Source organism: Micromonospora reichwaldensis (assembly GCF_031845925.1).
In the GTDB taxonomy this organism is placed as follows: domain Bacteria; phylum Actinomycetota; class Actinomycetes; order Mycobacteriales; family Micromonosporaceae; genus Micromonospora; species Micromonospora reichwaldensis.
On sequence record NZ_JAVRFL010000005.1, the window covers coordinates 1 to 56,038 of the forward strand.

A 56,038-nucleotide genomic window follows, 5' to 3' on the forward strand; every position below is an offset into this window, starting at 1 on the left:
GGGTGGGGTGGGTGGGGGTTGGTGGGGGTTGGTCAGCGGCGGACTACTCGGCGGGGCTTGGTGGCCCTCAGTTCCGCGTAGCGCTTCAGGGACTGCGAGCGGTGGTCCAGGCCCAGCGCCGTGAGGAGCAGGTAGCCGAGCAGGACACCCACGCCGGCCGCCGCGAGGTAGAGCCAGATCTGGGCGAAGAAGGTGCCCGCGCCCCCGCCGAACGGGTTGTCGCCGACCAGCAGCGGCCCGACCAGCACCGTCAGCAGCAGCGCGATCCCGACCGCGGCGGCCAGGTCCGCGCCCCAGGCCGAGACGGGCCGACGCCTGCCCCACACGAAGGCGACCGCCGCCAGGACCAGCCCGATCACCACGAACATCCCCAGCGACACCCGGTCGGCGGCGGCCGTGTCGTCGCCGTCGAAGCCGAACCGGGTGACCAGCCGGGCGACCACGTTGACCGCGAACAACGCGACCGCGAGAACCCCGATCGCGCGCCACCGCTCACTCATCGCACGCCTCCCGCCGTACCGCCCGCCGGAGCGGCGGGCCTCCTGGCAGGAATGTCTACCACCGGAACCTGTGCGCCGTCAGTCCCCCGACCGGACCGGTGGCGGTGCCAGGATCTGCCGGAAACCCATCACCGCGAAGGTCATCGCGCCGGCCACGATCATCGCCAGGCCGACCCAGTTGTCGCCGGTGACGAGCAGGTCCCCCTCCGCGGTGCGGACCGCCGCCACCGACATCAGGACGAACCAGGGCGTCGCGGGCAGCGCCACCGCCCACCGGCGACCGACGGCCTCGTGCGCGAACCAGCTGAGCGCGATGTTCGCGCCGATGGCGACGAGCACCGAGACGCCAATCAGGTGCCCGCCGACCCGGACCGTGGCCAGCAGCAGCTCCAGCACCGCGGTGAGCGTCCCGGCGAGGACGGCGACCAGCCCGCCGGCCACCCGCAGGGCGAGGTCGAGCAGCCACCGGGACCGCCCGGACGGTGGCGGGGCGGTCTCCTGCGGGGCGGTCGACATCGACGCGACGGGCAGGGTCACCGGTTACCGGCCGCCGTGACCGGGGACCGGTCCGGACCGTCGGCGACGTCCAGCCCGGCGAAGAGGTCGTCCTCCCAGCCGTACGGGCCGCTGCCCGGCCCCCGCCCGCCCACCGCGAGGGTGTAGTACTCCACGCCCATGAACTCGCTGCCGAAGTTGCCGGCGATCGAGTAGAGCCAGGAGGCGTCGGGGATCTGGGTGGCGTGCGCGCGCATCGCCGCCTCCTTGGCGGCGTGCTGGTCCGTGGCGTCGATCCGGGCGGCGATCTGCGCGTCCGGGGTGCCGAAGGGCAGCTCCGAGATGTCCTGGATGCCTGCGAAGGGGTTGTCCGCCGACTCGGCGAAGTGCGTCAGGCCGGCCTCCAGCACGCTGAGCGGCATCGCCGTCCAGTAGACCTTCGCCGGGGCGAAGCCCTCCGCGTCGGCCAGCTCGTACGCGCGCATCGCCACCCGGTGCGCCTGGATGTGGTCCGGGTGCCCGTAGAAGCCGTTGTCGTCGTACGTGACCATGACCTGCGGGCGTACCTCCCGCATGATCTCCACCAGGTGCCCGGCGGCCTCGTCGAGGTCGGCCTGCCAGAAGGCGCGGGGGTGCTCGTTGGTGGCGAGGCCCATCATGCCGGAGTCACGGTAACGGCCGGCGCCGCCGAGGAAACGGTGGTCGGTGACGCCGAGCGCGGCGCAGGCGGCGTTCAGCTCGGCGATCCGCCAGCCGCCGAGCTGGTCGGCCTCGGCCGCGGCGAGCTGGGCGAGCGCCGGCACGTGGATCTCGCCCTCCTCGCCGAGGGTGCAGGTCACCAGGGTGACGTGAGCTCCGGCGGCGGCGTAGTGCGCCATCGTCGAGCCGGTGCCGATGGACTCGTCGTCGGGGTGCGCGTGGACCAGCAGGAGGCGGCGGTCAGGCAGCGTCGTCACGCCGGTCACTCTATCCGGCGGTTCTCCTCCGCCGGCCCCGACGCGTCCGCGCAGGTCGGCCACATCACCCCCGGTCCCCGCTCTACGATCTGGACTGTGGACTTTCCGGAGCTGGCCGCCCGCACCCGCCGGTTCAGCCGCGGATCGCCGCGGGCGGTCACCGTGGCCGACGACGGCTCCCGGGTGGTCTTCCTGCGCTCGGCCGGCCCGGAGGACCCGGCCGACGCGCTCTGGCAGCTCGACGTGGCGACCGGCGAGGAGCGGCTCGTCGCCGACCCGGCGGCGCTGCTCGGGGCCGACGCGGACGCCGACGCGCTGAGCCCGGGCGAGCGCGCCCTGCGCGAGCGGCTGCGGCTGAGCGCCTCCGGCATCGGCTCCTACACGCTGGACGGCGCCGGCCGGGTGGCGGTCTTCGCGCTGGCCGGGCGGCTGTTCCGGGCCGACCTGGTGCATGGCGACGTGGTCGAGGTGGCCACCGTCGGCCCGGTGCTCGACCCCCGGCCCGATCCCACGGGGCAGCGCCTGGCGTACGTCACCGACGCCGCCGAGGGGGTCCGGCGGGGGCAGCTGCGGGTGGTCGAGCACGACGGCACGGACACCCTGCTGGCCGGCGAGGACTCCGGGGTGACCTGGGGGCTGGCCGAGCACATCGCGGCCGAGGAGTTCCACCGCTACCGCGGCTACTGGTGGGCGCCGGACGGTCGTGCGGTGCTGGCCGCCCGGGTGGACGAGTCCCGCGTGGAGCGCTGGCACCTGCACGACCCGGCCGACCCGGCGAGCCCGCCGACCACCGTCGCGTACCCCCGGGCGGGCACCGCGAACGCCGAGGTCAGCCTGCACCTGCTGGATCTCGACGACGGCTGGGTCGACGTGCACTGGGACCGGGAGACCTACCCGTACCTGACGGCCGTGCACTGGGCCGACGGGGGCCCGCTGATCACCGTGCTGCGCCGGTCCCAGCAGCACGGCCTGGTGCTCGCCGTGGACCCGCGCACCGGCGAGACCCAGGTGCACGCCGAGCTGGCCGACCCGCGCTGGGTGGAGCCGATCCCGGGCACCCCGGCGCACCTGCCGGACGGCCGGGTGCTCGTCGGCGGCGAACTCGCCCACGACGGGTACGACGCCCGCTGCCTCTTCGCCGACGGCACCCTGCTCACCCCGCCCTCGCTCTACGTGCGGCGGGTGGTGGGGCGGCTGCCCGGCGGCAGCGGCCCGGCCGACCTGCTGGTGGAGGCGAGCGACGGCGAGCCGAGCGAACGGCACCTGTTCCGGGTGCGCACCACCATCGGCGGCGGCGTGGACGCCCGCCGGATCACCACCGACCCGGGCTGGCACACCGCCGCCGTGGGCGGGGACGTGCTGGTGGTGGGGTGCGCCTCGCTCGACCACGCGGGCGTCCGGTGGACGGTGCGGCGGGGCGAGCAGGAGGTGGCCGTGCTGCGCTCGCTCGCCGCCACCCCGCCGTACGCGCCGCTGCCGCTGCTGGAGCGGGTCACCGACCGGCGGCTGCCGACGGCCGTGCTCTACCCGGACAACCACGTCACCGGCCGGCGGCTGCCGGTGCTGCTGGACGTCTACGGCGGGCCGGGGCACCAGGAGGTGCTCGCGGCCCGCGCGGCGTGGCTGGAGCGGCAGTGGTGGGCCGACGCCGGCTTCGCGGTCGTCACCATCGACAACCGGGGTACGCCGGGGGTGGCCCCCTCCTTCGAGAAGGCGATCCACCGGCGGGTGGCCGACGTCGTCCTGCTCGACCAGGTGGACGCGCTCACCGCGCTGGCCGGCAAGCACCCGGACCTGGACCTGGAGCGGGTGGCGGTGCGCGGCTGGTCGTTCGGCGGCTGGCTGGCCGGGCTGGCGGTGCTGCGGCACCCGGAGCTGTTCCGGTGCGGCATCGTCGGGGCGCCGGTCACCGACTGGGCGCTGTACGACACGGCCTACACGGAGCGCTACCTGGGCCTGCCGGACGACGGCACGGACATCTACGCGCACCACTCGCTGGTGGAGCTGGCCGGCGAGCCCGTGCCGGCCGGGGAGGCGGCCCGGCCGCTGCTGCTGGTGCACGGCCTGGTCGACGACAACGTGGTGGCCGCGCACACGCTGCGGCTGTCGGCGGCGCTGCTGGCGACCGGCCGGCCGCACTCCGTGCTCCCGCTGACCGGGGCCACCCACATGGCCGCCGGCGGCATCGCCGAACGCCTGCTCAGGCTGGAACTCGACTTCGTCCGCCGGCACCTCTAGCCGCGCCCCGGCGCGGCCGTCCCCGCCGCCGTGGGCCGCCCGGGTGGCGGGCCCGCCGGGCAGTCGCGGGTCGGCCGGGCGGTGGCGCCGCCGAGCAGTCGCGGGCGGCCCACCGACACGGCGACCCCCGGCCGACGTCGTTGTCGACCGGGGGTCGGTCCGTGCGTGTCACCGCGGAGGTGTCAGCGCGTCACGGGCGTTGTCACTGCTTGACGTACGCGTCCACGAAGCTCGGCCAGCCGAAGATGCTGCCGATGAAGATGCCGCCGGCCTTCTCGCCGTGCGCGATGGAGACCACCTCGACGTAGAGCGGCACCGCCGGCGCCGTCTCCTTCATCAGCCGCTCGTCGATCTTGCTCCACTCGTCGGCCTGCTTGGCCGGGTCGAGCGCGAGGATGCGGTCGAACTCCGCGTTGAGCGCCTCGTTGTTGAGCTGCGAGGTGTTGCTGTTGCCCTCGGCCTTGATGCCACGGCCGTCGAAGAGCACCGGCAGGATCGACGCGCCGCTGGGCCAGTCGGCCGCCCACGAGTCGACCCAGAGGTCGTACGGGTTGTCCTTCTTCTTCACCGTGTCGAGGTAGCCGTCCTCGGGGATCGTCTTGATCGTGACGGTGAAGCCGGCCTTCTCCAGCGCGTTCTTGATCTGGGTGGCCCGCTCCTGGGAGCTGGTCACGTCGGAGGTGAGCAGCACCAGGTTCTGCGTCTTGCCGGCGAGCAGTTCCTTGGCCTTCTCCGGGTTGCCGCCGTCGCCGGCCGGGTACGCGTCGAACTGCTTGTAGCCGAGCGTGGTGGGCGGCAGCAGCGTGGTCATCGGCACGGCGCCGTAGGGGCCGCCGAGGTTCTTGGTGATGCTGGTGCGGTCGATCGCGTGGTTGATCGCCTGCCGCACCGACAGGTCGGTGACCCGGGCGGTGTTGATGCTCAGGCGGTACGCGTTCGGCGTGGCCGCGACGATCATCCGCTCCTTGAGCTTGGGGTCGCCGGTGACCTTGGCGAGCAGCTCCGACGGGACACCGCCGGTGGCGACCGCCGCGGCGTCGTTGCCGGTGCCGGCGAGCACCCGGTTGGTCTGGGCGGCCTGGTCCGCGCCCAGCGACCAGACGAACTTGTCCGGGTACTGGTGGCGCACGGCGTCGGTGGCCGGGTCCCAGTGCTCGTTGCGCTCGAGCACGATCTCGACGCCCGGGGTGTGCTTGGTGAACTTGTACGGGCCCGAGGAGAACGGCTGGTTGTCCAGGTTGACGCCGGTGTCCTTGTCGGCCGGCAGCGGCGCGGTGGCCGGCAGCGAGACGGCGAACGGCAGGTCACAGCGGGGCTTGTTGAACTCGAAGCGCAGGGTCTTCTCGTCGGGCGTGGTCAGCCCCGGCGGCAGCGAGGTCTTGTTGGCCTTGAAGTCCCACTTGGTGTCGTACTGCGGGCTGTCGACCAGCCACTCCTGGAGGTAGGTCGGGCCACCGGTGAGGTCCGGGTCGAAGGACCGGGCGATGCCGTACGCGATCTCCTTGCTGGTGATCGGCCGGCCGTCCTCGAACTTCACCCCCTGCTTGACCTTGAACTCCCAGACCTTGCAGTCGTTGTTGACGTTGGTGCCGGGGGTCTCGGCCAGGTCGCCGACCAGGGTGACGTTGCCCTTGCCGTCGTCCTTGAACGTGGTGAGGAAGCGGGCGTAGAGCTGGCTTCCCATCAGGCCGGCGAACGAGTAGATCCGCTGGGGGTCCATGTGGGAGATCTTGTTCTCCCGCAGGATGTAGAACGTGCCGCCCTTGGCCGCGCCGGGCACCTCCGGCGCCGGGCCGAGAGAGTCCTTGGGGTCGGTCGCGATGGCACCGGTGCGCGGCTTGGTGGTGTCCACCCCGCCGGTGTCGTCACCGGTGTTCTCGCTGCACGCACCGAGGGAAACCATCAGTGCGATCGCACCGCCCAGGGCGGTGACGCGTCTTGCTCGCATACTCACTCCTCCGGATCGCCGATGAAGGAAAGCTTCGCCTAGCCTTCAATGACGGTAAATTTCGAGCAGATAACGGGGCTACAACGATCGGCACCCGGCACGCCTCGGGTCAGCCGAGGCGCACCCGGGGGTCGATGAACGCGTAGAGCAGGTCGACGAGCATGTTGGCGACGACCACGAACAGGGCGGCGATCAGCACCGTCCCCATGATGGTCGGCAGGTCCCCCTGGCTGACCGCCTCCACCGCCGTACGCCCCAGCCCCTGGATGCCGAAGGTGGTCTCGGTGATCACCGTGCCGCCGAGCGCCGTGCCCACGTCGAGACCGGCGATGGTGACGATCGGCGTGATCGCCGCCCGCAGCGCGTGCTTGCCGTACACCTGCCGCTTCGGCATGCCCTTGGCCCGGGCGGTACGGACGTAGTCCTCGGAGAGCGTCTCCAGCATCTGGGCGCGGGACAGCCGGGCGTAGATCGCGGAGAAGAGCAGCGCCAGGGTGACCCAGGCCAGCACCAGCCCCCGCGCCCACTCCACGGGATTCTCGAACAGCGACGTGTACCGCGGTGTGGGCAGGATCCGCAGGGTGTAGACGAAGATCAGCAACAGGACCGCGCCGACGAAGTAGAGCTGGAGCGAGGCGAAGGTCAGGGTGAGGCCGATCGAGATCCGGTCCAGCAGCGAGCCGCGCCGCAGGGCCGAGAGCATGCCGAGCCCGACCCCGATGGCGAGCCACAGCACCGCCGCGGGCAGGACGATGCTCAACGTCACCGGCAGCACCCGGGCGAAGGTGTCGGTGACCGCCTCGCTGTTGACGTACGAGTAGCCGAGGCAGGGCGCCGCGCACTCGCCGCCCTGCGCGCTGCCCAGGTCGCGGCCGACGAAGATGCCCTTCATGTAGTCGGCGTACTGCTGCACCTTGGGCTCGTTGAGCCCCAACTCCGTCCGCACCCGCTCCAGACGCTCGGCGTTGCAGTTCTTCGGGCACATGCCGGTCACGGGGTCGGCGGGCAGCGCGAAGAACAGCAGGAAGCTGACCACACTCACCGCGAACAGCACCGAGATCGCCAGCAGCACCCGCTTCACCAGGAAGCGCACCATGCGCAGTACCCCTTACCGTGACGACTTCGGGTCGAGCGCGTCACGCAACGCGTCGCCGAAGAGGTTGAACGCCAGCACGAGCGCGAAGATCGTGATGCCGGGGAAGAAGACGTAGGCCGGGTCGGTCTGCAGGTAGTCGATGCTCCGGTAGATCATCCGGCCGAAGCTGGGCACCGACTCGGGCAGCCCGACGCCGAGGAAGGACAGCGCCGCCTCGCTGGTCACGTACGACGGCACCAGCAGCGAGAACGACACCAGGATCGGGGCCCAGATGTTCGGCAGCAGCTGCCGGAAGAGCATGTGCCCCAGCCCCGCGCCGCTGGCCTTGGCCGCCTCCACGAACTCGCGTTCGCGCAGCGACACCACCTGACCGCGCACCAGCCGCGCGGTGCTGGTCCAGCCGAACGCGGTGAAGACCACGATCAGCGTGGTGACCGCGAACCAGGTCGGCACCTCGTCGCGCGGACCGTAGAAGCGCAGCGAGAACGTCGGCACCACGGCCAGCGCGAAGATCAGGAACGGCATCGCCAGCGCCACGTCGGTGATCCAGCTGATCACCGCGTCCACCACCCCGCCGAGGTAGCCGGCGAGGATCCCGAGGACCACGCCGATCGTCGTGGTGATCAGGGCCGCGCCGAGCGCGATCAGCAGCGAGGTGCGGATGCCGTAGATCATCCGCATGAAGATGTCCCGGCCCAGGCCGGGCTCCAGACCGAACCAGTGGTCGCCGCTGATCCCGCCGACGTATCCCAGCGGCATCCCGGTGCTGTCCAGCAGCTCGCCGAACTGCTCGTTCGGCGTCACCCCGTAGAGCCGCTGGACCAGGGGCGCACCCACCGCCAGCAGCACGAAGAAGACCAGCACCACGCCGCTCACCAGGGCCGTACGGTCGCTGCGCAGCCGGCTGCGGACGAGCTGGCCCGGCGAGCGGCCGACCAGCGTCTTCCCCTCGCCGGCGTCGCCGCCGGATTCGATCTCGGCCAGCGCCGTGCCCTCGACCGGGGACAAGCTCACTTCGCCACCTCCTCGGCGGTCGTGCCGACCCCGGCCGTCCCGGGGTCCGCCGACCGCGCGTCGTCGCCGGCCGGTCCCGTGGTGGCGCCGACCGGCCCCGTCTCCGGAAAGTGGCAGGCGGTGGACTGGTCGCCGCCGTCGCGCGGCACCAGCGCCGGCTCCTCGGTGGCGCACCGCTCCTGCGCCTTCCAGCACCGGGTGCGGAAGCGGCAACCCGACGGCGGGTCCAGCGGCGTCGGGACGTCCCCGGAGAGCCGGATCCGGCCCGCCGCGCCGAGCTGGGTGACGTCGGGGATGGCCGAGAGCAGGGCCCGGGTGTACGGATGCTGCGGGCGTTCGTAGATGTCGTCCCGGTCGCCGATCTCGACGACCTTGCCGAGGTACATGACGGCGACCCGCTGACAGAAGTGCCGCACCACGGCCAGGTCGTGGGCGATGAAGACGAACGCCAGACCGAGGTCGCGTTGCAGGTCGCGCAGCAGGTTGACCACCTGCGCCTGGATCGACACGTCCAGGGCGGAGACCGGCTCGTCGGCGACGATCAGCTTGGGTTGCAGGGCGAGCGCGCGGGCGATGCCGATGCGCTGCCGCTGGCCGCCCGAGAACTCGTGCGGGTAGCGGTTGTAGTGCTCCGGGTTCAACCCGACCAGTTCCAGCAGCTCCTGGACCCGCTTCTTCACCCCGCCCGGCGGAGTGATCCCGTTGACCTGCAACGGCATCGCCACGATCCGACCCACGGTGTGCCGGGGGTTCAGCGACGCGTACGGGTCCTGGAAGATGATCTGGAGGTCCTGCCGCAGCGCCCGCAGCTCGCGGCGGCCCGCGTGGGTGATGTCCCGCCCCGCGAACTCGATGCTGCCCGCCGTGGGCTCCAGCAGGCGCACCAGCATCCGCCCGGTGGTCGTCTTGCCGCAGCCGGACTCGCCCACCAGGCCGAGCGTCTCGCCCGGGCGCACGTCGAAGTCCAGCCCGTCCACGGCCCGGACCAGGCCGGTGCGCCGCAGCCCGTTGCGCACCGGGAAGTGCTTGGCCAGCCCGCGCACCCGCAGCAGCGGCTCACCGGTCCCGGCCGGTCGCACCGGCGCCGTGTCTGCCTGGGCACTGGTCATCGGGCCACTCCCACCTGGGCGATGTCCTCCGCGTACAGCCGGGTCCGGTCGTCGGCGGAGAGGTGGCACGCCACCAGGTGGCCGGGCGCGCCCGCCGGGCGCAGCTCCGGGACCTCGGTGCGGGACCGGTCGCCGTTGCGGTCGGCGTAGCGGCAGCGCGGGTGGAAGGCGCAGCCGGACGGCAGGTTGATCAGGCTCGGCGGGTTGCCCTTGATCGGCACCAGGTCCGCGTCCGCGTCGCCGCGCAGCGAGGGCACGCTGGAGAGCAGACCCCAGGTGTACGGGTGCTGCGGCCGGCGGAGCACCTGCTCGACGCTGCCGTGCTCGACGGCCCGCCCGCCGTACATGACCAGCACCTCGTCCGCGACCTGGCTGACCACGCCCAGGTCGTGGGTGATCAGGATGATCGCGGAGTGGAACTCGGCCTGGAGGTCGGCCAGCAGGTCGAGGATCTGCGCCTGCACCGTCACGTCCAGGGCGGTGGTCGGCTCGTCGGCGATCAGCAGGTCCGGGTCGTTGACCAGCGCCATGGCGATCATCGCCCGCTGCCGCATGCCCCCGGAGAACTCGTGCGGGTACTGGTCGAAGCGGCGGGCCGGCTGCGGGATGCCGACCCGGCCCAGCATGTCCACCGCGCGCTGGCGGGCCTCGCGCCTGCCGGACTTCGGGTGGTGCACCCGGTACGCCTCGGCGATCTGCCGGCCCACCGTGTAGTACGGGTGCAGCGCGGACAGCGGATCCTGGAAGATCATCGCCATGTCCCGGCCGCGCAGCCGGCGTACCTCCTCGTCCGGCAGGCCGACGAGCTGGCGGCCGCCGACGGAGATCTCCCCGGTGATGCTGGTCCGCTTGGCGCCGTGCAGCCCGAGGATGGCCAGCGAGGTGACGCTCTTGCCCGAGCCGGACTCACCGACGATGCCGAGGGTGCGTCCCCGCGCCACCTCGAACGACACCCCGTCGACGGCGCGTACCACGCCGTCCTCGGTGTCGAACCGGACCCGCAGGTCGCTCACCCGCAGGTAGGGGTCCTGGCCGGAGCGCTGCTCCGGCACGTTGGGGCGGTCCGGTTTCCCGGACGGCGCCGACTCCGGCCTGTCCACGACCGCCTCCCTCAGCGACGAAGAGAACTTACAGGAAAGCACTGAGGGTGAAAATAAGCTACATAACCGGAGCTGTCAGCGGGCCACAGCGTAACGACTCTGCAACGGGCGTGAACAGTCCTCACCTCGGCATTCACCGGCGTTGACCTCACGCCCCCGGACAGCGGGTGCGACGATGGGCGCGGCAGTCCCGCAAGGATGTCCCCCGGCACGAGGTGGAGGTGACGATGACCGCGGCGGTGTTCGGCCACGACGGCCCGTGGAGTGAAGAGGAGTACCTCGCCCTCGACGAGACGCAGCAGCGTGTCGAACTCTTCGACGGGAGCCTTCACGTGACCCCAGCCCCCACGCCCCGCCACCAGAACATCTCCGGTGAGCTGCGGGCCGCCTTGCGAGGACCGACGCGGGAAGCCGGCCTCCGCGTCCTGGAAGCGGTGAACGTCCGGCTCCGGCCGGGGCGCATCCCCATCCCGGACCTCGTCGTCACGGCCCCGATCGACCTCGACGATCCCTGGATCGAGGCGGCCGACGTGAGGCTGGTCTGTGAAATCATCTCGCCGGGCAACGCGGCCACCGACAAGGTGCTCAAGATGCACTACTACGCGGCGGCCGGCATCGAGTGGTATCTCCTGGTGGAGCAGGAGACGCTGAGCGTGCACGTCTACCAGCGGCAGGGCGCCCACTACGTCGAGCGGTCGGTGACCAAGGCCGGCGAGACGCTGGAGCTGACCGAGCCGGTCCGGGCCACGATCCGGCCGGCGGAGCTGCTCGCCTGACGGGCCGCCGCCGCGGGACGCTTTTCGGGTGAGCCGCTCCGGTACGCCGGACAGGCGCCGGGTGAGGTTCTTAACATCCGGACATCGATCACCGTGCGGGGCTTTCCACCGGCCGGGACACACGGGACACTGCCTTGCGCGGACGGCCCGCGAAGATCGGCGTAACGTGTGTCACTTAGCTGCGCCGTATCGCCGGCGCGGTCGTTGGTGTGCGCATGACGTGGCAAGCGGGTGCGGGTCTGCCGGTCCGCGTTGCCGACCGGAACTTGATCCGCCCGTGAGGGTCCTGTCAGGGAGACGACTCTAATGACATCAACGGCAACGAGGCCGCGGGGAGCGCGGGCGCGCGCCGCCATCGCGGCGAAGACGTTGCGAACCGACCGCTGGTGGCTCGCCCCGCTGATCACCGTGATCGGGCTCAGCGCGTGGGTGGCGTACGCGACGGTCCGGGTCTTCATGCACGACTTCTACTGGGTCGAGGACTACCACTACCTGACCCCGTTCTACTCACCCTGCGTGACCGAGCGGTGCGTGGAGGGCGCCTCCCACTTCGGACGGTTCCTGCCCGGCTGGTGGATCATCCCGGACGCGGCGCTGACGCTGCCGTTCCTGCTGCTGTTCCGGCTCACCTGCTACTACTACCGCAAGGCCTACTACCGGTCGTTCTGGCTGTCGCCGCCCGCCTGCGCGGTCCCCGACGGGCACAAGTCCTACGGCGGCGAGACCCGGTTCCCGCTGCTGGGCCAGAACCTGCACCGCTACTTCTTCTACGCCGCCGCGATCATCTCGCTGATCAACACCTGGGACGCGGTCCTGGCCTTCCACTCCCCCAAGGGCTTCGGGTTCGGGCTGGGCAACATCGTCCTGCTCGTCAACGTGGTGATGTTGTGGGCGTACACGATCTCCTGCCACTCGTGCCGGCACATCATCGGCGGGCGGCTCAAGCACTTCTCCAAGCACCCGGTGCGTTACCGGGCCTGGACCTTCGTCTCCGCCCTGAACGTCCGGCACATGCAGCTCGCCTGGATCACCCTCGGCACGCTGGCCCTGACGGACTTCTACGTCATGGCGGTCGCGGCCGGCTGGTTCAACGACCTGCGGTTCATCAACTAGAGGGCCCCTGACATGACCAACACAACGCGAATCGAACGACACCACTACGACGTCGTCGTGATCGGGGCCGGTGGCGCCGGCCTGCGCGCGGCGATCGAGGCCCGCCTCGCCGGCAAGAAGACCGCGATCATCTCCAAGTCGCTCTTCGGCAAGGCGCACACGGTGATGGCCGAGGGCGGCGCCGCCGCCGCGATGGGGAACGTGAACAGCCGGGACAACTGGCAGGTGCACTTCCGCGACACGATGCGCGGCGGCAAGTTCCTCAACAACTTCCGGATGGCCGAGCTGCACGCGAAGGAGTCGCCGCAGCGGATCTGGGAGCTGGAGACGTACGGTGCGCTCTTCGACCGCACCAAGGACGGGAAGATCTCGCAGCGCAACTTCGGTGGCCACGAGTACCCCCGCCTGGCGCACGTCGGCGACCGGACCGGCCTGGAGCTGATCCGCACCCTCCAGCAGAAGATCGTGTCGCTCCAGCAGGAGGACAAGCGCGACCACGGCTCGTACGACGCCCGGATCAAGGTCTTCTCCGAGACCACGATCACCGAGCTGCTGCTCGACGGCGACCGGGTCGCCGGCGCGTTCGGCTACTACCGGGAGTCCGGCGAGTTCGTCCTCTTCGAGGCGCCCGCGGTGGTGCTGGCGACCGGCGGCGTCGGCCGCTCCTACAAGGTCACCTCGAACTCCTGGGAGTACACGGGTGACGGGCACGCGCTCGCGCTGCGGGCCGGCGCGACGCTGATCAACATGGAGTTCCTCCAGTTCCACCCGACCGGCATGGTCTGGCCGCCCTCGGTGAAGGGCATCCTGGTCACCGAGTCGGTGCGCGGCGACGGCGGCGTGCTGAAGAACTCCGACGGCAAGCGGTTCATGTTCGACTACGTCCCCGACGTCTTCCGCAAGCAGTACGCGGAGACCGAGGAGGAGGCGGACCGCTGGTACACCGACCCGGACAACAACCGGCGCCCGCCGGAGCTGCTGCCGCGTGACGAGGTGGCCCGGGCGATCAACAGCGAGGTCAAGGCCGGGCGGGGCACGCCGGCCGGCGGCGTCTACCTGGACATCGCCTCCCGCAAGCCGGCGGAGGAGATCCGTCGCCGCCTGCCGTCGATGTACCACCAGTTCAAGGAGCTGGCCGACGTCGACATCACGAAGGAGCCGATGGAGGTCGGGCCCACCTGTCACTACGTGATGGGCGGCGTCGAGGTCGACCCGGACAGCGGGGCCGCGTTCGGCCACGTGCGGGGGCTCTTCGCCGCGGGCGAGGTGTCCGGCGGCATGCACGGCTCCAACCGGCTCGGCGGCAACTCCCTGTCCGACCTGCTGGTGTTCGGCAAGCGCGCGGGCGGCCACGCCGCCACGTACGCCGACAGCCTCCCCGCGCGCCCGAAGGTGGGCGTCGCCGCCGTGGAGGCCGCGGTGGAGACGGCCCTGGCCCCGTTGCAGCGGGACACCGGCGAGAGCCCGTACACCCTCCAGCAGGACCTCCAGGCGGTGATGGGCGACCTGGTCGGCATCATCCGGCGCGAGGGCGAGCTGGTCGACGCGCTGGGCAGGCTGGCGGAGCTGCGGGAGCGGGTGGCGAAGGTCAGCGCGAGCGGCGGCCGGCGCTACAACCCGGGCTGGCACCTGGCGCTCGACCTGCGCAACATGCTGGTGGTCTCGGAGTGCACCGCGAAGGCGGCGCTGGAGCGGCGGGAGTCGCGCGGCGGGCACACCCGGGAGGACCACCCGGCGATGGATCCGGCGTGGCGTCGGGTCAACCTGGTCTGCTCCCTCGACGGCGACACGGTGCGCCTGGAGCGCAAGCCGCTGCCGAGGATGCGCCCGGAGCTGATCGGCCTCTTCGACCGCGCGGAGCTGGCCAAGTACCTCACGGACGAGGAACTCGCGGAGTTCGACGCCCAGGTCGCCGACGTCGAGACCGAGAAGGAGCGCTGACGCATGGGTAACCAGAACCCCCAGGGGCCCGGGAAGCCGGGCGCGAAGCGCCAGTTCCGCATCTGGCGCGGCGACGAGAACGGCGGCGACCTCCAGGACTACATGGTGGAGGTCAACGAGGGCGAGGTCGTCCTCGACGTCATCCACCGGCTCCAGGCGACCGACGCCCCCGACCTGGCCTGCCGCTGGAACTGCAAGGCCGGCAAGTGCGGCTCCTGCTCGATGGAGATCAACGGCAAGCCGCGGCTGAGCTGCATGACCCGGATGTCCACCTTCACGGAGGACGAGACGGTCACGGTCACCCCGCTGCGCACCTTCCCGGTGATCCGGGACCTGGTCACCGACGTCTCGTTCAACTACGAGAAGGCGCGGGAGACGCCGGCGTTCGCACCGCCGGCCGACCTGGCGCCCGGCGAGTACCGGATGCAGCAGGTCGACGTGGAGCGCTCGCAGGAGTTCCGCAAGTGCATCGAGTGCTTCCTGTGCCAGAACGTCTGCCACGTGATCCGGGACCACGAGGAGAACAAGCAGGCGTTCTCGGGGCCGCGGTACTTCATCCGGGCGGCCGAGCTGGACATGCACCCGCTGGACGCGAAGAGCGACCGCAAGGAGTACGCGCAGGCCGAGCAGGGCCTCGGATTCTGCAACATCACCAAGTGCTGCACCGAGGTCTGCCCCGAGCACATCAAGATCACCGACAACGGGATCATCCCCATGAAGGAACGGGTCGTCGACCGCAGGTACGATCCCCTCGTGTGGCTTGGTAGCAAGATCTTCCGGAGGGGTCAGGTGCCTCAGACCATCGTGACCAGCGAACACGCCAGCGGCGCGGTGCGCGGCAGCGCGGCCCACGGGGGCGTGCACTCGCACGCGGGCGGCTCACACGACCCGCGGGCCGAGGTGCAGGCGCAGCGCGGCGTCAACTGGGACCGCGAGGTGCCGAGGCCGACCGCGCCCGCCGTCGACGACCACGGCAGGCTGCCACTGACGGAGCTCACGTTCGACCGGGCGGCGGCGCCATCGCCGTTCGGCGACGACGTGACCTTCCCGCTGCCGCCGGAGCACCTGAACTTCGCCCACCCGGAGCAGGACAAGCACTGACATGCGCTGACGACGACGGGGGCCGCGGCTGATGCCGCCGGCCCCCGTCCTCTTTCGGCTCGGATGTCCGCTTCCGCTCAGGCGGCCAGGATGGGCCGGAGGGCCGCGACGATGGGTGCGTCGGCCGGGAGCCAGGTGACGCTGTCCAACTCGTCAGCGGAGAGCCAGCGCAGCGCCGAGTGTTCGAGGGCCTGCGGCTGGTCGTCGTGCAGCAGGCGGGCCGCGTACACCTTGAGCACCGAGCGGCCGTGGGCCATCCGGACGTTGCGGCCCACCCGGTCGCCGATCTCCACGCGTACGGCCAGTTCCTCGGCGCACTCGCGGGCGAGCGCGGCGGTCTCGCTCTCGCCCGGCTCCACCTTGCCGCCGGGGAACTCCCACATGCCCGCCACCTCGGGCGGGGCGGAGCGGGCGCAGGCGAGCACCCGGCCGTCCCTGATGATCGCCGCCCCGACGATCACCCTGAGGTCCCGTCTCTCGGCCTGCCCGCCGCCATTCGCCCGTTCGGTCCGCACGGGCGTCCAGCGTGCCAGATCAATCGGCGGTTTGGGTAGCGTGGCCGACCGTCAGGGCAGGAGAACCCGGAAGTGTGGGCGTGGACACACCCAGCATGCGAGGACAGACTAGAAGGCACCGACAAGACACGGGACGGCGACGATTTGGCCACAAGCCGGCAACGGCGCCTGGGAGGTGCGGTGATGCGCGCGCTGTTCAGCAGTCGATCCAAGCACGACTACCTCGACGACGCTCTCACCCTGCTCCCCGGCTGGATCCGCGAGGGTGAGCAGATCCGACGCACCCTCGCCATCGACGACTCGCAGCACGCCGCCCTCACCGAGCGGGTGAAGGTGGTCGCCGACGCGCTGCACCTGCGTCCGGAGATCAGCCGCCGGGCCGACCAGACCCGGATCCGGGTGGGGCACGGCAACGCGCCGCTGACCGAGGGGGAGGTCCTGCTGGCCGCCCGCATCGAGGACGCCTACCGCGCCGTCACCCAGCCCTGACCCCGTTCCGCCCGGAGCCCCGGCCCGGACCGTCGGCCGCTCAGGCGGCGTCCTGGGGGTACCAGCGCAGCTCGACGGAGTTGCCGTCCGGATCCCGCACGTAGAGCGACGTGGCGCTGCCCCGCGCGCCGAACCGGCCCACCGGCCCCTCGACCACGGTGAAGGCACCCGACGCGACGACCTCCGCCCAGTCCAGCGGCTCCACCACCAGACAGAAGTGGTCGACGTTGGATTCGCCCCGGTCCCTGCGGACGAGGTCGATGATGGTCCCCGCGTCGACCCGTACCGAGGGGAACGGGACCGCGCCGGCCCGCCACTGGTCGACCCGCACCGGGGCCAGGCCGAGCAGCCCGCAGTAGAAGTCCAGCGCGCGCTCCACGTCGGTCACGTTGAGCACCAGGTGGTCGAAGCCCGTGACCCGTACCAGGGTGCGCAGCTTCTCGCCGGTCTCCCGCAGTGGGGCGTCGAGATCGGCCAGGTAGTCGGTGACTGTCGTCGTTTCCATGCCCCTCACGATCCGCCGGCTGGCGGCGTCGACCAAGACACGATCGCACTACCATCGTTGAGCCGGATTCAACGATGGGGCGGAACGTGCTGGAACGACACGAGCTGGAGACCTTCCTGACCCTCGCCGAGGAGTTGCACTTCGGCCGGACGGCGGAGCGCCTGCGGGTGACCACCGGGCGGGTCAGCCAGGTGGTCAAGAAGCTGGAACGCCGCGTCGGCGCCCCGCTCTTCACCCGCACCAGCCGGGTCGTCCAGCTCACCCCGATCGGGCGGCAGCTCGCCGAGGACCTGGCGCCGCTGGTCGTCGGCATCGACGACGCCGTACGCCGGGCCGTCGACGCGGGACGGGGCGTGACCGGGCGGCTGCGGGTCGCCTTCCTCGGCGAGTGGACCGCCCCGACGCTGCTCAAGGCCGTCGCCCTGTTCTCGCAGCGCCACCCCGACTGCCAGGTCGAGGTGCGGGAGGTGCAGCTCTTCAACTCCCGGCAGAGCCTGCTCGACGGATCCGTCGACGTCCTGATGGCCGCGTACCCCTTCGACGGGATGGCCTGTGGGCCGGCGCTGCTTCAGGAGCGGCGGTTGCTCGCGGTGGCCGCCGGGCACCCGTTGAGCCGGGAGGCGTCGGTCTCCCTGGAGACGCTCGGCGACCACCCGGTGGTGCAGTACCCGGCCGTGACCTCGGCGGAGTTCAAACGCGACCGCACCCCCGAGCAGACCCCGTCGGGCCGGCCGGTGCCGAAGGGGCCGGCGGGCAACACGTTCTCGGAAATGCTGACGCTGGTCGCGATGGGGCGGGGGGTGCTGCCGGTGGGCGAGCACACGCGCCGCTACTACCCGCGCCCCGACGTGGCGTACGTGCCGATCCGTGACGCGCCACCGATCCGGCGGGGCCTGGTCTGGCGGGAGAGCAACGGCACGGCCCGGGTCCACGAGTTCGTGCGGGCCGCGACCGACGCGAACACGACCTGACGGGCGCAGCGCCGGCAGTGATCTTCGATTGGCGCGCGCGGCCTACCGTGGGGGCATGGCGAACGCGACGTACGACCGCAAGGAGCAGTTCCAGCAGATCCAGAGCGGCCTGCTCCACGGAGAACAGATCATCGCCGTCTACGACGCCGTCGGCACCGGCACCGGCTTCATCGGCCTGACCGATCGGCGCGTCATCATCCAGGACCGCTCCTTCGTCGGCAAGCGGTACGCCATCACCAGCATCCCGTACTCGAAGATCACCAGCGTCAGCGTGGTCAGCAACAAGTCGTGGGGCGGCTCGTTCTTCTCCACCGGGGCCATCGCGATCCACGTCGGCACGCACACCTACGAGGTGGAGTTCCGGGGCGCCGACAAGAGCCACCACGTGCACAACGTGATCCTGCACCACATCAGCTGAGCTGGTCGGCGCGCTCCAGCAGGGCGCGGCGCTCCGCCCCGCGGTGGGCGTCGGCGGCCCGCCGGAACAGCGCGGCGGCCCGCTCGCGGTCGCCCTGCCGGGCGGTCAGCTCCGCCTCGGCGGCGACGGCGAGCGGGTAGCCGTCCAGCGCCCCGCCGGCCCGGGCGGCGGCCAGCAGCGCCAGCCCCGCCGCCGGCCCGTACGCGTAACCGTGCGCGACGGCGCGGTTCAGCTCGACCACCGGCGACGGCTGCCACCCGGCGAGCCGGTCGTACGCCTCGGCGATCGCGACCCAGTCGGTGGCCTCGGCGGACGCGGCGGTGGCGTGGCAGGCGGCGATCCGGGCCTGGAGGGCGTACGGGCCGTCCGCCGGGACCCGCGCGAGGATGCCGACGCCCTCGGCGATCGCGGCGTGGTCCCAGCGGGCGCGGTCCTGCCGGTCGAGGGTGAGCAGGTTGCCGTCGCGGTCGCGGCGGGCGTCGCGCCGGGAGTGCTGGAGGAGGAAGAGGGCCAGCAGGGCGGCCACCTCGGGCTGGCCCGGCATCAGCCGGTCGAGCAGCCGGGCCAGGCGGATCGCCTCGTCGGCGAAGGCGGGCTCGCCGTCGGCGTCGTAGCCCCGGGTGAAGAGCAGGTACAGCACGGCGAGGACGCCGGGGAGCCGCTCGGCGAGCATCGGTCCGGTCGGCACCCGGTACGGGATGCCGGCGGCGGCGATCTTCGCCTTGGCCCGGGTGAGCCGCCGGGTCATGGTCGACTCGGTGACCAGGAAGGCCCGCGCGATGTCGGCGGTCGGCACCCCGCAGACCGTACGCAGCGTCAGGGCGACCCGCGCCTCCAGCGCCAGGGCCGGGTGGCAGCAGGTGAAGACGAGCCGCAGCCGGTCGTCCACGATCTCCCCCTCCCCCGCCTTTCCCGGCTCGGGCTCCGCTCCGGTCAGCGTGAGGACGGCCAGCTCACGCAGCTTGCGCCGCTCGACCGAGGAGCGCCGGAGCACGTCGATCGCGCGGTTGCGGGCCACCGTCATCAGCCAGCCGCCCGGGTTGGCGGGCACGCCCTCCACCGGCCACCGGGCCAGCGCGAGCGCCGAGGCCTCCTGGGCGCAGTCCTCGGCCAGGGTCCAGTCGCCGGTCACCCGGATCAGCGTCGCGACGATCCGGGCGTACGACCCGGTGCTCGCGGTGGCGACGGCCTCGGCCACCGCGAGCCGGTCGGTGGGGCCGTCAGCCACCCAGGCTGACGATCGGGCGTAGTTCGAGCCGGCCCTCGCGGGCCATCGGGTGGGCACGCGCCACCTCGATCGCCTCGTCCAGGTCGGCGCACTCCAGCAGGTCGAAGCCCACGATGACCTCCTTCGTCTCGGCGAACGGACCGTCGGAGACCAGCAACTCCCCGTTGCGGACGCGGACCGTGGTGGCCGCCGTCGTCTCCGCGAGCGCGTCGCCCGTCAGCCGCCGCCCCCGGGCGTCGTTCTCCGCCACCCACGCCTCGATGTCCGGCCAGTCGGCCCGGTCGGTGTCCGGCTCGCTGTCGGTACAGACGAACATCAGGTATTTCATGTCGCTCCTCGATGTCGGGTACTCACCAGGGTGACGAACGGGGGACCCGGTTCCGGACGACGTGCGACCGGCGATCTCAGAATCTCGCGGGGCGGCGGGTGCACGGACCGTCGTGGTCGGCCCGCAGCAGGCAGCGCCGGCCCTCAGGCAGCAGCGTGTCACAGAAGACCCGGTGCCGCAGGTGCTGCGCGTCCTCGGCGGAGACCGTGGTCTCGCCGGGGTCGGTCTGCGCGAGCACGCTCGCCCACCGCGCCACGACCCGCGCCAGGCGTACGGCGGAGAGCAGGTCCCTCGTGACGACCGGCAGGTGGATGACGAAACGCTCCCGCGCGGCTCTCATCAGTGTTGACCTCCGGCGAGTACGCGGATGCCCACGGGCGAGGAGCGGCGGAGCATGCAACTCGACGAGGGCGTGCCGGTGCTGGAGGTTCGCCACCCGGAGGGCACCACGGAGGTGCTGGCCGGCGACCAGGTCGAACTGACCCGCCCCACCGCCTGACCCGCCCCCGACGCGCGACCGCGCGTCCAGCTACACGGCGAGTGGAACACCACGTGCGTCAAAACGCCTGGTTGACACCCGTGGCGTTCCACTCGTCCCGGCGGCTGCGGGCTAGCGGGGCGGTCGGGCAACGTCGTCGGGCGGCGGGCGGCGGGCGGCGGGCGGCGGGCGGCGGGCGGCGGGCGGCGGAGCAGGTCGGAGCGGAGCAGGTCGGTGGCGGGTCGGTGGCGGCGGCGGTCACTGCTGGTCCAGCAGGAACGGGGTGTCCGGGCAGGTCAGGCAGACGAAGATGCGCAGCGCGCCGTGCCGGCCGACGACGACCCCGGTCGGCTCGTACGGGTCGTGGTCGGGCTCGCCGTCCGGCCGCGTCGGCTGCCACCGGCCGGTGCCTCGCTCGGAGGAGGCGACCACGAGGGCCAGCGTGGTGGGGCCGGCGCAGCGGGGGCACGGCGTCGGGCGCAGGTCGGTGAGGCTCCAGTCGGCGTAGCCGCCGACCTTCCAGCCGGGCGCCATGACGGTGTTCACGTAGTTGTCGTCGTCGTACTCGCCCTCCTCGTCGACCAGCGTCCGCAGCGCCTCCGGCAGTTCCTGCGGGTACGGGTACTCGACGACCTGCTCCGGGTGCAGCCGGCACGGCCGGGGCACGTACTCGTCGTTCCCGATCTCGCCGCGCGGCGGCTGGCCGAGGAGATCGGTCAGGTCCGCCTCCCGCCGCCAGCGCAGCTCCACCGTCGGCCCCCACGGGCCCTCGGCGTGCTCGAACGGGCACCACAGCACCTGCAACAGGTCCGCCCCGCCGGGGCGCGGCAGGTCGGGGACGTCCTGCGCGCGCAGTTGCGCCAGTGGGACCATCGGGTTCGGCGCGGGGTGCGGTCGTGGCACGTACCGGTGGCCGACGACCGGGCCGCCGTCGCGCGAGCCCCAGCCGGTGAAGCCCGGGCCGACCACTGTGGCGATCTCCCGGTGCAGCTCGACCTCACCCTCGGCCAGGACGTGCGACTGTGTGCGCCTACGCTCCGCCGCCCGCATCCGCTCCACCAGCTCGGCCGGGACCGGCACCTCCTCGTGCACCATGTGCGGCGCCTCGCAGGTGGGCCAGGGCTCGTCGGCCGGCCAGAGCAGCAGCCCGCCGACGTGGCTCCCGGCGGCCGTGACCGCCCCGGGGCGCGGGTGCAGGCGGGTCGCCGTGCGCCCCAGCTTCTCCAGGCCGGGGTAGCGGGCGAGCACGTCGGGCGGGAGGGGCGGGGTGATCATGGCGAGATCGTAGGCGGTCGACGGCTCCCGTTCAGCCGCCGCCGACGACGTCGCAGGGGTGGGTGTCGCCCGGGTCGTACGGCGTGTCCGCCAACTCGACGGCCTGGGAGTGCGCCAGGGCGAAGTAGACGTGGGCGCAGCGCGGCTCCACCGTGACCGCGTCACCCGCCTCGATCGTCAGTTCGGTCCGCTCGCCGGAGTCCAGGTCGCGGAACACCGCCCGGAGCCGCCCGCTGATCACGTACAGCGTCTCCGTCTTGTGGGCGTGGTAGTGGTTGCCGCGCGGCCGGGCGGCGTCCGGCCGGAACTCCAGGTACGCCAGGAAGCGGTAGGTGCCGCCGTTGACGATCTGGGCCAGCTCGCCGGCCGGCGACTGGATCCGACCGCCACCGTCCGGGATCGGCGGTGACGTCACCGGAAGCCGGCGGAGGCGTACCTTCTGCACCGCCCGATCGTAGGTCCGGCCCGGCGCCGCCCGGCCCGCGACGCGCGCAACCACCTGCGGCGTCAGCGGCGCCGCCTGCCCAGCCGCCAGCCCGCCGCCGTCCAGCACGCCCCCCAGAGCAGGAAGAACGGCGACCACAGCAGCAGGTCCCACCACGCCAGGTCGCGGGCCAGGGCGGCGTGCCCGACCGGCGGCGGCCGGACGTCCGTCAGCAGCAGCACGTCACCGACGAGGCCGTGCCCCAGCGCCCCGACCGACCGGGCGATCATGAGGATGCCGAGCGTCCAGGTGACCGCCAGCAGCAGCCGACGCGGGAGGGCGGCCCGCCAGGGGCGCAGGGTGGCCAGCGCGACCACGACACCGACGACCGCGGCGGCGGCCAGCGCCCAGTGGCTCGCCACGAACAGCGGGTCGCGGGCGAGCAGCCGTTCGCGCAGCTCCGGCGGGAGCGGATCCTTGTCGGCCAGCGCGTTGGCCCCCAGCGCCTGCGCGAGCTTCATCGCCCCGTAGGCCGAGGCGCACGCCGCCGCGCCGTACGCGCCCACCCGCGCCCGGTCAGTGCGCGGCACGTCTCGTCGCCACCGCGTAGGACCGGATCGTCGCCACGAGCAGCCCGATCACGACGAGTCCGAGGACCCCGTGGTACCACTGCCAGCCCACGCCGAGGCCCACGAACCCGTCCACCACCATGATCGTCGCGCCGGCCCCGACGGCCAGCAGCATGCCCGCCAGCGCCAGCAGCATCAGGGGCCTCGGCACCCGCCGCCCCGGCGCCGTGACCGTGGCGAGGGCGAGGCAGGCGCCCGCCACCCCCGACGCGGTGGCCGACCACTGCGCGGTCGCCACGCCCATCACGTCGCGGGCGTAGCGTTCGTGCTCGGCGGCCGGGACGACCGGGCCGCCCGGGAAACCGAGCCGGGATTCGAGGGCGAAGGCGGCCTTGCCCACGGCGTACGCGAGGAAGAGCACCGCCACCGCGTAGGCCGGCCATCGCCGCGTACCGGGAGAAGCATCCATGCTCCCGACGCTAGGCCCGACGGCCCCCGCGCCGACTCCCGAGCGGGAGGGGACCGCCCTCCCCCGCGGGAGGGAGCGCGGACGGCCGCGCGGCCGCGGCGGCGGTGACGGCAAGTGCGGCGGTGACGGCAGGGGCTGGCCGGTGGCACGTGCGGGCGCGCCCCCACCGGTGATCATCGCGGCGTGGAGGCGCGCCCTACCGACAGCGTCGGCCGTGGAGCGGATCCCGTGCGACCCGCTCCAGTTGCCAATATTCCGTAGTTGCCAAGAGTTTGCAATAAGGCATACTGACCGGAAGATCGTCCACTCGCGAAAGGGTCCCCATGGCCGTCTACAAGCTCCCCGACATGCCCTACGACTACGGGGCACTGGAACCCGCCATGAGCGGTCAGATCCTGGAGCTGCACCACAGCAAGCACCACGCCGCGTACGTCAAGGGCAGCAACGACGCCCTCGACCAGCTCGCCGAGGCCCGCGACAAGGGCGACTACGCGGCGCTGGTCGGCCTGGAGAAGACCCTGGCCTTCAACCTCTCCGGGCACGTCCTGCACTCGATCTTCTGGAACAACCTCTCCCCCGACGGCGGCGACCGCCCCGACGGCGAGCTGGCCGCCGCCATCGGCGAACACTTCGGCTCGTTCGACGGCTTCGCCGGGCAGCTCTCCGCCGCCACGAAGAGCGTGCAGGGCTCCGGGTGGGGCGTCCTGGCGTGGGAGCCGCTGGCGCAGCGCCTCATCGTCGAGCAGGTCTACGACCACCACGGCAACGTCGGCCACGGCTCCACGCCGATCCTGGTCTTCGACGCCTGGGAACACGCCTACTACCTTCAGTACAAGAACGTGCGTCCGGACTACGTCGACCGCCTCTGGGACCTGGTCGACTGGGCCGACGTCGCCAGGCGCTTCGACGCCGCGCGCGCCGCCGGCAACCCGCTCACCGTGACGCCCTGATCCGGCCGACCACTGACCGGGTCGTGCTCCCGCTACCGTTCCCACCATGACGGTGGTGCGCTCGATCCTGCTGTTCCTGCTCGCCGCGCTCGCCGAGATCGGCGGGGCCTGGCTCGTGTGGCAGGGCTGGCGCGAGAACCGGGGGCTGCTGTGGGTGGCGGCGGGGGTCGTCGCCCTCGGCCTCTACGGCTTCGTCGCCACCTTCCAGCCCGACCCGAACTTCGGCCGGATCCTGGCCGCCTACGGCGGCGTCTTCGTCGCCGGCTCCCTCGCCTGGGGCATGGTCGTCGACAAGTTTCGCCCCGACCGCTACGACGTCGTCGGCGCGGCCATCTGCCTGGTCGGGGTCGCCATCATCATGTACGCCCCACGCAGCGGCTGAGCGGTGACCGGACGCGGAGATGACGGTGACTGCTACCTTCGGCACCCATGGACGACGCGCCCCCGTGGTACCGGCCGATGCCCGACGTGCTGCTCCTGGTCGGCACCAGCACCGCGCTACTCGGCTATCTGATTCCGTGGTTCCGGGCCAGTGAAAGGCACCGGTGGTCGTATTCGGGCTGGGGCTACCTGAGCGTCGGAGGCGGCTGGACCACGTGGGTGGTGCTTCTCCTCGTGACCGCCATCGGTGCCAGCCTCTGGGCCCGCCGGGCGGTGCAGTTCGCGCAACTCGCCGTTGGCGCGGCGGTGGCCGGAATGTTCCTCGCCGGCGCCGTGGTCGCGGTGAGCCTGGGTGCCCTGCCGGAGCGCAGCCACATCAATTGGGTCGGTGAACTGCCCTTCGGGATGGGCCTGCCGCTGATGGCGGTCGGCTTCGGAACCGTCGTCGCCGGCGCGCTGGCCACCGCCCGCCGCTGACAGTCCTCGGGCGCTCTGTGTGACCCGGTGCGGTGGCTCGCCTGCAAGCCGAAATCGACCACCGTGACAGATCGGTCACGATCTCCGTGCCACATCGGGCTAGGGTGTCGCCGTGACCGCCGACGGAAGTGCGCAGGAGCCGCCACCCGGCAGTGCCAGCCCTGCAACCGTTGCGAGCTGGCGATCTCTTCGCGACGCTGTCGTCGACGAGCTTCGCGCTGTTGGCCTACCGGTCAGCAGCGCGTGGAACGGTGTGGCGGAGAGCGAGAAGCTGAGCGTCGGGGTCCTGGTGGACGTCAGCACCGCGGCAGACGGCGGCGTCCAGATCAGCTGGCGTCAACCGGCCGAGAGGTTGGACCAGCTTGCCGAAGTCCTCGGGACAGGCGAGCTGGTTGAGCCGATGATGCTGCGGTACGGCCAGGTCACCGACGTGTTGACCAGAGCTGCGGCGCTGGTGCTCGGCACGGCTGGCTACGCGGTGGCGCCATCGGAGGGTCCGTACAGCACGCTGGAGTACGACGTGCTGCACGGGCCTGACGCGACCGCGTCGGATGACTGTCGCCAGTAGCCGCTGAGCGCCACCCCCCAGCTGGCTCTGGCCGCTTCCAACCGATCTGTCGTTGTGCGTTGTGCCCCCGATGCGCCCCACGACGAAGGGCCAACCCGCTGACCTGGGCGAACAGGCCAGTTCAGACGTTGAAGCGGAACTCCACGACGTCGCCGTCCTGCATGACGTACTCCTTGCCCTCGATCCGGACCTTGCCGGCGGCCTTGGCCGCCGCCATCGAACCGGCCGCGACCAGGTCGCCGAAGGAGACCACCTCGGCCTTGATGAAGCCGCGCTGGAAGTCGGAGTGGATGACCCCCGCGGCCTCCGGGGCGGTCGCGCCGACCGGGATGGTCCAGGCGCGCGCCTCCTTGGGGCCGGCGGTGAGGTACGTCTGGAGCCCGAGCGTGCGGAACCCGACGCGGACGAGCTGGTCCAGGCCCGGCTCGTTCTGCCCGATCGACTCCAGCAGCTCGCGGGCCTCCTCGTCGGGCAGGTCCACCAGCTCGGACTCGATCTTGGCGTCCATGAAGACCGCCTCGGCCGGCGCCACCAGGGCGCGCAGCTCGTCGAGGAACTCGGCGTTGCCCAGCTCGGCCTCGTCGACGTTGAAGACGTAGAGGAAGGGCTTGGTGGTGAGCAGGTGCAGCTCGCGCAGGTGCTCCAGCTCGATGCCCGCGTCCTTGGCGCCCGCGTAGAGGGTGACGCCGGTGTCGAGCAGCTCGACGGCCTGCTTGGCGGCGGTGACGGCGGCGGCCCGGTCCTTGCGGAGCTTGGCCTCCTTCTCCAGCCGGGGCAGGGCCTTCTCCAGGGTCTGGAGGTCGGCGAGGATCAGCTCGGTGTTGATCGTCTCGATGTCGTCGGCCGGGGAGACCTTGCCGTCGACGTGCACCACGTTCGGGTCGGAGAAGGCCCGGACGACCTGGCAGATCGCCGAGGCGTCGCGGATGTTCGCCAGGAACGCGTTGCCCCGGCCCTGCCCCTTGGAGGCGCCGCGCACCAGGCCGGCGATGTCGACGAACGACACCGGGGCGGGCAGCACCTTCTGCGAGCTGAAGATCTCGGCGAGCGTGTGCAGCCGCTCGTCCGGCAGCCCGACGACGCCGACGTTGGGCTCGATGGTGGCGAACGGGTAGTTCGCCGCGAGCACGTCGTTCTTGGTCAGCGCGTTGAACAGGGTGCTCTTGCCGACGTTGGGCAGGCCGACGATGCCGATGGTGAGACTCACGACGGGCCAGCTTACGCCGATGCCCCACACCCCGGTTCAGGCAGGCCGGTGCACCGGGCCACGCACGACCGATCTTGGTACGGAACGGCCCCTCCAGGGGCGCTCCCGTACCAAGATCGGCACAAGGGACCGGGCCGGCCCGGGTTCGCGCGGCTCGGGCCGGTCAGGCGAGCAGGCGGGGGGTGATCGGGGTCTCCCGGGCGGTGCCGTCGTCGGCGCGACTGACCTCGTACGCCGAGGGCCCCTCGCGGTCCGCGACCGCCTCGACCAGGCGGGTGCCCCGGTAGAGCAGGCCGGTGCCGTCGTCGGTGCAGTGCGCGGTCGGCAGCACGCCGTCGGCGACCAGCTTGTGCATCAGCGGCCGGCGCTGCTCCTCGCTGTCGTAGTGCACGCCGTTGCCGTAGGGCAGCCAGCCCAGCCCGTCGGTGAAGCCGCGCAGGGTGGTGCCGAAGCTGTCGGTGGCCCCGCCGGCGTGCCAGCAGATCGAGCCGGCGGAGACGCCGCCGAGCACCACGCCGGCCTCCCAGCACTCGCGCAGGATCTCGCCGAGGCCGTGCACCCGCCAGACCGCGCAGAGGTTGGCGACGCTGCCGCCGCCGACCCAGATCACGTCCTGGGCGAGCAGGTGGGCGCGGACGTCGTCGACGTTCGGCATCGGGAAGAGCGCCAGGTGCGTCATGCGAAACCGGCTGCCGGCGAACGCCTCGTAGACCCGGGCGAGCGTGGTCGGCTGGTCCCCCTCGGCCTGGTTGAGGAAGCAGATCCTCGGCTCCGGCCCGGCCCCGGCCAGCTCGGCGGCGAGGTCGAAGACGGGGTTGACCCGCCGGGGCCCGCCCTCGTGACGCGGCGCGTAGATACCCATGCTGGTGGCGAGGATGGTCGGTTCACTGGCGGGCACGGTCGTCCTTCCGTCGGGGTCGACGGTGCCCATCCTGCCCGAGGCCGCTCCCCCGCCGCTCAGCGCCCGCCACGCGGGCCCGCCAGGGCCGGTCGCCGGCCCGGGCCGCCGGCCCGCCGCCAGGTCCGCGCCGCCGGTCGCCGGCCCGGGGCTGACGGCCGTCGCCGCCAAGGTCCGCGCCGCCAGGGGTCCGTGCCGCCGGTCAGCGTCCGCCGTCGGTGACCGCGCCCAGCAGCGTACGCAGCAGGTCGGCGAGGCGCCGCTGGTCCTCGGCGGGCAGCGCGTCGAGCAGCCGGCGCTGGACGGCCAGCCCCGCCTCGGCGGCCTCCTCCACCAGTTCGAGGCCGGCCGGGGTGAGGGTGACCTGGAGCCCGCGCCGGTCCGCCGGGTCGGGTGCGCGGCGGAGCAGCCCAGCGCGTTCCAGCCGGTCGAGCCGGCCGGTCATCCCGCCGGAGGTGAGCATCAGCGAGGCGGTGAGCGCCTTCGGCGCCAGCGTGTAGGGGGTGCCGGCGCGGCGCAGGGCGGCGAGCACGTCGAACTCGCCCCGGCTGATCGACCAGCGGGCGTAGGTGCGCTCCTGCTCGTCGCCGACGAGCCGGGCCAGCCGGTAGATCCGGCCGAAGACCGCCATCGGCTCGGGGCGCATTCCGGGCCGCTCGCGCTGCCACTGCTCGACGATGCCGTCGACGTCGTCCCGCTCGGTCACTCCCGGATTGTGCCGCACCTCGCACTCCCGCTTTCACTCGCCACGAAGTAGCTTAGTAGCAAGATACTTAGTAGCAAGAGTTAGCGAGGAACCGTGGACCGACGCCGGCTCGACATCCTGCTCACCGCCGCCGCGCCGACCGCGTGGGGCACGACGTACCTGGTCACCAGCGAACTGCTGCCGCCCGACCGGCCGCTCTGGTCCGGCGTGATCCGGGCCCTCCCCGCCGGCCTGCTGCTGCTCGCGCTGACCCGGCACCGCCCGCACGGCGCCTGGTGGTGGCGCGCGGCCGTGCTCGGCGCGCTGAACATCGGGGCGTTCTTCCCGCTGCTCTTCTTCGCCGCGTACCACCTGCCCGGCGGCGCCGCCGCGGTGCTCGGTGCCACCGGGCCGCTGCTGGTGGCGGGGCTGACGGTGCTCGTGCTGCACGAACGGCCCCACCCCCGGGCGCTGGCCGCCGCGCTCGCGGCGCTCGCCGGGGTCACCCTGGTCGTGCTGCGCCCCGGCGCGGGCCTCGACCCGACGGGCGTCGCCGCCGGGCTGACCGCCACCGCCGCGATGGGCGCGGGCCTGGTGCTGACCCGTCGCTGGGGCCGCCCGCCGGGCGTCGGCACGCTCACCGCCACCGGCTGGCAGCTCACCGCCGGCGGGCTGATGGTGGTGCCGGCCGCCCTGCTGGTCGAGGGGACGCCGCCCGTGCCCGACCCGCCGGCACTGGCCGGCTACGCGTGGCTGACGCTGGTCGGGACGGCGCTGGCGTACGCGCTGTGGTTCCGGGGCGCGGCCCGGCTGCCGGTCACCCAGGTCTCGCTGCTCGGGGCGCTCAGCCCGCTGACGGCCGCCGCGCTCGGCTGGGCCGTGCTCGGGCAGGCGATGACCGGCTGGCAGCTCGCCGGCTTCGCCGTGGCGGTCGGCGCCACCGTGGCCGGGCAGCTCCCGGGACGCCGGCCCGGACCAGCGGGCACCGCGCCCGGCGGGCCGCCCTGGCATCGGTCGCGGGGACCGGCGGGTCGGTCACCCGGAGCGGCGGGTCAGTCGCGGGGCCCGGCCTGGCGGGGCACCACGGCCTCGATCGGCAGGGCACCGGGAGCCAGCTCCCCGGCGGCGGCCAGCGGCAGGGTGAAGCGGGCCTCGGCGGCGGGACCGGCCGCGTACGACTCGCGGAGCATCCAGCGCACCTCGTCGGCCGTCCAGCCCAGCCCGGCGCGGCCGGCGATCTCCCGGACCAGGCGCAGCGCCACCCGGGTGTCGTCGTCGTAGAACCGCATGCACCAGTGGTGCACCCACATGCCCAGCGCGCGGAGGCCGTCGGCGTCGAGCGAGCGCACCAGCCGGCCGCAGGCGGTGTCACCGAACGCCCGCCCCGGGTCGCCGGCCCGGTCCCGTTCGATCGCGCCGACGGCGGCCGGGGCGACCGCACGCATCCGCTCGTAGAAGCGCTGCACCACCGCGCCGTCCAGCGGAGGGTGCCCGTCCCGTGTCGACGCCGCCCGCCGACCCGCCACGCTCGCCATCGCCGCACCCCTTCTTGAGTTGGTGGCCGGACGGTACCGACCACAACCGACACTTTCGGCGCCGGGCGTCCGGTTCAGGCCCGCACGGCCACGTCCGATTCCCGCGAGCCAGGGACGCCTGGCAGGGGCATCATCGGTGACGTGGAGTTGGACTTCGAGCGGTGCTACCGGGCGGTCGACAGCCGCGACCAGCGGTTCGACGGCTGGTTCTACACGGGCGTCACGTCGACCGGGATCTACTGCCGGCCGTCCTGCCCGGCGATGACGCCGAAGCGGCAGAACGTCCGGTTCTTCCCCTCGGCCGCCGCCGCCCAGACGGCGGGGCTGCGCGCCTGCCGGCGCTGCCGGCCGGACGCCGCCCCGGGCTCCCCCCAGTGGGACGTACGGGCCGACGTCGTCGGTCGGGCCATGCGGCTGATCGCCGACGGGGTGGTGGACCGCGACGGCATCCCGGGGCTGGCCGCCCGGCTCGGCTACACCGAACGGCACCTGCACCGGATGCTGCGGGCCGAGATGGGCGCCGGTCCCCTGGCCCTGGCCCGGGCGCAACGCGCGCAGACCGCCCGGACCCTGATCGAGACCACCGGGCTGGGCATGGCGGAGGTCGCGTTCGCCGCCGGGTTCGGCAGCGTGCGGCAGTTCAACGACACGGTCCGGGAGGTGTTCGGGGCGGCCCCGTCCGAGCTGCGCACCGCCGGCCGCCGGTGTCCCGCGCCGGGCGGGGCGGGCACGATCACGCTGCGGCTCGCGTACCGCCCGCCGCTGCACGCGGAGGCGCTGCTGGACTTCCTCGCGCTGCGCGCGCTGCCCGGCGTCGAGGAGGTGCGCGACGGGACGTACCGGCGGGGCCTGCGGCTGCCGCACGGCGCGGGTGAGGCGGCCCTGACCCCGGCGGACGGGCACGTGACGGCGACGCTGCGCCTGACCGACATGCGCGACCTCGCCCCCGCCGTGGCCCGCTGCCGTCGCCTGCTCGACCTCGACGCCGACCCGACCGCCGTCGACGGCACGCTCGCCGCCGACCCGGCGCTGGCCGGGGTGGTCGCCGCCGAGCCGGGCATCCGGCTCCCCCGCTCGGTCGACGGCTTCGAGATGGCCGTGCGCGCGGTCGTCGGCCAACAGGTCTCCGTCCGCTCGGCCCGCACCACCCTCACCCGCCTCCTGGCCCACCTCCGCCCGCCCGCCCCCGGCCCCACCGGCGTCGATCAGATGGTCCGGGCCCGCTCCCGGCAGCCGGGACCTCCTGATCTACCAGCGGAGGGCGCCGGGCGGGCGGACTGGCTGCGGGGGTTTCCGGGCGCCGAGGAGGTGCTCGGGGTGCCGGACGAGGTGTTCGGGATGCCGGCCGGGAGGCGGGAGACGATCCGCGGGCTGGCCCGCGCCGTCGCCGACGGGTCGCTGGACCTGGCACCGGGCGGGGACCGCGAGGAGACCGTCCGGCGGCTGCTGGCGCTGCCCGGGATCGGGCCCTGGACCGCGGGCTACGTGGCGATGCGCGCCCTCGGCGACCCGGACGTCCTGCTCCCCACCGACCTCGCCGTACGCCGGGGCGCCGCCGCCCTCGGCCTCCCCGACGCCCCCGCGACCCTCGACACGTACGCCGACCGCTGGCGCCCCTGGCGCTCGTACGCGGTGATCCGACTCTGGAGAGCAGCATGAGCATGAACGACAGCACCGTCATCGACACCCCCGCCGGGCCGCTCAGCATCGTGGCCGGCCCGGACGGCGCGGTCCGGGCGGCGGGCTTCACCGGCGATCCGGAGAGCCTGCTCCCCCTGATGCACCCGGCCCTGCGGGCGCCGCTGCGGCACCGGGCCGACCTCGGCCCGGTCAGCGTCGCCGTGGCCTCCTACCTGGACGGCGAGCTGGCCGCGATCGACGCCGTGCCGGTCCAGCAGCACACGGGGGGCGCGTTCATGGCGCACGCCTGGCAGGTGCTGCGCGAGGTGAAACCGGGCGACCCGGTGACCTACACCGGTTTCGCCGGGCTGGCCGGCCGCCCCGCCGCCGTACGGGCCGCCGCGGCGGCCTGCGCCCGTAACGCCGCCGCCCTCTTCGTCCCCTGCCACCGGGTGCTGCGTACCGACGGGACGCTCGGCGGCTACCGCTGGGGGCTGGACGTGAAGAAGTGGCTTCTCGGGCACGAGCGGCCATGACGGGAAGCCGACACCTGCGCCGGCCCCGTTTGAGGCTACCGTCGGGTAGTGCCTGCGGAAGGTGACGGCGACCCGGCCTGCCCGGTCGATGCCGGCCGGCACCCGCTGCACAACCTCTGGCGGCTGCGCCACTACCTGCGCCCGCACGCGGCCGAGTTCGGCTGGCTGCTGCTCGCCGGCCTCGCCGCCACCGGGGCCGGCATCGCCGTACCGCTCGTCGCGCAGCGGGTGGTGGACGGCCCGGTGGCCCGGCAGGACCCGGCCGGGCTGTTCCGGCTGGCCGGGCTGGCGCTGCTGCTCGGCCTCGTCGAGGCGCTGCTGATCTTCATCCGGCGCTGGGTGCAGTCGTCGTCCTCGATGCGGATCGAGGCGGCCATCCGCGAGGACGTCTACGCCCACCTGCAACGGCTGCCGACCAGCTTCCACGACCGCTGGCAGTCCGGCCAACTGCTCTCCCGGGTCACCAGCGACCTGTCGGTGCTGCGCCGGTTCCTCAGCTTCGGCCTCTTCTTCCTGATCCTCAACCTGGTGACCTACCTGGCCGTGGTGACGCTGCTGATCCGGCTGCACCCCGCGCTGGGGCTGCTGGTGGCGGCGAGCGCGGTGCCGCTGTTCCTGATCAGCCGCCGCTTCGCGCGGCACTACCACGCGGCCTCGCGGCGGATGCAGGACCAGCAGGGCGACGTGGCCACGCTGGTCGAGGAGACCGCGCAGGGGCTGCGCACGATGAAGGCGTACGGGCGGGGGCCGGAACTCGCCGCCCGCTTCGCGACCGGCGCGCGGGCGCTGCACGACACGGGGGTCGGCAAGGGCCGGCTGCTGGCCCGCACCTCCGCCCTGCTCGACCTGGTGCCCAACCTGACCCTCGGCGTGGTGCTGGTCGCCGGCGCGGCGGCCGCCGCGGGTGGGGTGCTGACCATCGGCGAACTGGTCGCCTTCGTCAGCCTCCAGCTGATGCTGATCTGGCCGGTGCAGTCGCTGGGCTGGATCATCGCCAACGGGCAGGAGGCCGCCACCGCCGCCGACCGGGTGCGCGAGGTGCTGGACACCCCGCCGGCCATCGTGGACGCCCCGCACGCGCTCGCCCTGCGCCGCGCCGACGTACGCGGGCGGCTCCGCTTCGAGCGGGTCTCGTTCCGTTACCCGGGCACCACCGCGCCGGTGCTGCGGGAGATCGACCTGACCGTCGAGCCGGGCGAGACCGTGGCCCTGGTCGGGGCGACCGGCTGCGGCAAGAGCACCCTGCTCTCCCTGGTGCCCCGGCTGCACGAGGTGACCGGTGGGCGGATCACGCTGGACGGGCACGACCTGCGCGAGCTGCGGCTGTCCGCCCTGCGTCGACTGGTCGGGGTCGCCTTCGAGGAGCCGACGCTGTTCTCCATGTCGGTGTGGGAGAACCTCACGCTCGGCCGGCCGGAGGCCGGCGAGGACGAGGTCCGGGCCGCGCTCGCCCTCGCCCAGGCCGACTTCGCGTACGAGCTGCCGTGGGGGTTGGCCACCCGGGTCGGCGAGCAAGGGCTGTCGCTCTCCGGCGGGCAGCGGCAGCGGCTGGCGCTGGCCCGGGCGGTGCTCGGCCGGCCCGCGCTGCTCGTGCTGGACGACCCGCTGTCGGCCCTGGACGTGCACACCGAGGCGCTCGTGGAGACCGCGCTGAAGCGGGTGCTCCGCACCACCACCGCCCTGCTGGTCGTGCACCGGCCCTCGACGATCGCCCTCGCCGACCGGGTGGCGCTGCTGGAGGAGGGCCGGATCACGGCCGTCGGGCGGCACTCGGAGCTGCTCGCCGCCGTGCCGGCGTACCGCGCGGTGCTCTCCGCCGGGCCCGCCCCCGCGCCGCCCGGCGACCGTGGCCTGGTGCGTTCGTGACCGGCGACACCGCCGGCCCCACGAGCGGGGCGGACCTCGCCCGGTGGCGCGGCGTCGCCACCGACCCGGACGCGGACCGCAGCCGCGCCGAGGACACCGACCCCGAGGCGGTGGCCCGGCTCCGGGCCCGCAGCCGGGTGCTGCTGCGCGACCTGCTGCGCCCGCACCGGCGCCGCCTCGCGCTGGCCGTCGCGCTGCTGCTCGGCCAGAACGCCGCCGCGATGGCCGGGCCGTACCTGGTGATGCTCGGCATCGACCGGGCGATCGCGCCGCTGCGGGCCGGCGAGCCCGGCCCGCTGCTGGTCGTCGCCGCCGGGTTCGCCGCCGCCACCGCCGTCGAGTACACCGCCCGCCGGGGTTTCCTCACCCTCTCCGCGCGGATCGGCCAGGCCGTCCTGCTCGACCTCCGCCAGCGGGTGTACGCGCACTTCCTGCGCCTGTCGGTGGCGTTCCACGAGCGGTACACCTCCGGCCGGATGGTGTCCCGGCTCACCAGCGACCTGGACTCGATCGGCGAACTGGTCGGCGGCGGCATCGACGGCCTGGTGCTGGCCGTGCTGTCGATCCTGTCGGTCGCCGGCATCCTGCTCTGGCTGGACGTGCCGCTGGCCGCGGTGACGCTGCTCGCGTTCCCGTTCCTGATCCTGCTGAGCCGCTGGTTCGCGCGGGCGTCGGCGGACGCGTGGCGGCGCACCCGGGAGACGGTGGCGCTGGTCATCGTCCACTTCGTCGAGTCGATGCGCGGCATCCGGGCGGTGCAGGCGTTCCGGCGGGAGCCGCGCAACCAGCAGATCTTCGGGGCGGTCAGCGACGACTACCGGCGGGCCAGCCGGGACGCGTTCCGGCTGATCGCGACGTACTCGCCGGGGATCAAGGTGATCGGCAACGTCACCGTGGCGGTGGTGCTCTGCTACGGCGGCTGGCGGGTGCTGGGCGGGGCGACCGGGGTCGGCGTGCTGGCGGCGTTCCTGCTCTACCTGCGGCGGTTCTTCGAGCCGATGCAGGAACTGAGCCAGTTCTACAACTCGCTCCAGTCGGCCACGGCGGCGCTGGAGAAGCTCGCCGGGGTCCTCGACGAACGGCCGTCGGTGGCCGAGCCGGCGCGGCCCGTGCCGCTGCCCGCCGGGCCGGGGCGCGGGGCGGTCGCCTTCCGGGCGGTCACCTTCGGCTACCGGCCGGACGCGCCGATCGTCGCCGGGCTGGACCTCGCCGTCCCGGCCGGCCAGACCGTGGCGCTGGTCGGGGCGACCGGCGCCGGCAAGTCGACCGTCGCCAAGCTGCTCGCCCGGTTCCACGACCCGTTCTCGGGCGCGGTCACCCTCGACGGGGTCGACCTGCGCGAGGTCGCCGACGCGGAGCTGCGGCGGGCCGTGGTGCTGGTGACCCAGGAGACCCACCTGTTCGGCGGCACGGTCGCGGAGAACATCCGGTTCGGCCGTCCCGGCGCGGACGACGCCGCCGTGGAGGCCGCCGCGCGGGAGATCGGCGCGCACGACTTCATCGCCGCCCTCCCCGACGGGTACGCCACCGACGTGCAGCGGCGCGGCGGCCGGCTCTCCGCCGGGCAGCGGCAACTGGTCGCGTTCGCCCGGGCGTTCCTGGCCGACCCGACGGTGCTGATCCTGGACGAGGCCACGTCGTCGCTGGACGTGCCCACCGAGCGGCTGGTGCAGCACGCCCTCGGCACCATCCTGGCCGACCGCACCGCGCTGGTGATCGCGCACCGGCTCTCCACCGTGGAGACGGCCGACCGGGTGCTGGTGCTCGACGACGGGCGGATCGTCGAGGACGGCCCGCCCGGCCGGCTCGCCGTCGCCGGTGGCCGGTACGCCGCCCTGCACCGGCAGTGGCGCGACTCCCTGCTCTGAGCGACGGGACGCGTCGGGGCACGGGGCGAAACCACGTGGTCCGGCCCCGGGCCACTGCCTACCATCGACGGATGACCGACACGGAGAGGACGGCCCGCGCCGGTGTCCCCGAACGTCCGGGCCTGGACGGCATCGAGGAGACCTGGGCGCGCCGCTGGCAGGAGGACGGCACGTACGCGTTCGACCGCGCTAAGAGGCGGTCCGACGTGTACGCGATCGACACCCCGCCGCCGACCGTATCGGGCGAGCTGCACATGGGGCACGTCTTCTCGTACACGCACACCGACGTGGTGGCCCGGTTCCAGCGGATGCGCGGGCGCACGGTCTTCTACCCGATGGGCTGGGACGACAACGGCCTGCCCACCGAGCGCCGGGTGCAGAACGTCTACGGCGTGCGCTGCGATCCGGCGCTGCCGTACGAGCCGGACCGGCAGGTGCCCGACACTCCGGTGAGCGAGGCCGCCCGCAAGGACCCGACCCCGGTCTCCCGGCGGAACTTCATCGAGCTGTGCGAGCGGCTGACCGTCGCCGACGAGCAGGTCTTCGAGGCGCTCTGGCGGCGGCTCGGGCTCTCCGTGGACTGGTCGTTGACGTACACGACGATCGGCTCGGCGGCCCGGGCGGCCTCGCAGCGGGCGTTCCTGCGCAACCTGGCCCGGGGCGAGGCGTACCAGGCGGAGGCGCCGACGCTCTGGGACGTCGGCTTCGCCACCGCCGTCGCCCAGGCGGAGCTGGAGGACCGGGAGCGGCCCGGGGCGTACCACCGGCTGCGGTTCGCCGGGCCGGGCGGGCGGGAGGTGCTCATCGACACCACCCGACCGGAGCTGCTGCCGGCCTGCGTGGCGCTGGTCTGCCACCCCGACGACGAGCGGTACGCCGACCTGGTCGGCGGCACCGCGCGTACGCCGGTCTTCGGGGTGGACGTGCCGGTGCGGGCGCACCCGCTGGCGGACCCGGCCAAGGGCACGGGCATCGCGATGGTCTGCACCTTCGGCGACCTGACCGACGTGACCTGGTGGCGGGAGCTGCGGCTGGACACCCGCGTGGTGATCGGCCGGGACGGCCGGCTGCTGCCCGAGCCGCCGGCCGGCGTGCCGGGGCAGCCGTACGCGGCGCTGGCCGGGCAGACCGTCAACGGCGCCCGGCGGACGCTGGTGGAGCTGCTGGCCGACGCCGGGGACCTGGTCGGCGAGCCGCGACCCGTCACCCACCCGGTGAAGTTCTACGAGCGCGGCGACCGGCCGCTGGAGATCGTCTCGACCCGGCAGTGGTACCTGCGCAACGGCGGACGCGACGCGGGCCTGCGCGACGAGCTGCTGGCCCGGGGCGGGGAGCTGCGCTGGGTGCCGGAGCACATGCGGCACCGCTACGCGCACTGGGTGGGCGGCCTCACCGGCGACTGGCTGGTCAGCCGGCAACGCTTCTTCGGCGTGCCGGTGCCGGTGTGGTACCGGCTCGACGACGCTGGCGAGCCGGACTGGTCCCAGCCTCTCACGCCGGCGGAGTCCGCGCTGCCGATCGACCCGTCCATCGACGCCCCGCCCGGGTTCGAGGAGTCGCAGCGGGGCCGCCCGGGCGGCTTCGTCGGCGACCCGGACGTGCTCGACACGTGGGCCACCTCGTCGCTGACCCCGCAGATCGCCGGCGGGTGGGAGACCGACCCGGACCTGTTCGCCCGGGTCTTCCCGATGGACCTGCGCCCGCAGGGACAGGAGATCATCCGCACCTGGCTGTTCTCCACCGTGGTCCGCGCCCACCTGGAGCACGGGGTGCTGCCCTGGCGGGACACGGTGCTCTCCGGCTGGATCCTCGACCCCGACCGGAAGAAGATGTCCAAGTCCAAGGGGAACGTGGTCACCCCGATGGCGCTGCTGGAGCAGCACGGCTCCGACGCGGTGCGGTACTGGGCGGCGAACGGCAAGCCGGGCATGGACCTCGCCTTCGACCCGGCCCAGATCAAGGTCGGCCGGCGGCTGGCGACCAAGCTGCTGAACGCGTCGAAGTTCGCCCTCGGGCTGGGCGCCGCCGACGCGCTGCGGGCGCCGGCCACCGAGCCGCTGGACCGCGCCGTGCTCGCCGAACTCTCCGGCGTGGTCGCCGCCGCGACGTCGGCACTGGAGGCGTACGACCACACGGCCGCGTTGCAGGTCGCCGAGGGCTTCTTCTGGCGGTTCTGCGACGACTACATCGAGCTGGTGAAGGAGCGCGCCTACGGCTCCGGACCGGGTGCGGACTCCGCCCGGGCGGCGCTGGCCACCGCGCTCTCGGTGCAGCTGCGGCTGTTCGCCCCGGTGCTGCCGTACGTGACCGAGGAGGTGTGGTCGTGGTGGCGCTACGGCTCGGTGCACCGCGCGACCTGGCCCACCACGTACGAGGTGGACCGGGCGATCGAGGGCACCGGCCAGCCTGAGCTGCTGCGGCTGGCCGCCGACGCGCTCAGCCAGGTGCGCCGGGCCAAGTCGGAGCGGAAACTGTCGATGAAGGCGGAGGTGCCGCTGGCCGAGGCGCTCGGCCCGGCGGCCCTGCTGGAACAGCTGACCGTGATCGCCGACGACGTCCGGGCCGCCGGCCGCATCGCCAAGCTGGACCTGCTCCCCGACCGCACCCCGGAACTCGTCATCGCCTGCGCGTTCTGACCGGCCGGCCCCGTCGCGCTCTCACCGGGCGCGGCGGGGCCGGTGGGCCCAGCGGCGCGGGCGGGGGCCGGTGGGCCCAGCGGCGCGGGCGGGGGCCGGTGGGCCCAGCGGCGCGGGCGGGGCTCACCAGCCGCGCAGCAGCCGCAGGCCGAGCAGGAAGGCGACGACGGCGGGGCCGACCAGCAGGGTGATCGCCTGGAGGCGGTACGGCATCCGGTGCCGGGTCAGCTCCACCGCGTTGCCCAGCACGATCACGCCCGCCAGCATCAGGAACGCGCCCCACATCGGCGCGGCATCGACGCCGACCAGGTCGACGCGGGTCAGTTGCAGCGTCCCGCCGAGCAGCACGGCGCCGGCCAGCGCCAGCAGGGAGACCGCCCGGTGCAGCCCCCGGGCCAACGGATGGACCAGCCGCCAGCGGTAGGTGCCGGCGACCGCCAGGCACGGCAGGATGACCATCAGGGGCCAGCCCCGCCCGAACACGCCGAACATCAGCAGCGCCCCGACCGCGAACACCAGCGCGCCCAGGCAGGCGACCACGTAGCCGGCGAAGGCCCGCCCGCCGCCCCTGGCCAGCAGCGGCCCGCCGGTGGCGGCGATCAGCGCGCCGGGGATCAGCACGAACCCCGCCCACCAGTGGAAGTGCCCGCTGGCCTGCGCGGCCGTGGTGGTCGCCGCCGCCGCCAGCCCGGCCACCGCCAGGCTCACCATCCAGTGCCGACCGGCACCCGGATAGGCCTCCCGCGACATCACCAGCCCCGTCTCCGCGCTCACGCCGTCAGCCTCGCCCAGCCGCCCGGCCCGGTCCATCCGGGCAGCCCTACCATCGCCGGGTCGGGCTGCCCGGAGGCCGTCAGGTCGCGTCCCGGATCCGGGCGGGGCGGCCCGGCCCGTCGGGGGTCAGCTCGTCTCGCCGGCCACGCTGAAGGAGCGGAGCCGGTCGATGGCGAGCGCCGTGAAGCCCGCGCTGATCAACGCGGCCATCACCGCCGCCACCGGGACCGAGACGCCGGCCTCCAGCAGCCCGGTGGGGGCCATCCGGTCGGCGAGGGCGATCACGTACTGCTGGATGGAGAGCACCTTGGTGCCGTTGACGACGTTGCCGAGCAGCCCCTCCCAGATCAGCACGTAGACCAGGCCGAGCAGCACCGGCCGCCGGGTGAGCAGGCTGAGCGCCACGAACAGCGCCGAGTACGCCAGCGCGCCGACCGCCGACGCGGCGGCGAGCGCCAGGCCGAGCCGTACGGAGTGGGCCAGCACGCCCGCCACGTAGATCGGCACGGCGACGGTGACCGCGGTGACGCCGGCGGCCACCGCCAGCTTGGGCAGCACGATCTGCCAGCGCGGCAACGGCTTGGTCAGGATGTGCACGACGGTGCCGTCGTCGATCTCGGCCCCCAGCACGCCGGTGCCGACGATCAGGGCGACCACCGGGAGCACCACGGCCAGGCCGAGGCCGACCAGCACCGGCGGGCCCCACTCGCCCGGGTCCACCCCGATCGCACGGGAGAGCACGGCGAGCAGCACCAGCACGACGGGCAGCGGCAGCAGCAGGAGGAACCGGCGACGCCCGAACAGCCCCCGCACGGTGATCCAGGAAACGGTAGACATGGGTTCAGGCCTCCACGAGGTAGGAGAAGACGCTCTCCAGGGATTCGTCCTCGGGCACCAACTGCCGCACCCGGATGCCCTCCGCCAGGGCGATCTTCGGCAGGACGCGGGTGAACGCGCCGTAGTCGCCGGCCCGCACGGTCAGCCCGGCGCGGCCCAGCTCGACGCCCGTCACCGACGCCTCGGCCATCAGCGCGACGGCGAGCGCCCGGTCGTCGGTGGAGTGCACGGCGAAGACGTGCGGCCGGTTGGTCATCAGCCGGCGGATGGTGCGGAAGTCGCCGGAGGCGGCCAGCCGGCCGGCGACCATCACCTGGACGGTGCCGGAGACCTGCTCGACCTCCTCCAGGATGTGCGAGCTGAACAGGATGGTGCGGCCGGCGTCGCCGAGGCGGTGCAGCAGCTCCATCATGTGCAGCCGCTGGCGCGGGTCCATCCCGTTGAACGGCTCGTCGAGCAGCAGCACCTGCGGCTCGTGCACCAGCGCCGCGGCCACCCGGGCACGCTGCCGCATGCCCTTCGAGTACGTGCCGATCCGGCGGTCCTGCGCGCCCTCCATCTCCACCAGGGCGATCGCCCGGCGGGCCGCCTCCGCCGGGTCCGGCAGCCGGTGCAGCTTCGCGCTGGCCAGCACGAACTCGTACGCGGTGAGGAAGGTGTGCACCGCCTCGCGCTCGCTGACCAGGCCGAGCCGGCGGTAGACCTCCGGGTTGCGCCAGGTGGGCCGGCCGTCCAGGCTCACCGCCCCGCGCGACGGGGCCAGGAAGCCCGCCATCATGTGCAGCAGGGTGGTCTTGCCCGCGCCGTTCGGGCCGAGCAGCCCGGTGACGCCGGGGCCGAGGCTCATGCTGACGTCGTTGACGGCCACCACGTTGCCGTACCAGCGGGAGACGCCGGCGAGGTCGAGGGTGCTGGCGGCGGCGGTCGGCGTCCCCGCCGCCTGGTCGACGCTGATCGTGGTCATCGGGCGGCCACCTTCCGGTATCGCAGCATCAGCAGGGCGACGCAGCCGGCCACGAGCAGCACGGCGGCGACCGCGTAGACCGGGCCGAAGTCGCCGATCGGCACTCCGCCCTCCCCCTCGAACAGCAGCAGGTCGCCGAGCGCCCAGGTGCCCACTCCGCCCACCAACGTCGAGGGCGAGGCGAGGAAGGCCAGTTCGTTGACCGCCTGGGAGGGCATGATCGACAGGGTGCCGACGATCGGGGTGGTCATCAGGAACACGGCCACGATCCCGCCGGCCGCGAACGCCCGCTTGCCGGTGGACGAGGCGACCAGCAGCCCGACCGAGGCGAAGACCGCCGCCCAGAGCCCGGCGTAGAGCAGGCTGGGCAGCAGGTCGAGCAGCTCGTTCCAGACCCCGCGCATGCCGTCGCCGGTCGTGAACGCGGCGCCCAGGAACATCACCAGCTGCGGCCCGCCGAGCAGCAGCCAGAGCGCGGTGGCCAGCGCCAGCAGCTTGGCCAGCGGGTAGTCCGACCTCGGCAGCGGCCGGGAGAAGTAGAGCGGCAGCACCCCGCTGCGCAGGTCCCGCGAGACCAGCTCGGGGGCGACCGCCGCGACGAAGAAGATGACCAGCCAGCTCATGTTGTCGGCGAACTGGGCGTACGTCATCACCGACTCGCCGACCTGGCTGCGGACGGCGGCGAGCCCGGCGGCCACCACGGTGACGATGGCGACCACCAGCCAGGGGAAGATCTTGGCCTTCGCGCTGCGGCCCAGCCCGAACGCCGTACGCAGGCCGTGCAGGTAGAGCGCGCCGAAGACGGCCCGGCGGCCCAGCCGGGGACCGGTGTAGCGCTGGTAGCCGATGTCGTGGATGACGCCGGTCGGCTCAGGCATGGCTGGGCTCCCTCGTGGCGAAGAGTTCGGCCACCCGGTGCCGGCGCTGGTCCAGCCGGTGCAGCGGCAGGTCCAGCTCGGCGACCGCGCCGAGGATCAGGTCGTAGGTGGCGTCGTCGGCGAGCTCGACGAGCAGCAGCCGGCCGTCCCGGCGTACCGGCAGGTCGAGCGCGGCCAGCCGGGCGGCCAGTTCGTCGGTGCCCTCGCTCACCTCGACGGCGAGCACGTCGGTGGCCGAGGTCATGGCGGAGATGTGGTCGGCGCGCAGCAGCCGCCCGCCGTCGATGGCGACCAGGGTGTCGCAGATCCGCTCGACCTCGCCCAGCAGGTGCGAGCAGACCAGCACGGAGATGCCGAACTCGGTGCCGATGCGGTGCACCAGCGCCAGCATGGCGTCACGGCCGGCCGGGTCGAGCCCGTTGGTCGGCTCGTCGAGCAGCAGCAGGTCGGGGTCGTGCACCAGGGCCTGGGCGAGCTTGACCCGCTGCTTCATGCCGGTGGAGTAGCCGCCGACCGGGCGGTAGCGCTCCTCGTAGAGCCCGACGTGCCGCAGCGCCTCGGAGGCCCGTTCCCGGGCGACCGTACGCGGCAGGCCGCTGACCCGGCCGAGGTGGGTGACCAGCTCGGCGGCGGAGAGGTCCGGCGGCAGGGCGTCGTGCTCGGGCATGTAGCCGACCCGGGCGCGGACCTGGGCGGAGTCGGTGGTCGGGTCGAGGCCGAGGACCCGGACCCGGCCGCTGGTCGGGGCGAGGAGGCCGAGCAGGATCTTGATCAGGGTGGACTTGCCGGCGCCGTTCGCACCGACCAACCCGATGATCCCCGGCTCGACCGCGACGGTCAGGTCGGCCAGCGCGGTGACCCCACCCCCGTACGTCTTGGTCAGCGAGTCGGTCGCGATGAGTGTCACGTCGTACAGCGTAGGAGGCGAGGACCCCTGTGGGCAGCGGCTCGCCCCCGGGCGCTCCCCTGATCCTGGCGGTCCGCGTCCCCTAGGGTGCGGCGCGGTCCCCGGCGGTGGTGGGCGTGCCGGCACCGCTGGCACGCATCGGCCTCCGCCACGCCGCACGGGGCAGACAGGACGCGGCCCGGGCCGACACACTGTGGGCATGACCCGACTGTTCCGCGCGCCGCTGACGTGGGTGGTGGTCGCCGTCCTCGCCGCCGGCTCGGCGTTCGGCCTCTACTGGTTCCAGCCCTGGAAGCTGGTCACCGACGCCGAGGTCGACGAGGCACTTTCGAGCGTCGCGGCCACGCCGGCGCCGACGGGTTCCGCCACGGGCGCGGCGCCCGCCCCCGCCGGGCCGGTCCTCGTCGGGCAGGGCGACTTCGTGACCCACGAGCACGACACGTCGGGCAGCGCGCGCATCGTCCGCGCCCCCGACGGGCGGCACCGGCTGGAACTCGTCGGCCTGGCCACCTCCAACGGCCCGGACCTGCGGGTCTGGCTCACCGACCAGCCGGTGCGCAGCGGCACCGCCGGGTGGCGGGTCTTCGACGACGGCCGGTGGGTCGAGCTGGGCCGACTCAAGGGCAACCGGGGCGACCAGGGTTACGACATCCCGGCCGACGTCGACTTGACGGGCCTGACCAGCGTCTCCATCTGGTGCAAGCGGTTCGCCGTCTCCTTCGGGGCCGCGTCCCTGGCCCCGCCCCGCTGACCCGCCGGCCGCCGGCGCCCGCCGGCTGAGCCGCCAGTGGAGTGGCGCTCTCGACCGATCGCCGGGCGGCTGAGAAACTGTGTGCCGGTCAGTGTCGTTTGGGGGATGGATGAGCAACAGCTGGGTGCTGCCCGACGAGGTGCTCCGGGACGCGCCGGCGTACACGCCGCGCCCTGGCGAGCTGGCTGACCTGGAGCTGCTGCTGATCGGGGCGTACGCTCCGCTGGCCGGCTTCATGACCCGCGCCGACCTGGTCTCGGTGAGTCGGCGGAGCCGGCTCGCCGACGGCTCACCGTGGCCGGTGCCGGTGACCCTCCAGGTGCCGACGGCGCTCGCTCAGGGCCTCGACCCGCGCGACGAGGCACGCCGCACCCTGGTGCTCACCGACGGGGAGGGCGCGCCGGTCGCGGCGCTGGACGTCGCCGACGCGTGGCATGTCCGCGACGGGGTGGCCGGCGTCGGGGGCACGGTCCGTCGGCTCGGCGACGGCGGCCACGGCCCCTTCCAGCGGCTGCGCCGCACCCCGGAGGAGGTACGCCCGCTGCTGCCGTCCGGTCGGGTGCTCGGGGTGATCGCCGACCGCCCGCTGCACCGGCCGCAGCTCGCCCAGATCGCCCACGCGGTCCGCACGCTCGGCGCCCACCTGCTGGTGATGATCCCGGTCGGCGAGGACGGCCTCGGCGGGTTGCCGCCGGAGTCGCTCGTACGCAGCGTCTTCGCCGCCCGCGACCGGATGCCGCCGGCCACGCTGGTCGCCGTCCCGTTGTCCCGCCGGCGCGACGAGATCAGCGACGCGCTGCTGCGGGCCCGGGTGTCGGCGGCGTACGGCGTCACGCACCTGCTCTCCACCGGCGAGATGCTCTCCGGCGCCGGCCTGCGGGTGCTGGTGCCGCGCGAGCTGGCCTACGACAACCGCGACGGGCAGTGGCGCTGGCGGGAGGACATCCCGCCCCGCAACCGGCGCCTGGCGCTGACCCAGCCGGAGATCAACGACCTGCTGGACCGGGGTTTCCCGCTCCCCGAGTGGCACACCCCGCCCGCGGTGGCGAAGGAGCTGGCCCGGGCCCGGCCGCCGCGGCGGCACCGGGGCCTCGTCGTCTTCCTGACCGGGCTCTCGGGCTCCGGCAAGTCGACGATCGCCCGGGGCCTGGCCGACGTGCTGCGCGAGCAGGGCGACCGGAGCATCACGTTGCTCGACGGCGACGTGGTGCGCCGCGAGCTCTCCGCCGGGCTGGGCTTCAGCAAGGCCGACCGGGACCTCAACGTGCGACGGATCGGCTGGGTGGCGGCGGAGATCGCCCGGCACCACGGCGTCGGCATCTGCTGCCCGATCGCCCCGTACGCCCAGGCCCGCGCGACCGCCCGGGAGATGGCGCTGGCCGCCGGTGCGGGTTTCGTGCTGGTGCACGTGGCGACCCCGCTTGAGGTCTGCGAGCAGCGCGACCGCAAGGGCCTCTACGCCCGGGCCCGGGCCGGCCTGCTCACCGGGATGACGGGCATCGACGACCCCTACGAGGAGCCGGCCGACGCGGACCTGGTGGTCGACACCAGCGACATGACGATCGACGAGGCGGTCGAGGCCGTCCTGCACCACCTGAACGAGACGGGTTGGGTCGAACCCCGGCTCCAGTCGATCTGATCACGCCCTCCGCCTACCGGTCGTCCCCTCCTTCGCGCTAGTGTTCATTCTTGTTCGAACACGTTCGACCGCGTGAGGGCGCGCGGCTGGCACGGAGGTACGGCGGATGCTCGCTCAGCAACGGCAGGCGGCCATCCTGGACCGGGTCCGCGCCACCGGCGGCGTGCGGGTCACCGAGCTGGCCGCCGAGTACGGCGTCTCGGACATGACCATCCGCCGCGACCTGGAGGCGCTGCACGAGCGCGGCCTGCTGGCCAAGGTGCACGGCGGCGCCACGGTGGCCGGCCCCGGCTCGACCGACGAGCCGGGCTTCCGGGCCAAGTCGGTGCGGCAACTGGCGGAGAAGGCGGCCATCGCCGGCCGCGCCGCCGAGCTGGTCCGCCCCGGGGCGGCGGTCGCGCTCTCCGCCGGCACCACCACCGCCGAGCTGGCCCGTCGACTGGTCGACGTGCCGGGCCTGACCGTCGTCACCAACTCGCTGCCGGTGGCCGAGATCCTGCACGCCGGCGGCCGGTCCGACCAGACCGTGGTGCTCACCGGCGGGGTGCGTACGCCGTCGGACGCGCTGGTCGGGCCGCTGGCCGTCGCCGCCATCCGGTCGCTGCACCTGGACCTGCTCTTCCTCGGCGTGCACGGGATCACCGAGCGGGCCGGGTTCACCACGCCGAACCTGATGGAGGCGGAGACCGACCGCGCCCTGGTGGCCGCCGCCGACCGGCTGGTCGTGCTCGCCGACCACACCAAGTGGGGCACCGTCGGCATCTCCTCGATCGTTGAGCTTTCCGCCGCCCACGTGCTGGTCACCGACGACCGGCTGCCCCCCGACGCGCAGCGGGCGCTCGACGACCGGGTGGGCGAACTGGTGGTCGTGCCCCCCGGCACGGGCGCGGGGCGGACGGCCACGACGACAGATGAGGGGATGGCGAGGTGAAGCGCACCGCGATCGCGCTGGCCGACGGCCGGGAGCTGATCTACTTCGACGAACGGGACGACGCCGTCCGCGACCAGCCGGACCGACGCGAGCTGCCTCCGCCACCGCCCGCGTCGCAGCTGCGCCTGGACCCGCTCACCGACGAGTGGGTGGCCGTCGCCGTGCACCGGCAGACGCGCACCTTCCTCCCGCCGGCCGACCAGTGCCCGCTCTGCCCCAGCACCGACGGCCGGCAGAGCGAGATCCCGGCCCCCGACTACGACGTCGCCGTCTTCGAGAACCGGTTCCCCTCCCTGAGCGGCCGGGTGGCCGAGGAGCCCGCCGAGATCACCCCGTTCACCCCGGTCCGCCCGGGTCGGGGCCGCTGCGAGGTGGTCTGCTTCACCGATGACCACAACGCGTCCTTCGCGTCCCTCCCGCCACGCCGGGTGCGTACCGTCCTCGACGCGCTCGCCGACCGCACGTCGGCGCTCGCGGAGCTGCCCGGGGTGGAGCAGGTGTTCTGCTTCGAGAACCGGGGCGTGGAGATCGGTGTGACCCTGCACCACCCGCACGGCCAGATCTACGCGTACCCCTTCGTGACCCCGCGGACCCGGGCGCTGCTGGCCGCCGCCCGCCGGCATGCGGAACGCACCGGCGGGCGCAACCTCTACGCCGACGTGCTCGCCGCCGAGCGGGCCGACGGCGACCGCGTGGTCGCCGCCAACGAGCACTGGACGGCGTACGTCCCGGCGGCGGCCCGCTGGCCGTTCGAGGTGCACGTGGCCCCGCACCGGCCGGTGCCGGACATCCCCGCGCTCGACGACGCCGAGCGGGACGCCTTCGGGCCGCTCTACCTGGACCTGCTGCGCCGCTTCGACGGGCTGTTCGACGTGCCGATGCCCTACATCGCCGCCTGGCACCAGGCGCCGGTACGCGTCGACCGCGAGCTGGGCCACCTGCACCTGCAGCTGTTCAGCATCCGGCGCGCGAAGGACAAGCTGAAGTACCTGGCGGGCTCGGAGTCCGCGATGGGCGTCTTCATCAACGACATCGCCCCGGAGCGCGCCGCCGAACTCCTCCGCGCCGCCTGAGCCCCTGCACAGGTCGATCATGCAGTTCTGGTGGGAGTCGTGTCCTGAATCGAGTCTTATGCGGGGCACCACAACTGCATGATCGGCGCCAGCTGCGGGCGCGGTGCAGGGCGATGGTGCAGGGCGGAGACAGGGCGCGGGGGGCCCGGGACAGGGCCCCCCGCAGGGAAGGGACGGCTGGCTGCGCGCGACAGCCGGGAAGGCTGGCTGATCGGCACGCTTGCCGCGAGGCGACCGCGGTCAACCTTCCTGGACGCGACTGGCATCTCGTCCACCCAGGTCAACGAGGCGCGCCGAGGTAGGTGACGCAACCGGCGTGTCCCCCGCCGACACGCCGCCGACCCTGAGCAACCGAGCGGATCTTGGCAGGAAACGGCCCCTGCAGGGGCACTCCGGTACCAAGATCTGAACCGCTCGACGACCGCACCGCGAGCGGGGAGCGGGGAGCGGGCGGCGGGCGGCGGAACGGCAGGAGCCCGCCGGCGGGTGCCGGCGGGCTCCTGTGCGACGCGGCGGCGCTGCGTGCTGCCCCGGTGACGAGGATCAGGCGGAGAGCTTGCGCGCCAGGTTCTCGTCGAGCGCGTTCATGAACTCGTCGGTGGTCAGCCACGGGGCGTCCCGCGAGATGAGCAGCGAGAGGTCCTTGGTCATCTGGCCGCCCTCGACGGTGTCGACGATGACCTGCTCCAGGGTGTTGGCGAACTCGGTGACCGCCGGGGTGCCGTCCAGCTTGCCCCGGTGGGCCAGGCCCCGGGTCCAGGCGTAGATCGACGCGATCGGGTTGGTCGAGGTCTTCTCGCCCTTCTGCCACTGCCGGTAGTGCCGGGTGACCGTGCCGTGCGCGGCCTCGGCCTCGACCGTACGGCCGTCCGGGGAGAGCAGCACCGAGGTCATCAGGCCCAGCGAGCCGAAGCCCTGCGCGACGGTGTCGGACTGCACGTCACCGTCGTAGTTCTTGCAGGCCCAGACGTAGCCGCCCTCCCACTTGAGCGCGGCGGCGACCATGTCGTCGATGAGCCGGTGCTCGTAGGTGATGCCGGCGGCGTCGAACTCGGCCTTGAACTCGTTCTCGAACACCTCGGCGAAGATGTCCTTGAACCGGCCGTCGTACGCCTTGAGGATGGTGTTCTTGGTGGACAGGTAGACCGGGTAGTTGCGGTCCAGACCGTAGCGGAACGAGGCGCGGGCGAAGTCCCGGATCGACTCGTCGTAGTTGTACATGCCCATGGCGATGCCGCCGCCGGGGAAGTTGGCGACCTCCATCTCCATCGGGGCGCCGCCGTCGGCCGGGGTGTAGGTGACGGTCACCTTGCCCGGGCCCGGGACGACGAAGTCGGTGGCCTTGTACTGGTCACCGTGGGCGTGCCGGCCGATGATGATCGGCTTGGTCCAGCCGGGGACCAGCCGCGGCACGTTGGACATGATGATCGGCTCGCGGAAGACGACGCCGCCGAGGATGTTGCGGATCGTGCCGTTCGGCGACCGCCACATCTTCTTCAGGCCGAACTCCTCCACCCGGGCCTCGTCCGGGGTGATGGTCGCGCACTTGACGCCGACGCCGTGCTCCTTGATGGCGTTGGCGGCATCGACGGTGACCTGGTCGTCGGTCTCGTCGCGGTGCTGGATCGACAGGTCGTAGTAGTGCAGGTCGACGTCGAGGTAGGGCAGGATCAGCTGCTCCCGGATCTGCTTCCAGATGATCCGGGTCATCTCGTCGCCGTCGAGCTCAACGACCGGGTTGTTTACCTTGATCTTCGCCATCGGCCGGCGCTCCTCTCGGGGGACTCGTGCTCAAGCAGTACGAGCGTACTGGAAACTGATCGGCAGTCCCCAGCCGGCCTCGGTCGGGCCGGAACAAACGACGTGCACGGCGCACGGGACCGCTGACATGATCGCCGGATGCCGCTGAGCCGCATCCTCGGGTCTATCACGGTCACCGCGCTCACCGATGGCGAGGGGCCGTTCTTCCAGCCCCGCGCGGAGGCGTTCCCGGACGCCACGCCGGAGCACTGGCGCGCGGCCGACCGGCGGGACCCGGCCACGGTGACCGCCGACGGGCGGTGGTGGCTGCCGTTCCGCAGCTTCGCCATCCGCGCCGGTGACGGCCCGGTGACCCTGGTCGACGCCGGGATCGGCCCGGCCGGCTCCCCCGCCGCGAGCTGGGCGCCGGTACCCGGCCGGCTGCCGGCCGAACTCGCCGCCGCCGGCATCGACCCGGCCGACGTACGCACGGTGGTGCTCACCCACCTGCACAGCGACCACGTCGGCTGGGCGGTCACCGGCTCGCCGGGGACGCCGTACTTCCCGAACGCCGACTACCTGCTCCAACGGGCCGAACTGGCCGCCGTCGGGCAGCTCGACCCGGGGCTGTCGGCCGGCCTGGTCGCGCCGTTGCGCGCCGCCGGCCAGCTCCGGGTCGTCGACGGCGAGGAGAGGCTGAATCCGACGGTACGGCTGCTGCCGACGCCGGGGCACACGCCCGGTCACCAGTCGGTGCTGCTGGAGGTGGGCGACGGGCGGCTGCTGCTCACCGGCGACCTGCTGGTGCACGCCGTGCAACTGGTCGACCCCGAGCTGGCGTACGCCCACGAGGAGGACGCCGCCGCGGCGCGTGCCTCGCGGGTGGGGCTGCTGCGCGACCTGGCCGCGCGCGGGCCCGCGGTGCTCGCCACCCCGCACCTGGGCGAGGCGTTCGTGACGCTGTAGGGCGGAACGACGAGGGGGCACGCCGGCGGACCGGCGTGCCCCCTCGACGGGTGGTGGATCACATGGAGGCGACGTCGCCCTGCTTGGCGCGGACGGCCTCGGCGGCCTCCTTCAGGCTGGCCAGCTCGTCGGCGTCCAGGTCGGTCTCGACGACGCGCTTGACGCCCTCGGCGCCGATCGCGGCCTCGACACCCAGGTAGACGCCGGAGATGCCGTACTCGCCGTCGACCCAGGCGCAGACCGGCATGACCTCGCCCGAGTCCTCCGCCACGGCCTTCGCCATCCGGGCGGCGGCGGCCGACGGCGCGTAGTACGCCGAACCGGTCTTGAGCAGCGCGACCACCTCGGCGCCGCCGTTGCGGGTCTTGACGACCAGCTCCTCGATCTGCTCGGCCGGCATGGCCTCACGCAGCGGCTTGCCGTCGACCGTGCTCTGCGACGGCACCGGCACCATCGTGTCGCCGTGCGAGCCGAGGGTCAGCGTCTTCACCGACTTCACCGGTACGCCCAGCGCCTCGGCCACGAAGTTGGTGAACCGGGCGGTGTCCAGCATGCCGGCCTGGCCGAGCACCCGGTTCTTCGGGAACTGGGTGGCGAGCTGGGCCAGCGCGGTCATCTCGTCGAGCGGGTTGGACACGACGATGACGACGGCGTTCGGGGCGTACTTGGCGACGTTCTCGGAGACCTGGCGGACGATCTTCGCGTTCGTCTCGAGCAGGTCCATGCGGCTCATCCCCGGCTTGCGCGGCAGGCCGGCGGTGATCACCACGACGTCCGAGCCCTCGATCGCCTCGTAGCCCTCGCCGTTCGGGCCGGTGGTCGCGCCGACCACCTTGGTCTCGAAGCCCTCGATGGCGCGCGACTGGTTGAGGTCCAGGGCGAGACCTGCGGGCTTGCCCTCCACGATGTCGGTGATCACGACGGTGTCGAAGACGTCGTACTCGGCCAGGCGCTGTGCGGTGGTGGAGCCGTAGAAGCCAGCCCCGACGACAGTGACCTTCTTACCCATGGTCGTCCCACTCCCTGCTACCAGTCGGTTTTCCGGACCGTATCAGTCATCGTGGCACCGATCAGGTCAGGGGAGCCGACCATCGCCGGGATGGGGCGAACGTCACGGCCGTCCCCAAGGTGTAAGGAAGGGCCCCTTCCTCTACCTCAGGCGTTAGGAAGGTGCCCTTCCTAACGCCTCAGTCGCGCTCGGCCCGCTCCACGACGTTGGTCAGCAGCATCGCGCGGGTCATCGGGCCGACGCCGCCCGGCATGGGCACCAGCTTGCCGGCCACCTCCGCCGCCTCCTGGGCGACGTCGCCGGTGTAGCGGCCCTTGCCGTCCGGGCCGATGACCCGGGTGATGCCGACGTCGACCACGACCGCGCCCGGCGTGAGCATGTCGGCGGTGAGCAGGCCCGGCACGCCGGCGGCCACGATGACGATGTCGGCGGCCCGGGTGTGCGAGGCCAGGTCGAGGGTGCCGGTGTGGCAGAGGGTCACGGTGGCGTTCTCGCTGCGGCGGGTGAGCAGCAGGCCGAGCGGACGGCCGACGGTGTTGCCGCGGCCGACCACGGCGACCGTGGCGCCGCGCAGCGGCACGTCGTGCCGGCGGAGCAGCTCGACGATGCCGCGCGGGGTGCAGGGCAGCGGGGCGTCGTAGCCCAGGACGAGCCGGCCGAGGTTGACCGGGTGCAGGCCGTCGGCGTCCTTGTCCGGGTCGATCAGCTCCAGCACCCGCTGGGTGTCGAGGTGGCCGGGCAGCGGCAGCTGGACGATGTAGCCGTGGCAGGCCGGGTCGGCGTTCAGCTCGGCGAGCACGGCGTCGACCTGCGCCTGGGTCGCGTCGGCCGGCAGCTCGCGGCGGATCGAGGCGACCCCCACCTCGGCGCAGTCGCGGTGCTTGCCGTTGACGTACGCCTGGGAGCCGGGGTCCGCACCCACCAGGACGGTGCCGAGCCCGGGGGTGATGCCGCGTTCCGCCAGTGCCTTGACCCGTGTCCGCAGCTCGTCCTTGATCTCGGCCGCGGTCGCCTTGCCGTCCAGAAGCGTCGCCGTCACGCCCAGATCGTCTCACGGTCGACGGCCGGCGATCCGACGACCTGCGCCAAGCCCGCATTGTGACCACTAAGAGTGACGTGCAGTTAATCACTCTGAGTAACACATCAGCCGCCGAGCCCTCACCTGGAACCGGACTCCCGGGCCGTCGGGGTGACTATGGGGCACGGTCGGATCGGGCCGGCACGAACGGGCGGACCGGCCGCGGCGGGCGCCAACGATGCCGAGAGTCCTCGCTGCCCAGCGCCGCATTCGCGGTCGCACGGCATTAGCAGACCCGGCTCGCCGCGACAAGGCCCCGACGGTGACTCCGTTATCGGTTCGCAACCCGCCCGTTGTCGATCGCCGGCCGGCGACCTACCGTTGCCCAACGTTGCGCAGCGTAAACCCAGCGCCGGGCCTGACTGCGCAGCGTGAGGAGATGAGGAGGCTACATGCGTGTTCGTAGGCTCGCTGCCTGGACCGCCCTCCCGCTCGCGGTGACCCTGGGCCTGGTGGCCTGCGGCTCGGGCGGCGACGGTGGATCCGGCGAGAGCAACCCCGACGCGGCCGTGCGGATCGAGATCGCCGAGCCGCAGCACCTGGTACCGACCAACACCAACGAGACGAGCGGCTCGCAGGTGCTCGCCGCCCTGTTCAGCCCGCTCGTCGACTACGACGAGGCCAACAAGCCCTACGAGGTGGCGGCCGAGTCGGTGACGTCCGAGGACAACACGACCTGGACGGTCAAGCTGAAGGACGGCTACACCTTCCACAACGGCGAGAAGGTCACCGCCGACAACTACGTCGACGCCTGGAACTACGGCGCCTACGCCCCGAACGGCCAGAACTCCAGCTACTTCTTCGAGAAGATCGCCGGCTACGAGGACATGCAGGGCGAGACCCCGAAGGCCAAGACACTCAGCGGGCTGAAGAAGGTCGACGACCTGACCTTCACCGTCACGCTGTCGGAGCCGTACAGCGAGTTCAAGTCCGTGCTCGGCTACACCGCCTTCTACCCGATGCCGAAGGCCGCGTTCTCCGCGCCCGGCGTACTTGCCGAGGGCTACGAGCAGGCGCCGGTCGGTCAGGGCCCGTTCAAGATGAAGGGCACCTGGCAGCACGACGCCAAGGTCGAGGTCGAGAAGTACGACGCCTTCCCCGGCGAGAAGCCGAAGGTGGCCGGCGTCGAGTTCCGGATCTACCAGCAGCCGACCGCCGCGTACGCGGACGTGCTGTCGGACAACCTCGACGTCATCAAGACCATCCCGACCGAGAACCTCTCGACGGCCGGCACCGACCTCGGTGACCGGTTCAAGCAGAGCTCCGCCTCGTCGCTCCAGGTGCTGGCCTTCCCGACGTTCCAGGAGGAGTTCAGCAACCCAGACGTGCGCAAGGCCATCTCGATGGCGGTCGACCGTGACGAGATCACCAAGTCGATCTTCAAGGACTCGCAGCAGCCGGCCCGCTCGTTCGTCTCGCCGGTCGTCGCGGGCTACCGCGACAACACCATCGGCGAGGCCGGCGAGTTCGACCCGGCCAAGGCCAAGAGCCTCTACCAGGCCGCGGGCGGCCCGGCGAGGATCGAGCTGTCCTACAACGGCGACGGCGGCCACAAGGACTGGATCGACGCGACCTGCAACCAGCTCAAGACCAACCTGGGCGTGGACTGCGTGGGCACCGCCGAGCCGAAGTTCGCGGACCTGCTGACCAAGGTGAAGGCCAAGCAGCCGGTCGGCCTGTTCCGGATGGGCTGGGTCATGGACTACCCGTCCATGGAGAACTACCTGGGCCCGCTGTACAGCAGCAAGGGCTCGTCGAACTACTACGGCTACAGCAACCCCGAGTTCGACAAGCTGCTCGCCGAGGGCGCCAGCGCCGCGAACGAGGACGAGGCGATCAAGAAGTACCAGGCGGCCGAGGACCTGCTGGCGGAGGACCTGCCGGTGATCCCGCTGCGTTACGGCCAGAACAACTTCGGCCACTCCACCAAGGTGACGAACGTGGAGATGGATCTCTTCGACCGGATCGACCTCGTGAAGATCGAGGCCGTCAAGTAACACCACGGCAGGACGGGTCGGGCCATCGGCGGACGGTGGCCCGACCCGCCTTCCTCTTCGCACTTTTTCCGCCAGACTGCCAAGTATGTTCCGCTTCATCCTGCGGCGTCTGCTCCAGATGGTCCTCGCGTTCTTCGGGACCACGCTGATCGTCTACGCGCTGATGTTCGCCGGCCAGGGCGACCCCATCCAGGCGCTCGCCGGTGAGCGCCCGGTCACGGCCGCCCAGCGGGCATACCTGACGGAGAAGTTCCACCTCGACCGGACCGGGGTCGGCGGGTTCTTCTACCGCTACTTCGACTACCTCAAGAACCTGCTCCAGGGTGACCTCGGGCAGTCCCTCACCGGACGCTCGATAGGCGACATCCTGGCCGCCGCCTGGCCCGTCACGGTCAAGCTGGCGCTGATCGCCATGGCGGTCACCATCCTCTTCGGGGTCACCGCGGGCGTCCTCGCCGGCATCCGGCGGGCCAGCATCTTCGACAACTCGACCCTGCTGCTGACCCTGCTGGTGCTCGGCATCCCGACGATCGTGCTCGCGCCGCTGGCGCAGTACCTCCTCGGCGTCAGGTGGCAGCTCTTCCCGGCCACCGCCGGCGCCGACCCGGACCTGTACGCGCTCCTGCTGCCGGGCATCGTGCTCGGCTCGCTCTCGCTGGCCACCGCGCTGCGGCTGACCCGGACGTCCGTGGCCGAGAACCTACGCGCCGACTACGTCCGCACCGCCCGGTCGAAGGGACTGGTGAGGCGGCGGATCGTCAGCGTCCACGTGCTGCGCAACTCCCTCATCCCGGTGGTCACCTTCCTCGGCGTCGAGCTGGGCAACCTGATGAGCGGCGCGATCATCACCGAGGGCGTGTTCAACATCCCCGGCGTCGGCTTCAACCTCTTCCGCGGCATCCGCACCGAGGACGGCCCCCTGGTGGTGGGCATCGTCAGCGTGCTCGTCGTGGTCTACCTCGTCTCCAACCTGGTGGTGGACGTCCTGTACGCCGTACTCGACCCGAGGATCCGCTATGAGTGAGCGCAGCGAGGTGCGGGCATGAGTGACTTCGAGACCGTCGCGGCGAGCGAGAACCAGGCCGCGCGGCGGGGGCCGTCGGGTGAGCCCGGCGCGCCGAACCAGGTCGGCGTACCGCAGAAGCCCCGCAGCCTGGCCGGCGACGCCTGGCGCGACCTGCGCCGCAAGCCGATCTTCTGGATCAGCCTCGCCCTGGTGGTGCTGGTCGCCGCCATGGCCGCCGTGCCGGGGCTGTTCACCGCGAACGACCCGCGCGACTGCGTGCTGGCCCGCCAGCACGCCGGGCCGTCCGGCGGGGCGATCTTCGGGTACGACTTCCAGGGGTGCGACACGTACGCCCGGGCGGTCTACGGCGCCCGCGCGTCGTTGCTGGTCGGCGCGCTCTCCGCGCTGCTCACCGGCCTGATCGCGCTAGCCGTGGGGATGCTGGCCGGCTACTTCGGCCGCTGGGTCGACGCGGTGCTCTCCCGGGTGATCGACGTCGTCCTGGGCATCCCGCTCCTGCTCGCCGCGATCGTGCTGCTCAAGCGGGTCAACAGCGACAGCTCGGCGGTCCGGGTCGGCGCGGTCATCTTCGTGCTGGCGATCCTCGGCTGGACCACCGCCGCCCGCGTCGTCCGCTCCTCGGTGATCACCGCCAAGGAGCAGGACTACGTCGCGGCGGCCCGGATGCTCGGCGCCGGCGACGGCCGGATCATGCTGCGGCACATCCTGCCCAACGCGCTCGCCCCGGCGATCGTGGTGCTGACGATCGCCCTCGGCTCGTTCATCGCCGCCGAGGCGACGCTGAGCTTCCTCGGCATCGGGCTCAGGGCGCCGACCATCTCCTGGGGCATCGACATCGACGCCGGCCGGGTGCACATGCGGGAGTCGGTCACCCCGCTGCTGGTCCCCTCGACGTTCCTGGCGCTGACCGTGCTGGCGTTCATCATGCTCGGCGACGCGATCCGCGACGCCTTCGACCCGAAACTGCGCTGACGCATGCGAGCGAGCCTTCCAGTCACGAGCGAGAGGCAGGAACCATGCGAGCGCGAGGAGTGAGCGCAGCGAGCCCCGTAGTCGCGAGCGAAAGGCCTGAACCGTGAGCCAGTCCGCCGTCCAACCGACGCCGGCTTCCCCGACGCCCCCGGGCGGGCACCTGCTGGACGTACGGGACCTGCACGTCGAGTTCCGCACCGGCGAGGGCGTGG

Annotated in this window: 55 protein-coding genes and 1 pseudogene (1 of these 56 cut by a window edge); 27 read left to right on the forward strand and 29 right to left on the reverse strand. The window is 72.9% G+C overall.

Annotation, left to right across the window (positions count from 1 at the left end):
- Positions 1-32 precede the first annotated feature (32 nt).
- The 3 genes from RM555_RS05195 to mshB all read right to left on the reverse strand — a co-directional run bounded on the left by RM555_RS05195 (position 33) and on the right by mshB (position 1,960).
- Positions 33-500 carry a hypothetical protein gene (locus RM555_RS05195; protein WP_311410703.1) on the reverse strand — a complete coding sequence of 156 codons (468 nt, stop codon included), beginning with the start codon at positions 498-500 and terminating at the stop codon, positions 33-35.
- A 78-nt stretch (positions 501-578) separates the two neighbouring features.
- On the reverse strand, positions 579-1,016 hold the full coding sequence (locus RM555_RS05200) for a hypothetical protein (protein ID WP_311410863.1): 438 nt from the start codon (positions 1,014-1,016) through the stop codon (positions 579-581).
- Positions 1,017-1,033: 17 nt separating this feature from the next.
- Positions 1,034-1,960, reverse strand: coding sequence for an N-acetyl-1-D-myo-inositol-2-amino-2-deoxy-alpha-D-glucopyranoside deacetylase (gene mshB, locus RM555_RS05205; RefSeq protein WP_311410704.1), 927 nt, complete (start codon positions 1,958-1,960; stop codon positions 1,034-1,036).
- Between the two features lie 87 nt (positions 1,961-2,047).
- Here mshB and RM555_RS05210 point away from each other — a divergent pair, with 87 nt between their 5' ends.
- Positions 2,048-4,189, forward strand: a complete 2,142-nt coding sequence (locus RM555_RS05210; RefSeq protein ID WP_311410705.1) for a S9 family peptidase — start codon at positions 2,048-2,050, stop codon at positions 4,187-4,189.
- Positions 4,190-4,391: 202 nt separating this feature from the next.
- Here the strand turns inward: RM555_RS05210 and RM555_RS05215 are convergent, their stop codons facing one another.
- The 5 genes from RM555_RS05215 to RM555_RS05235 all read right to left on the reverse strand — a co-directional run bounded on the left by RM555_RS05215 (position 4,392) and on the right by RM555_RS05235 (position 10,408).
- Entirely contained in the window at positions 4,392-6,137 is a 1,746-nt protein-coding gene (locus tag RM555_RS05215) for an ABC transporter substrate-binding protein (protein ID WP_311410706.1), read from the reverse strand.
- A gap of 109 nt (positions 6,138-6,246) precedes the next feature.
- On the reverse strand, positions 6,247-7,233 hold the full coding sequence (locus tag RM555_RS05220; protein WP_311410707.1) for an ABC transporter permease: 987 nt from the start codon (positions 7,231-7,233) through the stop codon (positions 6,247-6,249).
- A gap of 12 nt (positions 7,234-7,245) precedes the next feature.
- The gene (locus RM555_RS05225; RefSeq protein WP_151455021.1) at positions 7,246-8,247 is read right to left on the reverse strand and encodes an ABC transporter permease; all 1,002 of its coding nucleotides are present in this window, start codon (positions 8,245-8,247) and stop codon (positions 7,246-7,248) included.
- A complete protein-coding gene (locus tag RM555_RS05230; protein WP_311410708.1) occupies positions 8,244-9,356 on the reverse strand; it encodes an ABC transporter ATP-binding protein in 1,113 nt (370 codons plus the stop codon). Before RM555_RS05230 ends, RM555_RS05225 begins: the two co-directional genes overlap by 4 nt.
- Positions 9,353-10,408 (reverse strand): ABC transporter ATP-binding protein, encoded by a 1,056-nt coding sequence (locus tag RM555_RS05235; protein ID WP_311410864.1) that lies wholly within the window; start codon positions 10,406-10,408, stop codon positions 9,353-9,355. The genes RM555_RS05230 and RM555_RS05235 overlap by 4 nt, the downstream gene beginning before the upstream one ends.
- A gap of 275 nt (positions 10,409-10,683) precedes the next feature.
- Between RM555_RS05235 and RM555_RS05240 the strand changes: the two genes are divergently transcribed.
- The 4 genes from RM555_RS05240 (at position 10,684) to RM555_RS05255 (ending at position 15,387) form a co-directional block, all read left to right on the forward strand.
- The gene (locus RM555_RS05240; RefSeq protein ID WP_311410709.1) at positions 10,684-11,232 is read left to right on the forward strand and encodes a Uma2 family endonuclease; all 549 of its coding nucleotides are present in this window, start codon (positions 10,684-10,686) and stop codon (positions 11,230-11,232) included.
- A 306-nt stretch (positions 11,233-11,538) separates the two neighbouring features.
- A complete protein-coding gene (locus RM555_RS05245) occupies positions 11,539-12,345 on the forward strand; it encodes a hypothetical protein (protein WP_311410710.1) in 807 nt (268 codons plus the stop codon).
- Between the two features lie 12 nt (positions 12,346-12,357).
- Positions 12,358-14,286, forward strand: coding sequence for a fumarate reductase/succinate dehydrogenase flavoprotein subunit (locus RM555_RS05250; RefSeq protein ID WP_311410711.1), 1,929 nt, complete (start codon positions 12,358-12,360; stop codon positions 14,284-14,286).
- Between the two features lie 3 nt (positions 14,287-14,289).
- Entirely contained in the window at positions 14,290-15,387 is a 1,098-nt protein-coding gene (locus RM555_RS05255; protein ID WP_151455027.1) for a succinate dehydrogenase/fumarate reductase iron-sulfur subunit, read from the forward strand.
- A 77-nt stretch (positions 15,388-15,464) separates the two neighbouring features.
- Here the strand turns inward: RM555_RS05255 and RM555_RS05260 are convergent, their stop codons facing one another.
- Positions 15,465-15,902: a (deoxy)nucleoside triphosphate pyrophosphohydrolase gene (locus RM555_RS05260; RefSeq protein ID WP_132231036.1), complete on the reverse strand. Its 438-nt coding sequence runs from the start codon at positions 15,900-15,902 to the stop codon at positions 15,465-15,467.
- Between the two features lie 183 nt (positions 15,903-16,085).
- On the opposite strand from RM555_RS05260, the gene RM555_RS05265 reads away from it, so the two are divergent.
- Complete coding sequence (locus RM555_RS05265) at positions 16,086-16,391, forward strand: 4a-hydroxytetrahydrobiopterin dehydratase (RefSeq protein ID WP_311410712.1); 306 nt, start codon at positions 16,086-16,088, stop codon at positions 16,389-16,391.
- A 40-nt stretch (positions 16,392-16,431) separates the two neighbouring features.
- Here RM555_RS05265 and RM555_RS05270 read toward each other — a convergent pair whose 3' ends face one another.
- A complete protein-coding gene (locus RM555_RS05270) occupies positions 16,432-16,896 on the reverse strand; it encodes a VOC family protein (RefSeq protein WP_311410713.1) in 465 nt (154 codons plus the stop codon).
- A gap of 86 nt (positions 16,897-16,982) precedes the next feature.
- On the opposite strand from RM555_RS05270, the gene RM555_RS05275 reads away from it, so the two are divergent.
- Both RM555_RS05275 and RM555_RS05280 read left to right on the forward strand, forming a co-directional pair.
- Positions 16,983-17,867, forward strand: coding sequence for a LysR family transcriptional regulator (locus RM555_RS05275; RefSeq protein ID WP_311410865.1), 885 nt, complete (start codon positions 16,983-16,985; stop codon positions 17,865-17,867).
- Positions 17,868-17,922: 55 nt separating this feature from the next.
- Positions 17,923-18,285: a PH domain-containing protein gene (locus RM555_RS05280; protein WP_088998502.1), complete on the forward strand. Its 363-nt coding sequence runs from the start codon at positions 17,923-17,925 to the stop codon at positions 18,283-18,285.
- Here RM555_RS05280 and RM555_RS05285 read toward each other — a convergent pair.
- From RM555_RS05285 to RM555_RS05315, 7 genes are all read right to left on the reverse strand, one after another.
- Positions 18,278-19,513, reverse strand: a complete 1,236-nt coding sequence (locus tag RM555_RS05285) for an RNA polymerase sigma factor (RefSeq protein ID WP_311410714.1) — start codon at positions 19,511-19,513, stop codon at positions 18,278-18,280. The genes RM555_RS05280 and RM555_RS05285 overlap by 8 nt on opposite strands.
- Complete coding sequence (locus tag RM555_RS05290; RefSeq protein ID WP_132231031.1) at positions 19,506-19,841, reverse strand: YciI family protein; 336 nt, start codon at positions 19,839-19,841, stop codon at positions 19,506-19,508. The genes RM555_RS05285 and RM555_RS05290 overlap by 8 nt, the downstream gene beginning before the upstream one ends.
- 76 nt (positions 19,842-19,917) lie before the next feature.
- Positions 19,918-20,181 (reverse strand): hypothetical protein, encoded by a 264-nt coding sequence (locus RM555_RS05295; RefSeq protein WP_311410715.1) that lies wholly within the window; start codon positions 20,179-20,181, stop codon positions 19,918-19,920.
- Positions 20,182-20,577: 396 nt separating this feature from the next.
- Positions 20,578-21,594, reverse strand: coding sequence for a hypothetical protein (locus RM555_RS05300; RefSeq protein WP_311410716.1), 1,017 nt, complete (start codon positions 21,592-21,594; stop codon positions 20,578-20,580).
- A gap of 31 nt (positions 21,595-21,625) precedes the next feature.
- Complete coding sequence (locus RM555_RS05305) at positions 21,626-22,039, reverse strand: cupin domain-containing protein (protein ID WP_311410717.1); 414 nt, start codon at positions 22,037-22,039, stop codon at positions 21,626-21,628.
- A gap of 62 nt (positions 22,040-22,101) precedes the next feature.
- Positions 22,102-22,608, reverse strand: a complete 507-nt coding sequence (locus tag RM555_RS05310; protein WP_311410718.1) for a DUF3995 domain-containing protein — start codon at positions 22,606-22,608, stop codon at positions 22,102-22,104.
- Positions 22,595-23,056: a hypothetical protein gene (locus tag RM555_RS05315; RefSeq protein WP_311410719.1), complete on the reverse strand. Its 462-nt coding sequence runs from the start codon at positions 23,054-23,056 to the stop codon at positions 22,595-22,597. Before RM555_RS05315 ends, RM555_RS05310 begins: the two co-directional genes overlap by 14 nt.
- Positions 23,057-23,379: 323 nt before the next feature.
- Here RM555_RS05315 and RM555_RS05320 point away from each other — a divergent pair, with 323 nt between their 5' ends.
- From RM555_RS05320 to RM555_RS05335, 4 genes are all read left to right on the forward strand, one after another.
- Positions 23,380-24,006 carry a superoxide dismutase gene (locus RM555_RS05320; protein ID WP_311410720.1) on the forward strand — a complete coding sequence of 209 codons (627 nt, stop codon included), beginning with the start codon at positions 23,380-23,382 and terminating at the stop codon, positions 24,004-24,006.
- 46 nt (positions 24,007-24,052) lie between these two features.
- Complete coding sequence (locus RM555_RS05325; RefSeq protein ID WP_311410721.1) at positions 24,053-24,388, forward strand: YnfA family protein; 336 nt, start codon at positions 24,053-24,055, stop codon at positions 24,386-24,388.
- A gap of 47 nt (positions 24,389-24,435) precedes the next feature.
- Positions 24,436-24,864 (forward strand): hypothetical protein, encoded by a 429-nt coding sequence (locus RM555_RS05330; RefSeq protein ID WP_311410722.1) that lies wholly within the window; start codon positions 24,436-24,438, stop codon positions 24,862-24,864.
- Positions 24,865-24,976: 112 nt separating this feature from the next.
- Entirely contained in the window at positions 24,977-25,432 is a 456-nt protein-coding gene (locus tag RM555_RS05335; RefSeq protein ID WP_311410723.1) for a hypothetical protein, read from the forward strand.
- 121 nt (positions 25,433-25,553) lie between these two features.
- Here the strand turns inward: RM555_RS05335 and ychF are convergent, their stop codons facing one another.
- The 3 genes from ychF to RM555_RS05350 all read right to left on the reverse strand — a co-directional run bounded on the left by ychF (position 25,554) and on the right by RM555_RS05350 (position 28,243).
- Positions 25,554-26,639, reverse strand: coding sequence for a redox-regulated ATPase YchF (gene ychF, locus RM555_RS05340; RefSeq protein ID WP_121400143.1), 1,086 nt, complete (start codon positions 26,637-26,639; stop codon positions 25,554-25,556).
- Positions 26,640-26,802: 163 nt separating this feature from the next.
- Positions 26,803-27,537, reverse strand: coding sequence for a Type 1 glutamine amidotransferase-like domain-containing protein (locus tag RM555_RS05345; protein ID WP_311410724.1), 735 nt, complete (start codon positions 27,535-27,537; stop codon positions 26,803-26,805).
- Positions 27,538-27,739: 202 nt separating this feature from the next.
- Complete coding sequence (locus tag RM555_RS05350) at positions 27,740-28,243, reverse strand: MarR family winged helix-turn-helix transcriptional regulator (RefSeq protein WP_311410725.1); 504 nt, start codon at positions 28,241-28,243, stop codon at positions 27,740-27,742.
- 93 nt (positions 28,244-28,336) lie between these two features.
- Here RM555_RS05350 and RM555_RS05355 point away from each other — a divergent pair.
- Positions 28,337-29,104, forward strand: a pseudogene (locus RM555_RS05355) (EamA family transporter); the annotation flags it as partial.
- Between the two features lie 170 nt (positions 29,105-29,274).
- Here RM555_RS05355 and RM555_RS05360 read toward each other — a convergent pair.
- Positions 29,275-29,757 carry a hypothetical protein gene (locus RM555_RS05360; protein WP_225852416.1) on the reverse strand — a complete coding sequence of 161 codons (483 nt, stop codon included), beginning with the start codon at positions 29,755-29,757 and terminating at the stop codon, positions 29,275-29,277.
- 141 nt (positions 29,758-29,898) lie between these two features.
- Between RM555_RS05360 and RM555_RS05365 the strand changes: the two genes are divergently transcribed.
- The 5 genes from RM555_RS05365 to valS all read left to right on the forward strand — a co-directional run bounded on the left by RM555_RS05365 (position 29,899) and on the right by valS (position 38,283).
- Positions 29,899-31,416 carry an AlkA N-terminal domain-containing protein gene (locus RM555_RS05365; RefSeq protein ID WP_311410726.1) on the forward strand — a complete coding sequence of 506 codons (1,518 nt, stop codon included), beginning with the start codon at positions 29,899-29,901 and terminating at the stop codon, positions 31,414-31,416.
- Entirely contained in the window at positions 31,413-31,913 is a 501-nt protein-coding gene (locus RM555_RS05370; protein WP_311410727.1) for a methylated-DNA--[protein]-cysteine S-methyltransferase, read from the forward strand. Before RM555_RS05365 ends, RM555_RS05370 begins: the two co-directional genes overlap by 4 nt.
- A gap of 48 nt (positions 31,914-31,961) precedes the next feature.
- Complete coding sequence (locus tag RM555_RS05375) at positions 31,962-33,779, forward strand: ABC transporter ATP-binding protein (protein WP_311410728.1); 1,818 nt, start codon at positions 31,962-31,964, stop codon at positions 33,777-33,779.
- Positions 33,776-35,647 carry an ABC transporter ATP-binding protein gene (locus RM555_RS05380; protein ID WP_311410729.1) on the forward strand — a complete coding sequence of 624 codons (1,872 nt, stop codon included), beginning with the start codon at positions 33,776-33,778 and terminating at the stop codon, positions 35,645-35,647. Before RM555_RS05375 ends, RM555_RS05380 begins: the two co-directional genes overlap by 4 nt.
- Positions 35,648-35,718: 71 nt before the next feature.
- A complete protein-coding gene (gene valS, locus RM555_RS05385; RefSeq protein WP_311410730.1) occupies positions 35,719-38,283 on the forward strand; it encodes a valine--tRNA ligase in 2,565 nt (854 codons plus the stop codon).
- 123 nt (positions 38,284-38,406) lie between these two features.
- Here valS and RM555_RS05390 read toward each other — a convergent pair whose 3' ends face one another.
- The 5 genes from RM555_RS05390 to RM555_RS05410 all read right to left on the reverse strand — a co-directional run bounded on the left by RM555_RS05390 (position 38,407) and on the right by RM555_RS05410 (position 42,643).
- Complete coding sequence (locus RM555_RS05390; protein WP_311410731.1) at positions 38,407-39,057, reverse strand: hypothetical protein; 651 nt, start codon at positions 39,055-39,057, stop codon at positions 38,407-38,409.
- A 126-nt stretch (positions 39,058-39,183) separates the two neighbouring features.
- A complete protein-coding gene (locus RM555_RS05395; protein WP_311410732.1) occupies positions 39,184-39,894 on the reverse strand; it encodes an ABC transporter permease in 711 nt (236 codons plus the stop codon).
- Between the two features lie 4 nt (positions 39,895-39,898).
- Positions 39,899-40,858 carry an ABC transporter ATP-binding protein gene (locus RM555_RS05400; protein WP_121399775.1) on the reverse strand — a complete coding sequence of 320 codons (960 nt, stop codon included), beginning with the start codon at positions 40,856-40,858 and terminating at the stop codon, positions 39,899-39,901.
- Positions 40,855-41,736 (reverse strand): ABC transporter permease, encoded by an 882-nt coding sequence (locus RM555_RS05405; protein ID WP_151456320.1) that lies wholly within the window; start codon positions 41,734-41,736, stop codon positions 40,855-40,857. The genes RM555_RS05400 and RM555_RS05405 overlap by 4 nt, the downstream gene beginning before the upstream one ends.
- Positions 41,729-42,643: an ABC transporter ATP-binding protein gene (locus RM555_RS05410; protein WP_132231009.1), complete on the reverse strand. Its 915-nt coding sequence runs from the start codon at positions 42,641-42,643 to the stop codon at positions 41,729-41,731. Before RM555_RS05410 ends, RM555_RS05405 begins: the two co-directional genes overlap by 8 nt.
- A gap of 199 nt (positions 42,644-42,842) precedes the next feature.
- On the opposite strand from RM555_RS05410, the gene RM555_RS05415 reads away from it, so the two are divergent.
- From RM555_RS05415 to galT, 4 genes are all read left to right on the forward strand, one after another.
- Entirely contained in the window at positions 42,843-43,394 is a 552-nt protein-coding gene (locus tag RM555_RS05415) for a DM13 domain-containing protein (RefSeq protein ID WP_311410733.1), read from the forward strand.
- A 109-nt stretch (positions 43,395-43,503) separates the two neighbouring features.
- On the forward strand, positions 43,504-45,033 hold the full coding sequence (gene cysC / locus RM555_RS05420; protein WP_311410734.1) for an adenylyl-sulfate kinase: 1,530 nt from the start codon (positions 43,504-43,506) through the stop codon (positions 45,031-45,033).
- Between the two features lie 106 nt (positions 45,034-45,139).
- On the forward strand, positions 45,140-45,964 hold the full coding sequence (locus RM555_RS05425) for a DeoR/GlpR family DNA-binding transcription regulator (protein ID WP_132231006.1): 825 nt from the start codon (positions 45,140-45,142) through the stop codon (positions 45,962-45,964).
- Positions 45,961-47,037 carry a galactose-1-phosphate uridylyltransferase gene (galT, locus tag RM555_RS05430; protein WP_311410735.1) on the forward strand — a complete coding sequence of 359 codons (1,077 nt, stop codon included), beginning with the start codon at positions 45,961-45,963 and terminating at the stop codon, positions 47,035-47,037. Before RM555_RS05425 ends, galT begins: the two co-directional genes overlap by 4 nt.
- 543 nt (positions 47,038-47,580) lie before the next feature.
- On the opposite strand, the gene RM555_RS05435 is transcribed toward galT, so the two are convergent.
- Positions 47,581-48,798, reverse strand: a complete 1,218-nt coding sequence (locus RM555_RS05435; protein WP_101412708.1) for an NADP-dependent isocitrate dehydrogenase — start codon at positions 48,796-48,798, stop codon at positions 47,581-47,583.
- 138 nt (positions 48,799-48,936) lie between these two features.
- Between RM555_RS05435 and RM555_RS05440 the strand changes: the two genes are divergently transcribed.
- Positions 48,937-49,743, forward strand: coding sequence for an MBL fold metallo-hydrolase (locus tag RM555_RS05440; RefSeq protein WP_311410736.1), 807 nt, complete (start codon positions 48,937-48,939; stop codon positions 49,741-49,743).
- A 58-nt stretch (positions 49,744-49,801) separates the two neighbouring features.
- Here the strand turns inward: RM555_RS05440 and mdh are convergent, their stop codons facing one another.
- Complete coding sequence (gene mdh, locus RM555_RS05445) at positions 49,802-50,752, reverse strand: malate dehydrogenase (protein ID WP_088998471.1); 951 nt, start codon at positions 50,750-50,752, stop codon at positions 49,802-49,804.
- Between the two features lie 178 nt (positions 50,753-50,930).
- Positions 50,931-51,791 (reverse strand): bifunctional methylenetetrahydrofolate dehydrogenase/methenyltetrahydrofolate cyclohydrolase, encoded by an 861-nt coding sequence (locus RM555_RS05450; RefSeq protein WP_311410737.1) that lies wholly within the window; start codon positions 51,789-51,791, stop codon positions 50,931-50,933.
- A 431-nt stretch (positions 51,792-52,222) separates the two neighbouring features.
- On the opposite strand from RM555_RS05450, the gene RM555_RS05455 reads away from it, so the two are divergent.
- From RM555_RS05455 to RM555_RS05470, 4 genes are all read left to right on the forward strand, one after another.
- Positions 52,223-53,827 (forward strand): peptide ABC transporter substrate-binding protein, encoded by a 1,605-nt coding sequence (locus RM555_RS05455; protein ID WP_311410738.1) that lies wholly within the window; start codon positions 52,223-52,225, stop codon positions 53,825-53,827.
- A gap of 85 nt (positions 53,828-53,912) precedes the next feature.
- Complete coding sequence (locus RM555_RS05460) at positions 53,913-54,851, forward strand: ABC transporter permease (protein ID WP_151456057.1); 939 nt, start codon at positions 53,913-53,915, stop codon at positions 54,849-54,851.
- Positions 54,852-54,869: 18 nt separating this feature from the next.
- Complete coding sequence (locus RM555_RS05465; protein ID WP_311410739.1) at positions 54,870-55,826, forward strand: ABC transporter permease; 957 nt, start codon at positions 54,870-54,872, stop codon at positions 55,824-55,826.
- Between the two features lie 103 nt (positions 55,827-55,929).
- Positions 55,930-56,038: the start of an ABC transporter ATP-binding protein gene (locus RM555_RS05470; protein ID WP_311410740.1), read on the forward strand. 929 nt of this gene lie beyond the right edge of the window; 109 of the gene's 1,038 nt are visible here — the first part of the coding sequence; its start codon is at positions 55,930-55,932; its stop codon lies beyond the right edge, outside the window.

Excerpts from the sequence above, each read along its gene's own strand:
- mdh (WP_088998471.1), bottom strand. The coding sequence starts at position 50,752 with ATGGGTAAGAAGGTCACTGTCGTCGGGGCTGGCTTCTACGGCTCCACC.
- RM555_RS05265 (WP_311410712.1), top strand. The coding sequence starts at position 16,086 with ATGCGCGCGCTGTTCAGCAGTCGATCCAAGCACGACTACCTCGACGAC.
- RM555_RS05295 (WP_311410715.1), bottom strand. The coding sequence starts at position 20,181 with ATGAGAGCCGCGCGGGAGCGTTTCGTCATCCACCTGCCGGTCGTCACG.
- RM555_RS05370 (WP_311410727.1), top strand. The coding sequence starts at position 31,413 with ATGAGCATGAACGACAGCACCGTCATCGACACCCCCGCCGGGCCGCTC.
- RM555_RS05415 (WP_311410733.1), top strand. The coding sequence starts at position 42,843 with ATGACCCGACTGTTCCGCGCGCCGCTGACGTGGGTGGTGGTCGCCGTC.
- valS (WP_311410730.1), top strand. The coding sequence starts at position 35,719 with ATGACCGACACGGAGAGGACGGCCCGCGCCGGTGTCCCCGAACGTCCG.
- RM555_RS05250 (WP_311410711.1), top strand. The coding sequence starts at position 12,358 with ATGACCAACACAACGCGAATCGAACGACACCACTACGACGTCGTCGTG.
- cysC (WP_311410734.1), top strand. The coding sequence starts at position 43,504 with ATGAGCAACAGCTGGGTGCTGCCCGACGAGGTGCTCCGGGACGCGCCG.
- RM555_RS05325 (WP_311410721.1), top strand. The coding sequence starts at position 24,053 with ATGACGGTGGTGCGCTCGATCCTGCTGTTCCTGCTCGCCGCGCTCGCC.
- RM555_RS05455 (WP_311410738.1), top strand. The coding sequence starts at position 52,223 with ATGCGTGTTCGTAGGCTCGCTGCCTGGACCGCCCTCCCGCTCGCGGTG.
- RM555_RS05425 (WP_132231006.1), top strand. The coding sequence starts at position 45,140 with ATGCTCGCTCAGCAACGGCAGGCGGCCATCCTGGACCGGGTCCGCGCC.
- RM555_RS05400 (WP_121399775.1), bottom strand. The coding sequence starts at position 40,858 with ATGACCACGATCAGCGTCGACCAGGCGGCGGGGACGCCGACCGCCGCC.
- RM555_RS05360 (WP_225852416.1), bottom strand. The coding sequence starts at position 29,757 with ATGGCGAGCGTGGCGGGTCGGCGGGCGGCGTCGACACGGGACGGGCAC.
- RM555_RS05195 (WP_311410703.1), bottom strand. The coding sequence starts at position 500 with ATGAGTGAGCGGTGGCGCGCGATCGGGGTTCTCGCGGTCGCGTTGTTC.
- RM555_RS05230 (WP_311410708.1), bottom strand. The coding sequence starts at position 9,356 with ATGACCAGTGCCCAGGCAGACACGGCGCCGGTGCGACCGGCCGGGACC.
- RM555_RS05255 (WP_151455027.1), top strand. The coding sequence starts at position 14,290 with ATGGGTAACCAGAACCCCCAGGGGCCCGGGAAGCCGGGCGCGAAGCGC.
- RM555_RS05290 (WP_132231031.1), bottom strand. The coding sequence starts at position 19,841 with ATGAAATACCTGATGTTCGTCTGTACCGACAGCGAGCCGGACACCGAC.
- RM555_RS05245 (WP_311410710.1), top strand. The coding sequence starts at position 11,539 with ATGACATCAACGGCAACGAGGCCGCGGGGAGCGCGGGCGCGCGCCGCC.
- RM555_RS05300 (WP_311410716.1), bottom strand. The coding sequence starts at position 21,594 with ATGATCACCCCGCCCCTCCCGCCCGACGTGCTCGCCCGCTACCCCGGC.
- RM555_RS05220 (WP_311410707.1), bottom strand. The coding sequence starts at position 7,233 with ATGGTGCGCTTCCTGGTGAAGCGGGTGCTGCTGGCGATCTCGGTGCTG.
- RM555_RS05395 (WP_311410732.1), bottom strand. The coding sequence starts at position 39,894 with ATGTCTACCGTTTCCTGGATCACCGTGCGGGGGCTGTTCGGGCGTCGC.
- RM555_RS05435 (WP_101412708.1), bottom strand. The coding sequence starts at position 48,798 with ATGGCGAAGATCAAGGTAAACAACCCGGTCGTTGAGCTCGACGGCGAC.
- RM555_RS05440 (WP_311410736.1), top strand. The coding sequence starts at position 48,937 with ATGCCGCTGAGCCGCATCCTCGGGTCTATCACGGTCACCGCGCTCACC.
- RM555_RS05215 (WP_311410706.1), bottom strand. The coding sequence starts at position 6,137 with ATGCGAGCAAGACGCGTCACCGCCCTGGGCGGTGCGATCGCACTGATG.
- RM555_RS05240 (WP_311410709.1), top strand. The coding sequence starts at position 10,684 with ATGACCGCGGCGGTGTTCGGCCACGACGGCCCGTGGAGTGAAGAGGAG.
- RM555_RS05280 (WP_088998502.1), top strand. The coding sequence starts at position 17,923 with ATGGCGAACGCGACGTACGACCGCAAGGAGCAGTTCCAGCAGATCCAG.
- RM555_RS05465 (WP_311410739.1), top strand. The coding sequence starts at position 54,870 with ATGAGTGACTTCGAGACCGTCGCGGCGAGCGAGAACCAGGCCGCGCGG.
- RM555_RS05330 (WP_311410722.1), top strand. The coding sequence starts at position 24,436 with ATGGACGACGCGCCCCCGTGGTACCGGCCGATGCCCGACGTGCTGCTC.
- RM555_RS05460 (WP_151456057.1), top strand. The coding sequence starts at position 53,913 with ATGTTCCGCTTCATCCTGCGGCGTCTGCTCCAGATGGTCCTCGCGTTC.
- RM555_RS05320 (WP_311410720.1), top strand. The coding sequence starts at position 23,380 with ATGGCCGTCTACAAGCTCCCCGACATGCCCTACGACTACGGGGCACTG.
- RM555_RS05315 (WP_311410719.1), bottom strand. The coding sequence starts at position 23,056 with ATGGATGCTTCTCCCGGTACGCGGCGATGGCCGGCCTACGCGGTGGCG.
- RM555_RS05200 (WP_311410863.1), bottom strand. The coding sequence starts at position 1,016 with ATGTCGACCGCCCCGCAGGAGACCGCCCCGCCACCGTCCGGGCGGTCC.
- RM555_RS05270 (WP_311410713.1), bottom strand. The coding sequence starts at position 16,896 with ATGGAAACGACGACAGTCACCGACTACCTGGCCGATCTCGACGCCCCA.
- RM555_RS05405 (WP_151456320.1), bottom strand. The coding sequence starts at position 41,736 with ATGCCTGAGCCGACCGGCGTCATCCACGACATCGGCTACCAGCGCTAC.